This is a genomic window from Anaerocolumna sp. (assembly GCF_032079385.1).
Lineage (GTDB): Bacteria > Bacillota > Clostridia > Lachnospirales > Lachnospiraceae > Anaerocolumna.
This window is the reverse complement of sequence record NZ_DAMAUC010000025.1, coordinates 1-57,671: the sequence shown is the minus strand read 5'-3', so window position 1 is coordinate 57,671 and position 57,671 is coordinate 1. Positions and strand designations below refer to the sequence as shown.

50 protein-coding genes, 1 tRNA gene, 1 pseudogene and 1 other annotated feature (1 of these 53 running past the window's edge) are annotated in these 57,671 nt (G+C 34.1%); of the genes and pseudogenes, 25 read left to right on the top strand and 27 right to left on the bottom strand.

The window, feature by feature from the left end:
* A protein-coding gene (locus RT261_RS17010) for a DHH family phosphoesterase (RefSeq protein WP_313134269.1) crosses the window boundary here: on the bottom strand, positions 1 to 262 show its 5' portion. 707 nt of this gene lie to the left of the window's left edge; only the first 262 of its 969 coding nucleotides appear in the window; it begins with the start codon at positions 260 to 262; its stop codon lies beyond the left edge, outside the window.
* 398 nt (positions 263 to 660) lie between these two features.
* On the bottom strand, positions 661 to 3,243 hold the full coding sequence (clpB, locus tag RT261_RS17005; protein ID WP_313134268.1) for an ATP-dependent chaperone ClpB: 2,583 nt from the start codon (positions 3,241 to 3,243) through the stop codon (positions 661 to 663).
* A gap of 457 nt (positions 3,244 to 3,700) precedes the next feature.
* On the opposite strand from clpB, the gene RT261_RS17000 reads away from it, so the two are divergent.
* On the top strand, positions 3,701 to 3,922 hold the full coding sequence (locus RT261_RS17000; protein ID WP_313134267.1) for a hypothetical protein: 222 nt from the start codon (positions 3,701 to 3,703) through the stop codon (positions 3,920 to 3,922).
* A 213-nt stretch (positions 3,923 to 4,135) separates the two neighbouring features.
* Here RT261_RS17000 and RT261_RS16995 read toward each other — a convergent pair whose 3' ends face one another.
* On the bottom strand, positions 4,136 to 5,545 hold the full coding sequence (locus RT261_RS16995; protein ID WP_313134265.1) for a VanZ family protein: 1,410 nt from the start codon (positions 5,543 to 5,545) through the stop codon (positions 4,136 to 4,138).
* Positions 5,546 to 5,962: 417 nt separating this feature from the next.
* On the opposite strand from RT261_RS16995, the gene RT261_RS16990 reads away from it, so the two are divergent.
* Entirely contained in the window at positions 5,963 to 7,174 is a 1,212-nt protein-coding gene (locus RT261_RS16990) for an amidohydrolase (protein WP_313134264.1), read from the top strand.
* A gap of 141 nt (positions 7,175 to 7,315) precedes the next feature.
* Positions 7,316 to 9,058 carry a S8 family peptidase gene (locus RT261_RS16985; RefSeq protein WP_313134262.1) on the top strand — a complete coding sequence of 581 codons (1,743 nt, stop codon included), beginning with the start codon at positions 7,316 to 7,318 and terminating at the stop codon, positions 9,056 to 9,058.
* Positions 9,059 to 9,254: 196 nt separating this feature from the next.
* Here the strand turns inward: RT261_RS16985 and RT261_RS16980 are convergent, their stop codons facing one another.
* The 4 genes from RT261_RS16980 to RT261_RS16965 form a co-directional block, all read right to left on the bottom strand.
* A complete protein-coding gene (locus tag RT261_RS16980; protein ID WP_313134261.1) occupies positions 9,255 to 10,280 on the bottom strand; it encodes a M42 family metallopeptidase in 1,026 nt (341 codons plus the stop codon).
* Between the two features lie 18 nt (positions 10,281 to 10,298).
* The gene (locus RT261_RS16975) at positions 10,299 to 10,469 is read right to left on the bottom strand and encodes a hypothetical protein (protein ID WP_313134259.1); all 171 of its coding nucleotides are present in this window, start codon (positions 10,467 to 10,469) and stop codon (positions 10,299 to 10,301) included.
* 231 nt (positions 10,470 to 10,700) lie between these two features.
* Positions 10,701 to 11,456 carry an exodeoxyribonuclease III gene (locus RT261_RS16970; RefSeq protein WP_313134258.1) on the bottom strand — a complete coding sequence of 252 codons (756 nt, stop codon included), beginning with the start codon at positions 11,454 to 11,456 and terminating at the stop codon, positions 10,701 to 10,703.
* A gap of 16 nt (positions 11,457 to 11,472) precedes the next feature.
* Entirely contained in the window at positions 11,473 to 12,123 is a 651-nt protein-coding gene (locus tag RT261_RS16965) for an HAD family hydrolase (protein ID WP_313134257.1), read from the bottom strand.
* Positions 12,124 to 12,231: 108 nt separating this feature from the next.
* On the opposite strand from RT261_RS16965, the gene RT261_RS16960 reads away from it, so the two are divergent.
* Entirely contained in the window at positions 12,232 to 12,822 is a 591-nt protein-coding gene (locus RT261_RS16960; RefSeq protein ID WP_331665520.1) for a methylated-DNA--[protein]-cysteine S-methyltransferase, read from the top strand.
* Between the two features lie 86 nt (positions 12,823 to 12,908).
* On the top strand, positions 12,909 to 14,114 hold the full coding sequence (locus tag RT261_RS16955) for an MFS transporter (protein WP_313134255.1): 1,206 nt from the start codon (positions 12,909 to 12,911) through the stop codon (positions 14,112 to 14,114).
* A 138-nt stretch (positions 14,115 to 14,252) separates the two neighbouring features.
* Here RT261_RS16955 and RT261_RS16950 read toward each other — a convergent pair whose 3' ends face one another.
* Positions 14,253 to 14,822 (bottom strand): hypothetical protein, encoded by a 570-nt coding sequence (locus RT261_RS16950; protein ID WP_313134254.1) that lies wholly within the window; start codon positions 14,820 to 14,822, stop codon positions 14,253 to 14,255.
* Between the two features lie 326 nt (positions 14,823 to 15,148).
* Between RT261_RS16950 and RT261_RS16945 the strand changes: the two genes are divergently transcribed.
* The 8 genes from RT261_RS16945 (at position 15,149) to RT261_RS16905 (ending at position 22,801) form a co-directional block, all read left to right on the top strand.
* Positions 15,149 to 15,219: transfer RNA gene (locus tag RT261_RS16945), tRNA-Gly, on the top strand.
* A 137-nt stretch (positions 15,220 to 15,356) separates the two neighbouring features.
* Positions 15,357 to 16,151, top strand: coding sequence for a phosphotransferase family protein (locus RT261_RS16940; protein ID WP_313134252.1), 795 nt, complete (start codon positions 15,357 to 15,359; stop codon positions 16,149 to 16,151).
* Positions 16,152 to 16,420: 269 nt separating this feature from the next.
* Complete coding sequence (locus RT261_RS16935) at positions 16,421 to 17,095, top strand: HAD family hydrolase (protein WP_313134250.1); 675 nt, start codon at positions 16,421 to 16,423, stop codon at positions 17,093 to 17,095.
* Between the two features lie 911 nt (positions 17,096 to 18,006).
* The gene (locus RT261_RS16925; protein WP_313134249.1) at positions 18,007 to 19,182 is read left to right on the top strand and encodes an MGDG synthase family glycosyltransferase; all 1,176 of its coding nucleotides are present in this window, start codon (positions 18,007 to 18,009) and stop codon (positions 19,180 to 19,182) included.
* Positions 19,154 to 19,750, top strand: a complete 597-nt coding sequence (locus RT261_RS16920) for a polysaccharide deacetylase family protein (protein ID WP_313134247.1) — start codon at positions 19,154 to 19,156, stop codon at positions 19,748 to 19,750. Before RT261_RS16925 ends, RT261_RS16920 begins: the two co-directional genes overlap by 29 nt.
* Complete coding sequence (locus tag RT261_RS16915; protein WP_313134246.1) at positions 19,743 to 20,810, top strand: lysylphosphatidylglycerol synthase transmembrane domain-containing protein; 1,068 nt, start codon at positions 19,743 to 19,745, stop codon at positions 20,808 to 20,810. The genes RT261_RS16920 and RT261_RS16915 overlap by 8 nt, the downstream gene beginning before the upstream one ends.
* On the top strand, positions 20,791 to 21,507 hold the full coding sequence (locus RT261_RS16910; protein WP_313134245.1) for a response regulator transcription factor: 717 nt from the start codon (positions 20,791 to 20,793) through the stop codon (positions 21,505 to 21,507). Before RT261_RS16915 ends, RT261_RS16910 begins: the two co-directional genes overlap by 20 nt.
* Positions 21,479 to 22,801, top strand: coding sequence for a HAMP domain-containing sensor histidine kinase (locus RT261_RS16905; protein WP_313134243.1), 1,323 nt, complete (start codon positions 21,479 to 21,481; stop codon positions 22,799 to 22,801). Before RT261_RS16910 ends, RT261_RS16905 begins: the two co-directional genes overlap by 29 nt.
* A gap of 326 nt (positions 22,802 to 23,127) precedes the next feature.
* Here RT261_RS16905 and RT261_RS16900 read toward each other — a convergent pair whose 3' ends face one another.
* The gene (locus tag RT261_RS16900; protein ID WP_313134242.1) at positions 23,128 to 23,700 is read right to left on the bottom strand and encodes a TetR/AcrR family transcriptional regulator; all 573 of its coding nucleotides are present in this window, start codon (positions 23,698 to 23,700) and stop codon (positions 23,128 to 23,130) included.
* A gap of 142 nt (positions 23,701 to 23,842) precedes the next feature.
* Here RT261_RS16900 and RT261_RS16895 point away from each other — a divergent pair, with 142 nt between their 5' ends.
* From RT261_RS16895 to RT261_RS16860, 8 genes are all read left to right on the top strand, one after another.
* Positions 23,843 to 24,343, top strand: a complete 501-nt coding sequence (locus tag RT261_RS16895) for an HD domain-containing protein (protein WP_313134241.1) — start codon at positions 23,843 to 23,845, stop codon at positions 24,341 to 24,343.
* Positions 24,330 to 24,992 carry a putative ABC transporter permease gene (locus RT261_RS16890; protein WP_313134239.1) on the top strand — a complete coding sequence of 221 codons (663 nt, stop codon included), beginning with the start codon at positions 24,330 to 24,332 and terminating at the stop codon, positions 24,990 to 24,992. The genes RT261_RS16895 and RT261_RS16890 overlap by 14 nt, the downstream gene beginning before the upstream one ends.
* 69 nt (positions 24,993 to 25,061) lie before the next feature.
* Positions 25,062 to 25,775, top strand: coding sequence for a polyprenyl diphosphate synthase (gene uppS, locus RT261_RS16885; RefSeq protein ID WP_313134238.1), 714 nt, complete (start codon positions 25,062 to 25,064; stop codon positions 25,773 to 25,775).
* A 141-nt stretch (positions 25,776 to 25,916) separates the two neighbouring features.
* Positions 25,917 to 26,825 (top strand): patatin-like phospholipase family protein, encoded by a 909-nt coding sequence (locus RT261_RS16880; protein WP_313134236.1) that lies wholly within the window; start codon positions 25,917 to 25,919, stop codon positions 26,823 to 26,825.
* Positions 26,826 to 26,867: 42 nt separating this feature from the next.
* Positions 26,868 to 28,238 carry a radical SAM protein gene (locus RT261_RS16875; protein WP_313134235.1) on the top strand — a complete coding sequence of 457 codons (1,371 nt, stop codon included), beginning with the start codon at positions 26,868 to 26,870 and terminating at the stop codon, positions 28,236 to 28,238.
* 4 nt (positions 28,239 to 28,242) lie between these two features.
* On the top strand, positions 28,243 to 29,088 hold the full coding sequence (locus tag RT261_RS16870; RefSeq protein ID WP_313134234.1) for a DegV family protein: 846 nt from the start codon (positions 28,243 to 28,245) through the stop codon (positions 29,086 to 29,088).
* A 242-nt stretch (positions 29,089 to 29,330) separates the two neighbouring features.
* Positions 29,331 to 30,419: a sporulation integral membrane protein YtvI gene (gene ytvI / locus RT261_RS16865; protein ID WP_313134233.1), complete on the top strand. Its 1,089-nt coding sequence runs from the start codon at positions 29,331 to 29,333 to the stop codon at positions 30,417 to 30,419.
* Between the two features lie 124 nt (positions 30,420 to 30,543).
* A complete protein-coding gene (locus tag RT261_RS16860) occupies positions 30,544 to 31,410 on the top strand; it encodes a YidC/Oxa1 family membrane protein insertase (RefSeq protein ID WP_313134231.1) in 867 nt (288 codons plus the stop codon).
* 219 nt (positions 31,411 to 31,629) lie between these two features.
* Here the strand turns inward: RT261_RS16860 and nifJ are convergent, their stop codons facing one another.
* From nifJ to RT261_RS16840, 4 genes are all read right to left on the bottom strand, one after another.
* Positions 31,630 to 35,175 (bottom strand): pyruvate:ferredoxin (flavodoxin) oxidoreductase, encoded by a 3,546-nt coding sequence (nifJ, locus tag RT261_RS16855; protein WP_313134229.1) that lies wholly within the window; start codon positions 35,173 to 35,175, stop codon positions 31,630 to 31,632.
* A 350-nt stretch (positions 35,176 to 35,525) separates the two neighbouring features.
* The gene (locus RT261_RS16850; protein ID WP_313134228.1) at positions 35,526 to 35,729 is read right to left on the bottom strand and encodes a CsbD family protein; all 204 of its coding nucleotides are present in this window, start codon (positions 35,727 to 35,729) and stop codon (positions 35,526 to 35,528) included.
* Positions 35,730 to 35,943: 214 nt separating this feature from the next.
* Positions 35,944 to 36,678, bottom strand: coding sequence for an NAD-dependent protein deacylase (locus tag RT261_RS16845; protein ID WP_313134226.1), 735 nt, complete (start codon positions 36,676 to 36,678; stop codon positions 35,944 to 35,946).
* Between the two features lie 123 nt (positions 36,679 to 36,801).
* Positions 36,802 to 37,359, bottom strand: coding sequence for a hypothetical protein (locus RT261_RS16840; RefSeq protein ID WP_313134225.1), 558 nt, complete (start codon positions 37,357 to 37,359; stop codon positions 36,802 to 36,804).
* 195 nt (positions 37,360 to 37,554) lie between these two features.
* On the opposite strand from RT261_RS16840, the gene ytaF reads away from it, so the two are divergent.
* On the top strand, positions 37,555 to 38,202 hold the full coding sequence (gene ytaF / locus RT261_RS16835) for a sporulation membrane protein YtaF (RefSeq protein ID WP_313134224.1): 648 nt from the start codon (positions 37,555 to 37,557) through the stop codon (positions 38,200 to 38,202).
* Positions 38,203 to 38,652: 450 nt separating this feature from the next.
* Entirely contained in the window at positions 38,653 to 40,743 is a 2,091-nt protein-coding gene (locus RT261_RS16830; RefSeq protein ID WP_313134223.1) for a methyl-accepting chemotaxis protein, read from the top strand.
* 452 nt (positions 40,744 to 41,195) lie between these two features.
* Here RT261_RS16830 and hisS read toward each other — a convergent pair whose 3' ends face one another.
* Positions 41,196 to 42,458, bottom strand: a complete 1,263-nt coding sequence (gene hisS, locus RT261_RS16825; protein ID WP_313134222.1) for a histidine--tRNA ligase — start codon at positions 42,456 to 42,458, stop codon at positions 41,196 to 41,198.
* Between the two features lie 419 nt (positions 42,459 to 42,877).
* Positions 42,878 to 44,650: an alanine--tRNA ligase gene (locus RT261_RS16820; protein ID WP_313134221.1), complete on the bottom strand. Its 1,773-nt coding sequence runs from the start codon at positions 44,648 to 44,650 to the stop codon at positions 42,878 to 42,880.
* Positions 44,651 to 44,711: 61 nt separating this feature from the next.
* Positions 44,712 to 44,965, bottom strand: a binding site (T-box leader).
* Positions 44,966 to 45,410: 445 nt separating this feature from the next.
* Between RT261_RS16820 and RT261_RS16815 the strand changes: the two genes are divergently transcribed.
* Positions 45,411 to 45,737: a hypothetical protein gene (locus tag RT261_RS16815; protein WP_313134220.1), complete on the top strand. Its 327-nt coding sequence runs from the start codon at positions 45,411 to 45,413 to the stop codon at positions 45,735 to 45,737.
* Between the two features lie 58 nt (positions 45,738 to 45,795).
* On the opposite strand, the gene RT261_RS16810 is transcribed toward RT261_RS16815, so the two are convergent.
* The 11 genes and pseudogenes from RT261_RS16810 to RT261_RS16760 form a co-directional block, all read right to left on the bottom strand.
* A complete protein-coding gene (locus RT261_RS16810) occupies positions 45,796 to 46,329 on the bottom strand; it encodes a helix-turn-helix domain-containing protein (RefSeq protein ID WP_313134219.1) in 534 nt (177 codons plus the stop codon).
* A gap of 777 nt (positions 46,330 to 47,106) precedes the next feature.
* Positions 47,107 to 47,913 (bottom strand): ABC transporter permease, encoded by an 807-nt coding sequence (locus tag RT261_RS16805; RefSeq protein WP_313134218.1) that lies wholly within the window; start codon positions 47,911 to 47,913, stop codon positions 47,107 to 47,109.
* Entirely contained in the window at positions 47,867 to 48,661 is a 795-nt protein-coding gene (locus tag RT261_RS16800) for an ABC-2 family transporter protein (RefSeq protein WP_313134216.1), read from the bottom strand. The genes RT261_RS16805 and RT261_RS16800 overlap by 47 nt, the downstream gene beginning before the upstream one ends.
* The gene (locus tag RT261_RS16795) at positions 48,630 to 49,568 is read right to left on the bottom strand and encodes an ATP-binding cassette domain-containing protein (protein WP_313134214.1); all 939 of its coding nucleotides are present in this window, start codon (positions 49,566 to 49,568) and stop codon (positions 48,630 to 48,632) included. Before RT261_RS16795 ends, RT261_RS16800 begins: the two co-directional genes overlap by 32 nt.
* A 3-nt stretch (positions 49,569 to 49,571) precedes the next feature.
* Positions 49,572 to 50,729: a M16 family metallopeptidase gene (locus RT261_RS16790; protein WP_313134213.1), complete on the bottom strand. Its 1,158-nt coding sequence runs from the start codon at positions 50,727 to 50,729 to the stop codon at positions 49,572 to 49,574.
* On the bottom strand, positions 50,683 to 51,633 hold the full coding sequence (locus RT261_RS16785; protein WP_313134212.1) for an RtcB family protein: 951 nt from the start codon (positions 51,631 to 51,633) through the stop codon (positions 50,683 to 50,685). The genes RT261_RS16790 and RT261_RS16785 overlap by 47 nt, the downstream gene beginning before the upstream one ends.
* Positions 51,634 to 51,688: 55 nt before the next feature.
* A complete protein-coding gene (locus RT261_RS16780) occupies positions 51,689 to 52,861 on the bottom strand; it encodes a PEP/pyruvate-binding domain-containing protein (protein WP_313134210.1) in 1,173 nt (390 codons plus the stop codon).
* Positions 52,858 to 53,700 (bottom strand): hypothetical protein, encoded by an 843-nt coding sequence (locus RT261_RS16775; RefSeq protein ID WP_313134208.1) that lies wholly within the window; start codon positions 53,698 to 53,700, stop codon positions 52,858 to 52,860. Before RT261_RS16775 ends, RT261_RS16780 begins: the two co-directional genes overlap by 4 nt.
* A 294-nt stretch (positions 53,701 to 53,994) precedes the next feature.
* Positions 53,995 to 54,963, bottom strand: a complete 969-nt coding sequence (locus RT261_RS16770) for a radical SAM/SPASM domain-containing protein (protein ID WP_313134207.1) — start codon at positions 54,961 to 54,963, stop codon at positions 53,995 to 53,997.
* A gap of 569 nt (positions 54,964 to 55,532) precedes the next feature.
* Positions 55,533 to 55,667, bottom strand: a pseudogene (locus RT261_RS16765) (IS200/IS605 family transposase); the annotation flags it as partial.
* A gap of 76 nt (positions 55,668 to 55,743) precedes the next feature.
* On the bottom strand, positions 55,744 to 56,316 hold the full coding sequence (locus RT261_RS16760) for a group II intron maturase-specific domain-containing protein (RefSeq protein WP_313134205.1): 573 nt from the start codon (positions 56,314 to 56,316) through the stop codon (positions 55,744 to 55,746).
* A gap of 52 nt (positions 56,317 to 56,368) precedes the next feature.
* Between RT261_RS16760 and RT261_RS16755 the strand changes: the two genes are divergently transcribed.
* Positions 56,369 to 56,677, top strand: a complete 309-nt coding sequence (locus RT261_RS16755) for a hypothetical protein (protein ID WP_313134204.1) — start codon at positions 56,369 to 56,371, stop codon at positions 56,675 to 56,677.
* Here the strand turns inward: RT261_RS16755 and RT261_RS16750 are convergent.
* Positions 56,664 to 57,086 (bottom strand): hypothetical protein, encoded by a 423-nt coding sequence (locus tag RT261_RS16750; protein ID WP_313134203.1) that lies wholly within the window; start codon positions 57,084 to 57,086, stop codon positions 56,664 to 56,666. The genes RT261_RS16755 and RT261_RS16750 overlap by 14 nt on opposite strands.
* Positions 57,087 to 57,671 lie beyond the last annotated feature (585 nt).

The following is a 57,671-nucleotide window of genomic DNA, read 5'->3' as shown; positions in this document are numbered from 1 at the left end:
CCACCAAAATAATCTCATCGTCGGGCTCCATCTTTATTTCATCTACTATGAATAACTCAATGCCAAGCTGTTCTATCATTTTTAAGGTATTGTCTTTATCAATTTGTCCATTATAGCAGATAGTTGCATGTATTCCCCTATTACTGAGCAGTATCTTAAGACCAAAAGCAGACGCTATTGCATCCTGATCCGGATAATTATGAGTCTGTATATATATTTCATCTTTCTTTATCACCTTCAATAAATCATCAAATTTAGTCATCCTGATGTTCCCCTTAATTCCAATATAAGTTAAAGCTATTATAGAACAAGTACACCAAGAATGCAAATCATAACTTACACTGGTTATTTTAATATAATAAGATATCGTATACTACATAATCGCAATTTGCTATAAGATTATTCACCCAACAATTTATTTTACATCCTAATGAGAAACTTTTAGTTCCGCTGTTATGGGACATTCTATAGGTATAAATTCAGCATAGCTGAATTCTAAGTTTAGGAATAATTTAATGGCTGGTTTCTTACTTCAACGAATGAGTTACCAAGCTCACAATTTAGTTTCTTCCTTAGAATCCAATTATGCTGAATTTTTCAAGTCTTGGTTATGCAATGAGCAGGTCATATTGTTTTAAGATTCTTCCATCAGTACATCAGCTATTTTACTCTGGCAATTAAATTATCATTTTCCACATCAATGAGTATGGTATCTTCTGGTTTTAATTGATCACTTAATATTAATCTCGCACTTAGGGTTTCTACATTCTTTTGCAAATACCTCTTTAAAGGCCTTGCGCCATATATAGGGTCATAAGCTTGATCTGCAATAAACTCTTTGGCTGCTTTTGTTAACTCTATGGTTATTTGCTGATTTACAAGACGTTCATTTAAGTCCTGCATCAGCAAGTTAATAATAGCACTGATATTGTCCTTTGACAGTGGTTTAAACATAATGATTTCATCCAGTCTGTTTAGGAATTCCGGCCTGAAATGCCCTCTTAAGTCATTCATAACCATCTGCTCACATTCACCGGATATATTTCCGTCTTCTTCTATACCATCCAGTAAATAGACAGAACCAATATTAGAAGTCATAATTAATATGGTATTCTTAAAATCCACGGTTCTTCCCTGGGAATCAGTTATTCTGCCATCGTCTAAAACTTGCAGCAGTACATTAAATACGTCCGGATGTGCTTTCTCAATCTCATCAAAGAGAACAACGGAATATGGTTTTCTTCTCACTGCTTCCGTTAATTGTCCCCCTTCTTCATATCCCACATATCCGGGAGGGGCACCAATTAATCTGGAGACGGAGTATTTCTCCATGTACTCGCTCATATCAATACGAACCATATTCTGTTCGTTATCAAACAGGGAGGCTGCCAAAGCTTTTGCCAGTTCTGTCTTACCTACACCGGTAGGTCCAAGGAATAAGAAAGAACCAATGGGTTTAGTAGGATCTTTGATACCGGCTTTTGACCTTAGAATGGCATCCGTTACCCTTTGAACACCATCTTCTTGTCCAATAACGCGTTTATGCAATTCTTCATCCAAATGTAAAGTTTTATTTCTTTCACTTTCAGTTAACTTAGTTATAGGAATACCGGTCCAGCGGGATACGATTCTTGCTATTTCTTCTTCTCCTACATTCTCATGAACCAAAGAATGGCCTTCTGCCTTAACTTTTTCTTCTTCCTCTTCCAGTTGTTTGGTCAATGCAGGCAATCTTCCGTATTTGAGTTCTGCTGCCTTATTTAGATCATAATTACGTTCTGCTATCTGGATTTCGTTATTCAGGGATTCGATTTCTTCCCTTAATTTTGACACTTTTTCAACTGCTGCCTTCTCTGTATCCCACTGGGATTTGGATAAGGCAAAGCTTTCCCTTAGTTCCGCTAATTCTTTTTGCAGATTTTCCAGTCTTTCACGGCTTAGATGATCGGTTTCTTTTTTGAGTGCGGCTTCTTCAATTTCCATCTGCATAATACGTCTCTGCACATCATCTAATTCAGTGGGCATGGAATCCAGTTCTGTTTTAATTAATGCACAGGCCTCATCTACTAAGTCAATAGCTTTATCCGGCAGGAAACGGTCTGAAATATACCGATTGGATAACGTAGCCGCTGATACTAAGGCACTGTCCGTTATCTTTACACCATGGAATACTTCATACCTATCTTTTAGTCCTCTTAATATGGAAATGGTATCTTCTACGGTAGGTTCATCTACCATAACCGGTTGAAAACGTCTCTCCAGTGCAGCATCTTTTTCAATATACAGTCTGTATTCATTCAAAGTTGTGGCACCAATACAGTGAAGCTCTCCTCTTGCAAGCATTGGTTTTAACATATTCCCTGCATCCATGGCACCTTCTGTCTTACCGGCACCTACAATGGTATGCAATTCATCTATAAACAGGATGATCTGTCCTTCACTTTTCTTTACTTCATCAAGGACTGCTTTCAGTCTTTCTTCAAATTCACCCCGGTATTTTGCACCTGCTACTAAAGCACCCATATCCAGGGCAAATATCTTCTTATCCTTTAGGCCCTCCGGCACATCCCCTCTTACAATCCTCTGAGCAAGTCCTTCTACTACGGCTGTTTTACCAACACCGGGCTCACCAATAAGCACCGGATTGTTCTTGGTTTTTCTGGATAAAATCCGTATTACATTACGAATCTCAGAATCTCTGCCTATTACCGGGTCCAACTTTTGCTGTTTTGCCCGTTCCACCAGATCAGAACCGTATTTCTCAAGGGTATCATAGGTTGCTTCCGGATTATCACTGGTTACTTTCTGATTGCCTCTAACGGTTTGCAGTACTTGTAAGAAGCTGTCTCTGGTAATTCTAAACTCCCGGAACAGTTCTTTTACTTCTTTGTTAGGTTGTTTTAGCATACTTAAGAATAGATGTTCCACAGAAACATATTCATCACCCATATGTCTTGCTTCATCTTCAGCATAAATCAGAACTTTATTAAGGTCGTTGCTAATGTAGGCCTGTCCTCCTGATACTATTGGACGTATTTTCAACTTACCTTCTACCTGTGCCTGAAAAACTTCTGTTGTAATGTCCATTTTTTTAAGAAGTTTCAAAATCAAACTATCTTCTACTGTAATCAGGCTATAGAGCAAATGCTCCTGATCAATCTCCTGATGGCCGTAGTCCATTGCAATTTTTTCACATTGCTGCACTACTTCCATAGACTTTTGCGTAAATTTATTAATATTCATATAAATCACCAACCTCTCGATTGTTCTATTTCTTATTGCTTGTTTATACCTGTTCTATAAGTAATATAACACATATAACATCAAAATTCAATACTAAATATTTATTTTTTTATGGAATGTTATAAGTAATAGTTCAGTCCTAAAATTATAACGATGATATTAGAATATATCTAATTTTGTATTAGTATACTGCAATAAAGGAAAACAGTGAAATAAAGTGGGTCTATGAAAAAAAGATAATTTTAGTTGTAACTATATTTATTTTAATCGCAATTGTCATCTCTTTTGCGGAAGATTTGAAATAGGCTGGAATGACTGGAAAATCCGTAGTTATGGAAGAGTGGTGTCACCTACCTCATACTTCTTATTCTCATTATTTTATATATACAATTATAGACTAAAACAAAACTTAATTGCATTCTTATAATGATTAGGATTTATTAGGTGGAGGTAGATATTGAAAATAATAAAGAATATACTAAAAAATGAATTAAGGTTAGTATGCCTGATAGTATTTAATGAAATCCTTCGGCTACTGATGAAAGCAGGAGAATATTTATCCATTGGTTTAAAACAGGCAATTATATGGTTTATTATTGTGGCAATTTTATCTGTTATACAACAAATAATAAAAGATATTTATTATAAAAATCATGACAATCGTAAAAATATAAATTAGCTTTTATTTTTTTGCCAAAGAATGAGTAGACTATATTAAGTAATACTACTTATCCTAAAAAACAATTTTCCTGTTTTATATAGTCCCTGTTTTTTAAATAACTATTATATTATGATAGATGGCAGCAGAAGTGGTATGTCTCTGCTGACATCTATTTTTACTATCCTCAATATGTTGTAATACAACATATCTTTATTACAAACTTAAACTACTCTACCTTATTGCTGAAACACTTATTGCAGTATCAAAATCATTGATATTTACATCAAACACATACACCGGTTGATAAAAACCTTTTGAGTCTACTTCATATTCAAGATTTACATCATTTACAGATACTATAATTTCACCCGAATGCGGATACTTAAACTTTCCATTTTGAACTTGCTCAAATGCTTCTTTTTCAGAAATAATAGGAAATGTTTTATATTCCTCAAATGCAATTATACTATAGCCCAATTCAGAAAACGTCTTATTTTTCGTATAATTACATGTGATAGAACCATTATACAATTTGTCTCCATCAAATATTTGTTCTGCGGTAAATGTATATTTACCATCTCCTACATTTTTAAATATCACTCCTTCAGGAATATAGACACTCATAGCTTCTAATGCGTTACGTATCTCTTCTTCACTAGCATTTACATCTGGACCAGGAGTATTATCACCATACAATTCATTAAAATCTGTATAACGATAAATATTTCCTGCATACTCGATCCATAATGACTTACTATTTTCATCATCACTATAGTAAATGGCAGTATTTTCATAAATATCTGTTCTTTTATCATCAATTCCTGAATCAAATAATGCAAAAATTCTTTCTGCTTGTTCCCTAGTTTCATTTTCATCAGCTACATGAAGCTGGTAAACTGCAACCTTATCCTCATTTGTTGAATATTCTATATCCGAATTTACTGCCACATTGTTTAACTTATAAACATAATTGCTGCTCAAATTTCCTATTTCCTGCTTTTCATACAGGAAAAAAATCGTAACAAAAGTACCTACTGTTAAGACTAATGGGATCTGATAACAAATCACCGGAAGAAACTTTTCCCTCTTCTTTTGTACAAAACTATACACAAATATAAAAATTCGATAACATCCATATCCGATTATCGCACCCAGCAAATTATTAAAAAGATCGTCAACCTCAAATATTCCTTTTTCTAATATTAACTGCAGGGTTTCTATAACAAGCGTAAATCCAAAACCCGCCAAATAAGTCTTCCAAAATGTTTTGAAATGTTCTGAAACAAATGGTAGCAAAAAGCCAAATGGAACAAACATCAATATATTTAAAACAATATTTCTCCATTCAGTGGGAGAAAAACTATTCCATGCTTCACGGTAGGAATAAAATAAGTGTAGCTGAATACTTCCTTGCCAAACACTACCTCTATTTAACATAGTCGCACCAAGTACAATTACTACATAACACGTGAAAATTGCATATAAAAGTAATCTTTTAATACTAACTTTCTTAGTTCCTTTGCAAATCTTTTTATATATAACATGGTATCCAATTAAAAAGGCGACTCCCAAAAATAGGGCAACTTCTAATCCTAGTACCAAATATAATTTAGCCATTGAAATAATATCCGTAATTCTCATAACGCCTCCAAAAATCCAGTTTTCCCCAAAGTTATATTGTAGTTTGTATTTCCCATTGTCTTGACAATAACTGCTTTTAAACATTACTACAATATAGTGGTTTCCATAATTATACATCATTTAAATAATTTTATCTAGTGACTTTTTTATTTACTTGTTTGATATAATAATTTTCATAAAGGGCAGATTACTTTTTTATTTTAATCAGTTTTACTGCAACTTTCATTTATAATTTCTTATGGTATAAACCATTGATAAAAGTTCATTATAAAGATATAATAAAGCAAATTTGCGACTTTCCTCACACCCCTTTTGTAATAATATAAATCCATATGTAATTAGATATGGTTAAATACTTTTGGGATAATACTAAGAAACAGCAAGTTTAATAATTTTGATAAAGGGAAAGGTAAGGTTATGAGTTGGATTAAGAATGTACGAATAGAATACGCCAGAGAAGAAATCGCTAAAAATACGGTTGTTACAAAAACCAAACCGATTGCTTTGAATATTGAAGGCGGAATTATAAAAGAAATAGCGGAATCCGTTCCGGAAGATAATAAAGATATTGTTGACGCAAAAGGATATTTAGCTTTACCAGCCTTAGCAGATAATCACATACATTTGGACAAAGGCCATTACGGCGGCAAATGGCATGCTGTTGTTCCTATGGGCAGGGTAGCAGAAAGAATTGAAGAAGAACAAGGCTTTTTACGTGACTTCTTAGCAGATACCCCTCAGAAAGCACAGGCTTTAATTGATTTAATCACAGGAAAGGGCGCCACCTTCTTACGGGTACACGTCAATGTAGATCCTACAATCGAATTAGAGAATTTGTCCATCATTAAAGAGGTTCTGGAAGAGAACAAGCACAAATTGGATTATGAAATAGCTGTGTTCCCTCAGCACGGTACATTGAAAACAGAAGAAAAAGGTCTATTATCAAAAGCATTAGAAGATGATCATGTAAAAATCATAGGAGGATTGGATCCTGCAACTATTGATGGTGATATTGAGAAATCTTTAACCACCACCTTCCATTTGGCTTCCAAATATAAAAAGGAAGTTGATATTCATTTGCATGACAGAGGCAGTTTGGGTATCTATGAAATCAACCGGATTCTTGATTATACAATAGAATACAATCTCCAAGGCAAAGTACAGATTAGCCACGGATTTGCATTAGCTGATATTTCCGGGGAAGAATTAGAAGGAATCGCAAAGCGGCTGAAAGATGCTCAGGTAGCCATTAATACAACGGTACCTATCGATATTCCGGCCTTGTCTATACCGATGCTGAAAAAATATGGAGTCAATGTTCATGTTGTGAATGATAATATCAATGACCACTGGAGTCCCTTTGGTACAGGCGACTTAATTCAACGTGCAAGCCGGGCTGCAGAAGTATTCTCCATGACAGATGAAACATCTTTATCCCAGGCTTTAGGATTAGTAACGAAGGGTATTACTCCATTTAATAATGAAGGAAATCCAACATGGCCTAGTATTGGTGATAAAGCCAACATATTATTCGTAAAAGCAGAATCCTCCGCTCATTTAATAGGGCGAGTTTGTCCTGATAGGGTGGTTCTTTTCAAAGGTAACTTTGTTTCCGGAAATTTTAAATAAATATGCAAGATAAAACCGCAGGCTGAACAAAATTAAAAAGTTTGCGGTTTTCTTTTATAGAAAAACATTTTATTTTTCGCACTATTTTCCAAATTATACATATGAATATAATAGGAATTATGAGGTGACTATGGTGAATATATGAATCGTGAAGAAAGATATAAAATCACTAGCTATGATTATGCCGACTTATTTATTACCGACTCCAACAGATTATCCTCTGCTATTCAGTGTAATGAAAATATCACCACTAATATAGTTGATAATACTTTAAGCGTTGCATATATACCTGTGTGTAATATAACATATAATAGTTTATACAAATATGGCTATGAAGCCATGCCAAAATGCTTTGGGCTATTGTCTGCACCTCCAAGCTGCCACATACTCTCCACTTCTTGTTTAAATGCTTCCAACATTTTAATGCTTCGAGAAAAGCCAAATTTTGATTTAAAAGGAGAGGGGGTATTAATAGGTCTTGTGGATACCGGAATTGATTATATGAATCCTGTCTTTCAATATGAAGATAAGACTTCAAAAATAGTCTCTATCTGGGATCAAACTATTTATAGTGAAGATAATTTTCCACAAGACTTATATTATGGAACAGAATTCTCAAGAGAGCAGATTAATAATGCAATAAATAGTCCAAACCCGTTTGATATTGTACCCAGCACTGATGAAATCGGTCATGGAACCGCATTAGCAGGTGTTGCTGCCGGCTTTCCTCAGCCGGATTATTCATTTACGGGAGTTGCACCGAATGCTGAAATTATTGCTGTTAAATTAAAGACTGCAAAGCCATATCTGAAGGACTTTTTTAAAATTCCTGAAGGCTCCATATGCTATCAAGAGAATGACATTATATTTGGGATAGCATATTTATTGCAAGCCGCCCAAAGATTAAAGCGCCCTATTGTTATTTGTATAGGAGTAGGAACAAATCAAGGTTCCCATGCAGAAGTAGGAATACTAAGCTCTTTTTTAACCAGAACCAGCAGGATACCCGGCGTTGCTGTTGTCATAGCTGCCGGAAATGAAGGGAACTTGGGACATCATTATTTCAAAGAAAGTCCTTCGGGAGATAATCTGGATTATTTTGAATTAAATGTAGGCGGCAATGAGAGCGGATTCTCTATGGAACTATGGTGTGCTGCGCCAAATACCGTATCCGTGAATATAATTACTCCCGCTGGTGAAGACATTGTTCGTGTTCCTCCTATTCCTCCCCAACAAAATACAATTCAAGTTCATTATCAGGATACCCAAATCCTGATTGATTCCATTATAAAGGGCACTGCCTCCGGTGATCAATTAATTGTATTTCGTTTTGACCAGCCACTACCGGGAACATGGGGATTTCGCATAGAGGGTAAAGGTACTCTTCCGTCAAGATACCATGTATGGCTTCCTATGGATAACTTTATTAACCGGGGGACTTTTTTCTTAAAGCCCGAAAATGAGACTACGTTAACTACACCGGGGAATTCGGAATTTGCAATTGTAATCACTGCCTATAACCATATTAATGATACCTTATTTTATCATGCCAGCAATGGGTTTACCTCTAATGGATTCATAAAACCGGATCTTGCAGCTCCGGGTATGTTCATTTTAAGTCCCATATTAAATAACGAGTTCGCAAGGTTAAACGGAACAAGTCTGGCAGCTGCACATACTGCTGGTGTTGCAGCCATGATATTAGAATGGGGCGTTGTACGAGGTAATTACCCTACAATGCATACCCCTGAAATTGGAAACTTATTAATCAAAGGCGCAAAACGACTCCCTGATGTAGCGTACCCAAATAAGCAATGGGGCTTTGGTATCTTAGACATTTACAATACCTACGTTATATTAATAAATGAGTACTATGCCAGATAGTACTCATTTATTAATTTTATATTACGAAAGTGGCCGCAAAGCTGTCATTCTAATCTTAAAAGGGTGAATCTCAGAAAGGGTAGACTAGCTGGATTCTTAACAAATTCTATCATACAGAGCCCGTCCAGAATGACAGTTTGTTATGTTGCAGCAGCTTCATATTTACGTATTACGTTATATGCTTTATAAAATTTCTTTAATCAATTACATAAGCCTTTAACAACTTAAATGTATTCTCTAATGCATCCTTGTGCGTTCTTTCCATTCCATGAGACGCATGTATTCCCTGTCCGATTAAAGCTCCTCTGATATTATTACCGCCTCTTAAAGCAGCTGATACGTCAGAACCGTAATGAGGGAATATATCCACTACGTAAGAAATATTATTTTCTTTCGCCAATGCGATCAATCTATTCGTCATTTCATAATCGTAAGGACCCGAAGAATCTTTTGCACAGATAGAAACTGCATATTCGGTTCCATTTAGGTCATCTCCCATGGCTCCCATATCCACTGCAATAAGTTCTGTAATATCCTCTGGAATCCAGCTTGCACCAAAACCAACTTCTTCATAATTACTAATTAGAATTTTTATATTCTTCTTTGGAATTACATTATTCTCTTTCATATGCTTTAGAAGGCCAAGTAAAACTGCAACGGAGGCCTTATCGTCTAAATGTCTGGATTTTATAAATCCTTCTTCTGTGTATACAAAATAAGGTTCCAAGCTGATGTAATCACCACTGTTAATACCAAGTTTTATGACATCTTCTTTGGAATTTACAACTGCATCAATGCGGACTTCCATGTTCTTTTCGCTGCGTTCCAGCGTTTTGGCATCATCATAAGTATGAACAGAGGGGCTTTTAGCCAATATGGTACCAGTATAAACTCTTCCATCTCTGGTGTGTATCTTACAATAGCAGCCTTCTACACTCTGCATAGTGTAACCGCCAACTAAAGTAAATTTTAACATACCATTACCGGATATGGAGCGGACCATAGCTCCTAAAGTATCTACGTGAGCAGATAATCCTAAGGTTTCTTGGCTCTGACCAGGAACTGATATAACCAACCCGCCTCTATTACTTAGTTCACAGGAATAACCATAACTTTCTGCTTCTGATCTTACAAACTGTATTACATCCTTAGTAAAACCGGAAGGACTTGGAATATTCACTACTTTTTCTAAGGTCTCAATAATATATTCTACGATTTGCATATTTACACCCAATGTATATCACATATTCTGGCAGATATTATATTTGTCTGCAGATGCAATTCTGTTTGCAAATGTAACTCTGTCTGCAGACATATTCTGTTTGCAGATGTATTCTGTTTGCAATGTAATTCTACTTACAGATGCACTCTGTTTACGATATAATCCTCTGTTTACATGTGATACTGCCACTATTAAAAGAGGTTGAAAGAATTATTCCGTGGCTGCCTTTCATTATTTATATTTTCTTTCAACCTTTAAAACATAATGTCTCTTTGCCATATTTAAATAATGAATAATTTTAAAATTTAAATGAATCAAAACGTGAGAATTCTAAATGAAATTCTACCGAAATCATTTTCGAGTTCTTAATAAAAAATAGTCTTCTCTTTGTGAAGTTATTTTTATAACACCTTTTCTCTTCTACAATTGAATATCTATCTCCACCGGACAATGATCGCTTCCAAAAATATCTTTATGGATAATACTATCCTGTATCTTTTCTTTTATCTTTTCCGACACAATAAAATAGTCAATACGCCACCCTACATTTTTCTCTCTTGCGTTAAACATATAGGACCACCAGGTGTAGGCTCCGGTTAAATCCGGATAGAGATACCGGAAAGAATCCACAAAACCTGCCTCTAATAATTCTGTCATCTTTCCACGCTCTTCATTAGAGAAACCGGCATTTTTAACATTGGATTTGGCGTTCTTTAAATCGATTTCGTTATGAGCCACATTTAAATCACCGCACAGAATAATAGGCTTCTTCTTATCTAATTCCACCAGGTAGTTTCTAAAATCATCTTCCCATTCCATACGGTAATCAATCCTTGTAAGTCCTCTTTGGGCGTTTGGCGTATAAGCCGTTACCAAATAAAACTCCTCAAATTCCAGGGTGATTACTCTTCCTTCATCATTATGCTTGTCCAGACCAAAGTCATAGGAGACGGATAAAGGTTCTTTCTTCGTAAAAATAGCGGTTCCGGAATACCCTTTCTTTACTGCACTATTCCAGTAAATAGAATAGCCTTCAAAAGAGATATCTGCCTGCTCCGGCTGCATTTTTGTCTCTTGTATGCAGAACATATCCGCATCCACTTCTTTAAAAAAGTCTTCGAAGCCTTTATTTAAACAAGCTCTTAATCCATTTACATTCCATGATACTAACTTCATAACGTCCTCCCTTCTACTACATGTTCATTAATATTTCTTCTAAATCTTTTACCGTTTCTGCTATTTGCCCTGCACCTGCCTCTTCCAGTTCTTTACGGTCTCCAAAACCATAAAGTACTCCAACAGAGGCAAGTCCATTTTCTTTAGCTCCGGTAATATCGTAAAAACGATCTCCTACCATAACCACCTGATCCAGTTGGGTAATGTGATTCTTCTCAAGAGTGTAACGAATAACATCTCCTTTTTTCTCTCGGGAGCCATCCATGGTGCTGCCGCAGATATCCGTAAAATATTTTGCTAAATCAAAATGCTCCATAATCCTTTTTGCAAATAATTCTGGTTTGGAAGTAGCTACTATAAGCTTCTTACCGGCAGAAGTTAATTTTTCGAACAAATCCTTCATTCCGGCATAAACTTCATTTTCAAATATACCTATTTCCTCATAGTATTCTCTATAACATCTTACTACTTCTTCCAACTTTTCTTCGTCAAAATCAAAATATTCCATAAAGCTGTCTCTTAATGGCGGGCCAATATGCCTCCTTAAAGAATTTAAATCTTCTATATTTATCCCCATTTTTTTCAAAGCATATTGAATGCCTTTTGCAATTCCTTCCTGGGAATCTGTGATAGTTCCATCTAAATCAATGAGTATGTATTGTATCATCCTTCTTTCCTTTCTCGACAATTAATAGTAAAGTATAAATTTACTTTATTTTATCCTCTTATAGTGTAAAATGCAAGGTATCATTTCCAATCTCAAGAGAGGAAAACTATGAATCTCATTGACGGAATAGCCTCCTATGACGTATACTTAATCTATGTAAAGTACGTGAAAATACAAAGGTACATAGATTTTAAAAGGTGCAAAAACACTGGAAATGGGGGCAATATGGAACATTCATTTACATATGAAACTAAGATAGGTAAAATTACCATTACCGAATGCGATTCACAGCTTATATCCATTGATTTTGGAGAATCCAACCCGAAGGATTCAAATATTATGGAAACTCCATTTATAAAGGAAGTCCAAAAAGAACTTGAGGAGTATTTTAATGGAACCCGTAAAACTTTTCAGCTGCCTCTGGCATTAAAGGGTACCCCTTTCCAGCAAGAAGTATGGAAGGCATTAATGACAATTCCATATGGTGAAACTATGACCTACAAACAGATTGCGGAAGCAATTGGTAATCCAAAAGCATGCCGGGCTGTGGGTATGGCTAACAATAGAAACCCCATCCCCATTATCATCCCCTGCCATAGAGTCATTGGCTCCAATGGAGCATTAGTAGGATATGGCGGTGGATTGCACATTAAAGAAATGTTATTGGAAATGGAGGATAATAAGCATGCTAATGCATAATACGATAACTTTTAAAAGTTTATATTCTTGATCATTTCAAAAGTAAACTTTTAAAATCCTTATTATGAAGCATCTTCGTGAGTAATATGGGAAAAATATCAAGAGAATTAACTTTAAAATACGCACTATTGCAAAGTGTATTCTGGATCTGTCAATGTTTTGTCCTGGGATTTGCAAATATATATCTAAAGTCCAGAGGCTTTGATAACACACAAGTTGGCATCACACTATGCCTGGCTTCTGTACTGTCCATTATTATACAGCCTTTAATAGCCGGCTTTGCAGACAGAACAGATAAAGTATCATTACGAACTATTACCATGGTCCTTATGCTTATGGTATTATCACTTGGCTTTATATTATTAATCATACCTGATTCCTACATATTTATAACCATTTGTTTCATGTTCATAATGGCTATCCAGATAACTTTAGTATCTTTATTAAATTCACTGGCATTAGAATATATGAACTTAGGAATCCAAATGAATTACGGGCTGGCAAGAGGAATCAGTTCCATTGCATTCTCCTTAACTTCATTTGGTCTGGGTTTAATATTAAATTATTATAGCGGTAATATTCTATTACCGATTTTTCTTGTATGTTATGTATTATTCATTGTAGCTCTTATCCTGTTTAAAATAGACACCAGCTCTTTATCTTTGCCGGAAAACGAAGTTTTAGAATCAGATTCAAAACAATCTGACGGTATATTTGCATTCTTAAAAAAGTACAAAAAGTTCACTGTTCTTTTAATTGGAATGACAATGGTTATGTATTCTCATAACCTTATTAATACATATTTAATTAATATTGTAGAAAATGTAGGCGGCGATAATGCTGATATGGGATTATCTCTTGCCATTGCTGCCGGCTTAGAACTACCTACCATGGCTGTTTTTATTCTTATTGTAAAAAAGGTTAAATGCAGTACTCTATTAAAAATATCCTCGTTTTTCTTTTTCATAAAATCAGGTATCGTATGGCTTGCACCAAATATGCTTACCATTAATTTATCACAATTACTTCAGTTATTTGGCTATGCACTATTTACGCCTGCTTCTGTTTATTATGTAAACGAAATTATCGATTCCAAAAATAGTGTAAAAGGCCAGTCTATGGTTGGAGTTGCTACCTTTAGCCTGGTGGGAGCAATCGGAAGTATCACCGGCGGAAGAATCTTAGATACCAAAGGCGTATCTGCCATGTTATTGGTGGGCACAATCGTTACGGGAATCGGCTTTATCATTGTTTGCTTTTCTACTGAAGATCCTAAAAAAGAAATACGATAAAAACTTAGTAAGAGCGCTAAAAAACAAGTGCAAATGTTGAATCTAAATGATTTAGGCATTTGCACTTAGTTTTTGGCTCTGTGACATATTTATTATAGAATCTTTTTTGTAACACTTCTATTTTAATAAGTCAAATATTTATTTCGAAGATAACTTTACATTAACAGGTACAGAAACAACTTTTTGAACAGGTTTCCATACATACATTGCAATTGTAAAGTCCAGCATACTGTGAATTATAGTTCCTAATCCTACAAGAACAACAACTGATAATAGGTATCCTTTATCATAGTAAGCACTTGTCATATTGCTTCCCCAGTAGAAGAAAGTTACAATTGCTACTTCACTTACAGCATGAATTAGGGCCATTACTAGATTAAAAAGGAAAGTAGACTTACCAGTTGCTAATAGATTGGAATTTTTCTTTAAGGCATAGGAACCGATTACTGCAAAAATGATATGTGATAGGGCTCGTAATACAATAACAATGGGAAATCCTGATATTAAAAAACCTAGACCTGTTATAAATGCTACGGATATGGCTACTGCCGGTGATATAAACATGGCTATGAATACGGGTACATGGCTGGCTAGGGTATAGGATGCCGGTTCTATAACTATCTTAGGCGCAATCATTGGTATTAATATTCCAAGTGCACAAAGGAGTGCTGCTATTGCTATAATTTGTACTTTGTTTTGTCTTCTCATATCTCTCCTCTTTTCTGTTATGTTGTAATAACTCCTTTTTGGATAAATAAAATTATAACTTTTAATTTTTATTTATTCTGTTCCTATTCATTGTCTTGCTGTCTTGTCAGCTGTAATGTCATGTATATTTTATGCTAATTATTTTAGATTGTCAAGAGAAATGAGAAAGTTCTATATTGTAATATTCTGCAAATCTATCCCATCAAGTAAATTTTGAATAATTTTTAAATTTAATTATAAAAGCATTGTATATTAAATTTTATAGGTATATAATTAACTTAGGTTTTTATATGTTTTAGAAATCTAAGAAATATTTACGAATATATGCGGATATAGTTTAATGGTAAAACGTTAGCTTCCCAAGCTGGTGTTGCGGGTTCGATTCCCGTTATCCGCTTTAAGAAAGGCATAACTTCCGCCAAGGGGATAGTATGTCTTTTTATATGCACAAGAATGTGAAGATATTGCATCACGACGATAAACCGAAAACTGTCGTATAGATTATATAATCGGCACATGGGAAAGCGGTGAACAATGGAAAACTTAATTGGAAAAGGAAGAACAGCAGACGTATTTGGATATGGAGAAAACAAGGTTATAAAAGTTTTTCACAAACAATTTTCCCATCTTGCCATTGTGGAATATGAGCGTGCTAAGATAATTGACAATTTAGAAATATCGGCGCCTCATGCCTATGAGGTTTTAGATATTGATGATAAAAAATGTATTGTTTATGAGTATATTCAAGGCATAAGTATGCTTCAGTCAATGCAAAGAAACCCGTTGAAAATTAGAATATATGCAAGACAACTGGCTGATATGCACGCTGAAATGCATAGCAAGTCGGTACCAACATTGCCCAATATAAAAGAATCTTTATCCAGAGCGATATGGAATGTACAGTCCATAAATAAAAAGGATAGAGATGCTATCCTCAGCTACTTAGAAACATTGCCAAATGGTGACCGCTTATGTCATTATGATTTTCATCCCGGTAATGTTATGATATTTAACGGAAATGCCAGTGTGATTGATTGGATGACAGCGGGAAGCGGCGACCCATGTGCCGATATATGCAGAACCAGCCTCATCTTGGAGTCGAATGTGCAGCCGTATGATATGTCCACCGTAGAAAGGCTCACACTACATGTTTTCCGAAAAATCTTCTATAGAAATTATATCAAGCAATATCTGCAAACAACAGGCATAGCAATTCAACAAGTAGAAAGATGGCTTTTACCGGTTGCCGCTGCAAGATTAAATGAAGGAATAGAATCAGAGTTACCATATTTAAAAAGTATTATTCATCAAGAGTTGTTGGTTATATAAACAGCACAACTGCTTACAATATAGATTATTTTAAGAAATATACATATGAATACATGAGGTTGTTATAGTAATGAAAGTTCCAGTTCATGGGCAGGCTATAATCCATATGATATTACTGTTCTTAAAAATCTTTTTTCCACTATTACTCAAAAAAGACATAACTTTCTGTTAAGGGAAAGTTATGTCTTTTTTATATGCAAAAACATGGTACAATAAGTTAATAATTTATTAAATACACAGACAAACGGAATTTGTAGGAAGGAAAAACAATGGCACGAGCAGTAATTTTTGACATGTTTGAAACATTGATTACGCACTATCATAGTCCACTATATTTTGGAACACAAATGGCGGAGGATGCAGGAATTCCAGAAGATAAATTTCATTCACTTTGGCGTCCCACTGAACATGAACGCTCTGTAGGGAAGTTAACATTGGAGGAGGTATTGGAAATGATTCTTCGAGAGAATCATTGTTACTCCGAAACACTTTTAAAGGAAATTGTAGAAAAACGTATAGCGGCAAAGGAAGAGTGTTTTAGACATTTACATACTGAAATTATTCCAATGCTTTCAACACTGAAAAAAAGGGGCTTTTTAGTCGGGTTAATAAGTAACTGTTTTTCAGAAGAAGCGGATGTAATCCGAAGAAGCGAACTATTCCCATACTTTGATGCTATTTATCTTTCATATGAACAGGGGATTCAAAAGCCAGATGAGGAGATTTTCCAAAGATGCATGGATGGTTTTTCTGTGAAAGCAGAGGAATGTATATATGTTGGAGATGGAGGCAGTAATGAGTTGGAGACTGCTAGAAAACTTGGTATGAAAGCAGTTCAAGCAGCTTGGTATTTACAAGAAGGAACAGCGCAACCTTCAAAACGAAAGCATGACTTCTTCCAAATAGAAAAACCCCTTGATGTAGTGAATTTTGTGGATATGTAGGAGGAGGAAATTTTAAATCAGGCAGAAAAAGCCGCAAAGGAGTCAGGATGCAAATACGCTTTTTTAGACACCTTCAGCTTTCAAGCACCTATGATTTATATAAAACATGGATATAAGGAACATTTGCATTACAAAATTATCCTGTAACAGGAAAGTGGTATTACTTTACGAAAACTCTTTAAGCGATTAATAAGGGCAGAACATCTGTGGCTTATAATCAATCAAACAAATTGTAACTTCTGCAGGGTCTAATAAAGAATTAGGATAGGCTCTCATTATTTTATTCCTTTTCATTTTTGCAGTTAGTTATATCCAAAAAATCTATTTATGCAATTTTTGATTCGATTAGTAAAAGAAGGGAATCCAAATGAATTCCCTTAAAACTTTATCCTTATTATGAAATATACCTAATATAAAAGTGATCCTTAGTTAAATAGAAATTTTATATTTGTATAGCCAAACGTGCAGCTGCCGACAGGTACGCTGTAACCAAGAACACCAAATGCAACTTTATGAAAGCTCACGCATATGATATAAAGAAAATAATAATTCCCGGCAGCCGTTCTTTATTAGAAATCGCAGCCCCCGTGATTGCGATATAAGTTGAAAGCAAAATTGAATTTATCATAAAGTTTTACTTCATCTACCTTGTACTATTAGTACAAGCAAAAAGCAACATGTCAGGAGTTTATTCTACATGTTGCTTTTTATTTTGATTAGTTAAATATGGTTAAGTTTATTAATGTTTTACGAGGATAAAATGAAATGTCAAAACTAAAAAAGTTAAAATTTATAAGGAACCTTTTTGTGCCCTTTCTTGGTCTTAATAATTCTTAATATTTGCTTTATAGAAACTAAATATTAAGCTAGTATACTTTAATTTAGCAATTCAGATAGAGGAGTATGGTAATATGAAAATAATCATAATGACAGGAAAATTTGGTATGGGTCATATGACGGCCGCATTAGCGCTCAAACAACAAATTGAGAATAGCCATTTTAATGCTGATATCGAGGTGATTGATTGGCTGGACTATGTATCACCAAGCTTAGCTAATAAATATTATTCATTTTATCATTTTCTCGTAAACAAAGGCCATAAGATATACAACATCAGATACCGGATATTGGAGAACAAGAAGACGGATCAAAAGCCTGATCTTAATGCATTTTTTAAAAAAAGTTTTATAAAATTATTGGATGAAAAGAAACCGGATATGATTATTTCTACACTTCCTGCCTGCTCTCAATTCATGTCGCTATATAAAGAAAAAACCGGTTCCTGTATCCCTTTAATCACTTGCGTCACAGATATTACCGGCCATTCCGAATGGATTAATAAGAATACGGATATCTATTTCGTAGGATCACCTTTTGTAACCAATAAGTTTATATCAAAAGGTGTATTGCCGGATAGAATATTTGAAACCGGATTACCTGTCCGATTAGAGTTTCTAAATAACAATTTCTTTGAAACTGCCAAAAGCAAAGATATAAGACAGATTCTTATTATGGGCGGCGGGTTGGGAATGCTTCCTAAGACTTATCATTTCTACAAAGGTTTAGAACTTTTGCCCAACACAGAGGTTACAATAATAACCGGCAAAAATCATAATTTGTATGAACGGCTGGAAGGCAAATACAAAAACATTAACGTATTAGGGTATGTGAATAATGTCTGTGAATATATGAAGCAGGCCGATGTTATTATTACAAAGCCTGGGGGAATTACGACTTTTGAAGCAATTTATGCCGAAGTACCTATACTTGCTTTAAATCCATCTATGCAGCAGGAAATATATAATGCACAGTTTATTCAGAAAACGGGCATTGGCACCATTGTTCATGGCAATAGCAAACAATGTCTGAATGAAATTGAAAAAATGCTGGATTATCGCCGTCTAAATAATTACAAACGTAATATTAGAAAGATAAAAGGGCAATTAAGTAAGTACAACTTAACTAATGTACTTGAAATGACCATAGACAAAACAAATCCTTTGGAAAGTAACGGTTTTAAAAATATATACCATCCAATAAGGGAGGATTATGATATAAATGAAGAGATTAGTTTTAACATTCGATGACGGACCAGCTCCGATTTATACTCGAAAAATAATGGATATATTAAAAGATGAGAAAATAAAAGCTTCTTTTTTCGTTGTAGCTAAAAACGCAGATCAATATCCGGAATTAATTGACCGCATGAAAAAGGAAGGACATTGTATAGCTCTTCATTCCCTGGAGCATAGACATGCCTTTTTAAGCAGCTATCCCTATATGAAACATGACTTTTCAAAAAGTTTAGAATTATTGCAAAATATGAATTGCAATATAAGATACTATCGTCCGCCATGGGGTGTAAGAAATATTTTTACCCGGATATTTGTTAAAAAGCATAATTTGCATATGGTATTATGGGATGTCATGGTCGGAGATTGGAAAGCTGGGAATACTCCAGAAACATTGGCAAATAAGATTCAGAAAAAGGTTTTTGATGGCGCCATTATTTGTCTCCACGATGGATGTGAAAAATATGGTGGAGCTAAGGGTTCTCCTTTTAACACCATAGATGCCCTGAAAATAGTAATTCCAAAATTAAAAGAAGAAGGTTACAGCTTTGTAACTGTCGAGGAATTTTTTAATCATGCATGATCAAGGTATAAAAGTCAGAAAGCAAATAATTAGCGTTCTTATTTTATTGGCACTTATTGTTATTACCTTTTTCTATTATCTTAAAGGATATACCCTTCAAGATTTACGAAATGCTTTCGTAAAAGCTAATTTTGCTTATCTTCTTAGCGGATTGAGCATGATGGTTCTCTTCGTCTCCTGCGAAGCGTTAAATATATATCTTATACTAAAGACACTGAACCATAAAGTACCTTTTTTAAGATGTTTTGAATATGCCAGTATTGGTTTTTACTTCAGTTCTATCACTCCTTCCGCCAGCGGAGGACAGCCGGCTCAAATATATTATATGAAACAGGATAAAATTCCTATAGCCGTGTCCTCCGTTACTATTTTTTTTATTGTATATGTTTATCAGATAACTATGATTCTTTCAGGCTTTATCATGACTTTGCTTCGATTTTCCCAATCCATATATTTTATAAACAAGCTGCGCTATTTATTTATATATGGATTTGTTATAAATACCGGGGTGATTTTTATATTATTTTCCCTTATGTATTCTAAGAAAGCAGCACCTTCCATTGCAGAAATAATCTTAAAGGCAGGAAATAAACTAAGACTTATTAAGAAAGTAGAGGAAACCAGAAACAAGTTAGGTAAAAGTCTTACCTCCTATCGCAAAAAAGCTACGATATTAAAGGAGCATCCCTCCTTATTTTTTAAAATATTGGGAGTTACAATAATACAGATGACCGCTTTAAATTCCATACCCTATTTGGTATACTGTAGTATGGGATATAGAGCAAAGGGTATTCTTGATATACTTACCTGTCAGTCTCTATTAACAATTTCCGTTTCGGCAGTTCCTCTCCCCGGTGCAGAAGGAGTTGCCCAAGGTGGTTTTTTACAGATATTTGACTCCTATTTTCCACAGGACATGCTAACTTATGCTATGCTGATCAACCGTATCATAAGCTTCTACTTACCTTTAATATTAAGTTTTATTATGTATATCTTTACACATATCAGAACTACAAAACAGTCTATACGAGGTGATATTCTTGAAGGAAAACAAAATTAATATCTTAGTTGCAGATGATGATGCTGATATTCGCGAAATCCTTGAAATTCTTTTAAAGGCAGAAGGTTTTGATGTTGTTATGGCTTCTGATGGAAAGCGGGCAATCGAATTAGTTGACGAGAATATTGATTTAATCATTCTCGATGTGGCCATGCCGGAGAAAAATGGTTTTCAGGTATGCAAAGAAATCCGTAATGTATCCATTGCGCCTATTTTATTTTTAACAGCAAAGGGTATGGAATCGGATAAGGCAATCGGATTTTCAGCCGGCGGGGATGATTATATGGTGAAACCATTTTCCAATGCTGAACTGATATTTCGGGTGAAGGCCTTGCTGCGCCGTTGTTATCATTATCAGCCTTTTAACAAAGAAAAGAAAAACATTTATAAAATAGATAATATTATTATGGATGATAATACAAAAAGTGTTACAGTTGACAATATTCCTATAACCCTAACTCCTATTGAATATGATATACTATGTTTAATGATGCAATATCCTAATAAAGTTTTTTCTGTACAGAATCTCTACGAGTCCATATGGAGTCAGGACTATTCTTATTTAGACAATAATACAATTGTTGTCCATATAAGTAATCTTAGAAAGAAAATTGAGAAAGATCCAAAAAATCCACAACATTTAAAAAGTATGTGGGGAAGAGGGTATTATGTGGGTGAATCGAATAAAATCTTCTAAATTGGAATTAAAGCTGATGCTTAAGGTTGCCTCCTCAGGTTTGGTATGCATTCTTATTTACTTATTATTGATTAACCTTGCTGTCTATTATATCGATCATATGAACGTGAATTCTGAAGTGTATCAGGAAAAAATTCGGAATACAAGCGAGGATTTTCAAAATTATGTGAATGAAAACAATATCTCAATAAAGGATATTGGTGCAATTAAAGCCTGGGATAAGAAGCAAAATTTAACCCATATTAAACTGGTTGAAAATAATATGGTTATTTATGATTCCTTAGATTACATTGTTCGAATTACTCCAAAAGTATCCTATATTTATTATGAACCAGCTAAAAGTCCATTTCAGATAATAACCTTCCAGGATGGAAAGGCCAGCTTATATGTAAGTATTCTATTTAAACAGCGGCTTGAGCAAAAACTGGATTATATAATCGGCATCTTTTGTATTCTTATATTTTTTATTTCTATATTTAGCGAATTTAAGAAGCTTGTAAGAGCTATATTAGATATTAAAAAAGGGATTCAGATTCTGGAAGGCGGCAATTTAACCTATGAAATCCAATCGAAAAGAAAAGATGAAATTACGGACCTGGTTAATTCAATCAATCGTATGAGTAAGGAATTGGACTTACAGAGAAAAGAAGAAGAAATATTAAAGCAAAAAAATTATGATTTAGTTACATCCATCTCCCATGATATCCGAACACCGCTGACTACGGTAAATAGCTATATTGATTTAATACTGGAAGAAAAATATTCGGATACCAATGAACTCAATCGATACCTGACAAAAATAAAGGAAAAATCCATTCTTATTAACGACTTGACAGATAACCTGTTTTCCCATTTCCTGAATCAGAATACAGATTATAGCTATAATTTTGAAATCATTATCGGAAATGAATTTATCCGGTATTTACTTAGCAGCATGGAAGAAAGCTTAGAGGATAAGGGATATCAGGTAATCATTGACCTTGATCTAAACGACGAGTTCTTCCTAAAGGTTGATATCATGCAGATTGAAAGAGTATTTAATAATCTGGAGGGTAATCTTATTAAATATGCCAGAAAGAGTGAGCCTATTATTTATACGGCTTCTCTCCTCAGTAATAAGCTTTGCATAACCGGCAGCAATTACATACTGGAGAATAACACTCTTGAAAGTCATGGGGTGGGAATCATCAATTGTCAGGAAATTATTAAACTACATTTGGGTGAAATGAGAACCTATATTGAAGATGAAAATTATCATGTAATTATCACTCTGCCTGTTTATATATTTCAGTAAGCCCCGTCCTGCATGACAGAAAAACTTATATTTCGACAAATATTTTATTAACAAATCAGCTATTTTGTGATATAATCCTCTTTAGCATGTTCCTTCTAATCATTCTATTCATTTTCATTTTTCTAGCCGTTAAATAAGAATAAATACAACTGAAGGTTTCATGCTATCTAATAATTACCGTATAAGGTTTGGAATATTATTTAAATTATGAATGATAACAATTTATATAGAAAAGGCTCTTTGTAAAATATAGGTGTAACATCTTTACATTCCTATACTTTACAAAGAGCCTTTATTTTACGAATATTCATGTCGAAAAACATCTGTCATTTTGGGGGAAGTAATTTTTGAAATCCATAGAAGGATGCCATGCCCAAGATATTAACAACCTCTGTTTCCGTAAGGTTCACGTCATTTCTTAGCCATTTTAAATAAGCTGCTATTATGCCTGCAACATAAAATTCTGCATATAGCTCAAATTCATCCTTTGGCATATCCACCCCATTAGACAATGTTTCTATTGCTACGCTTTTAACAATATCTTTGATTTCTTCCCAGAAAAAAGCATAGGACGGCATTTTTGCAATATGCCGATAAAGATCAATGTCACGTTGAACCAGCGCATTGAGTGACTGGAATAAAGCCAAAACATCAAAAGATCGATCAAAAAAATCATTTTTTTCAAGTATCAAAAGAAAATCATTTATGAGATTTTTATAAAATTCCTTCATGACTGCCTCCGGAGAATCATAATGGAGATAAAAAGTCTTTCGGTCAATATTAGCTCGATTAGCAATCTCCGTAACAGTAATTTTGGAGGACTTATTGTCTTTTAATATTGAGAAAAAAGCTCCTTGAATTGCTGTTTTTGTCTTTGTAATTCTTCTATCCTGAGCCATAAAACCTCACTTTCATTAAATGTGTGGAATATTCCACAACAGTCGATATACTGGCAATTGATTATATTCATACAGGTAATTATAATACATATATATAGAAAAATCAACACATGGGGTATAAAAGGAGGTGACTTCTTAGTATATGGTTTTAAAAGAATATGAACCATCCATTGAAAATGTTATTAAGCAGCTGTGTGAAAATTCACGTTTTCCACAAACGACTAAATATAAGCAGCATGGAAGAATAAGCATATATGAGCACAGTATCGCTGTAGCATACACAAGTTGTTGGATTGCACGTAAACTCCATTTTAACGTGGATTATGTATTGCTAATTAGAGGTGCTTTGCTTCACGATTACTTTCTATATGATTGGCATGATAGAAATAACGGATATCGTCTGCATGCCTTTTCACATCCTCGAAAAGCCTTGCAGAATGCTTGTGAGGATTTTGAACTGACACCAAAAGAGAAAAATATTATTCTTCGGCATATGTTTCCGCTGACACCCATACCCCCGTATTATTTGGAAAGCTGGATTGTATGTGTTGCGGATAAATTCTGTGCTCTGAAAGAAACATTCCGAATGAATGATATACAGTTAAAAAAATGTTTAGGAGTATATCAGTATGATTTTAAGTGAATTATTCATTTGTTTTTTTTTCTATAGCTTAACTGGGTGGCTTTATGAATCTCTTTTTTGCTCAATCTTTGGAAAGCGACGGTTTATGAACCGTGGATTTTTACTTGGACCATATTGCCCTATTTATGGTACCGGCGCAATTTTATGTTTGCTCGTATTAAGGAGCAATACCAATATTTTTGAGGTTTTTGCGATTGCGGCTGTTTTATGTTGTGTCGTAGAATATATTACCTCTTTCTGCATGGAGAAATTTTTTCATGCAAAATGGTGGGACTATAGCAATCTGCCTTTTCAACTACATGGGAGGATTTGCTTATATGGAGGCATTATTTTTGGAGGAGGGGTTGTAGTTGTCAAATTTTTCGTACAGCCAACTCTTATGCAGTTTACCACTCAATTAAACGAAAGCTTGTTAAATGGATTAGCACTTGCTTTTTTAATTGTCATCGGAATTGATATGGTTCTTACGCTTGGAAGCTGGAAAGGAATTAATGAGCATCTGTGTATACTCCATACTGCAATTTATGATAAAGCAGACGGAACGTTCTCTAAGCTTACTGACAGGTTCTGGGATACACCAATTTCATCTGTTGCTGAAAAAGGACATGGGCTTTTAATCAGGGTGCAAAGAAAAGGCATCGGAAACTAGACGACGCTGCTGATATCAGCTCTGAAGATGTGATTTAGTATAAATAATAGAATAAGGTGATTAAAAAATATGGATAAGATTAGTATACCAAACCATTTGGCAATTATTGTAGACGGCAACAGACGATGGGCGAGAATACGTAACATGCCCGCATTTATGGGACATAAGTATGGATTTGAACGCTTAGAAAAAGTAATTGATTATGCAGTAAAGTTAGGTATTCCGTATATAAGTCTCTTTGTATTTTCCACTGAGAATTTTAAAAGAGATGATAAGGAAGTTGAATACCTGATGGAGCTGTTTTGTAAGAATTTTTCTAAGATGGCTGCGAAAATGAAAAAGGAGAATATAAAGGCTGTTTTTTCCGGAAGGAGAGCGGACCTTGTTCCTTCTGTAATAAATGCTATAGATTATTTATCCTTTGAAACACAGAATTGTACAGGAGCAACCGTTAATTTTTGTCTTAACTACGGTGGGAAAGCGGAAATTGTCGACGCGTGCAAAGCAATTGCTATTGAAATAAATGATAACGCTTTGAAAATACAAGATATCAATGAAACAACTTTTACCCAGTACCTTTATACCGATTTGCCACCTGTAGATTTTCTAGTGCGTACAAGCGGAGAAACTCGTATCAGTAATTTTATGCTGTGGCAGCTTGCTTACTCGGAAATGTATTTTACTGATGTTCTTTTTCCTGATTTTGATGAGAATTGTTTTAATGAAGCACTCAGAGCTTATCAATGCCGCAGCCGTCGTTTTGGCGGAGATTCTCTCAAATAAGAGAGTTTTCAATAAATGTCATTGATTCATTACAGTTTAAAATGGAAAGGAGAGATTGGTTTTGAAAAAAGAAATGTGCGCCGGTTCTCCGAATAAAAATTCCAGCGCAAAAATTCAAATCAGACTAATGGTGGAATTAAAATGACAAAGGATGAAGTTAAGACAAAGGATGTGAGCCTGGTCTTAGAAGGTGGAGCACTTCGAGGCTTATTTACGGCCGGAGTATTGGACTATTTTATGGAACAAGGGTTGAAATTTCCCTATGTAGTTGGAGTATCTGCAGGAGCCTGCAATTTGCTGGGATATGCCGCACATCAAGTTGGCTATACGAAAGACTGTATGATTCAAAGAGATGCTAAAAATCAGTATTTTGGTATAAATCAACTGTTACATGCTAAAACCATAATCAATTTAGACCGTATTTTTTATGAGTATCCATACAATCAGCTTCCCTTTAATTTTAAAGCATTTTTTAATTCCGGAATCAAGACGGAATTCGTTGTTACAAATTGCGTTACCGGAAAGGCGGAATATCTTCATGAAAACAGCGATGAACATCGACTTGGTACTTTGGGCAAAGCCTCCGCCAGTGTACCGTTATTTACCAAAATGGTAGAACTGGATAAGAAGAAGTATCTGGATGGAGGCTTAACAGACTCCATACCCATCGAGCGTGCAATTACCCAGGGCTTCTCTAAAAATGTGGTTATTTTAACCCGCAGTCGTGGCAATGCCCCGACCATGAATTACTATCAGAGAATATTGTATCAGACATTTTACAAGGATTTTCCACAATTGCTTGAAGCAATATTGAACCGGCCGGCAATGTATCAAAGCCAGCTTGCATTATTAGACTCGCTTCAAGAAGATGGAAAAGTATTTGTAATACGCCCCAAACTTCCCGAAATCAAACGATTTGAAACAGACCCTGATACGCTGGAAGCGTATTATCAACACGGCTTACAGATTGCAAAATCGTGCTGGAAAGAACTGCAAACCTATCTATTTCATTCTACTCCAACTCCCCAATTAACAGAAAGCGGAACTTAATGTTGGTTAGATGAATGTATATTTTGTAAAGGAGAATCTACTATGAATTTTAGTGATAAAGCAAAGGCCTTTGGATTTGATCAAGCAATTAAATATTTGGAAAAGGATCCGGTAACAAACATTCCTAAACTTGCAGGGCTGGTGGATCGTTTTCTTCCAAAAGAGGAATTTGCACAGCAGCGTAAGGCTGTTATGTCGGCAATTGAAAAAAAAGACAATTGGTATCAGCTAATTATGAAAATGTATGAGTTGGACGCAGGTACAAGAATTACCTTCTTCCGCAATTTCATCCTGAATGAGAATTTCTTTGGTTGGCCCGAACAGGAGAAAAACCGTGAAAAATATGGCTGTAATATTCCCTGGGCTATCCTATTGGACCCTACTTCCGCATGCAATCTAAAATGCACTGGATGCTGGGCAGCTGAATATGGGCATAAACTCAATCTTTCTTTTGAGGATATAGACTCCATTATTGAGCAAGGCAAGGCATTGGGTACATATCTCTATATCTATACCGGAGGTGAACCTTTGGTTCGGAAACAGGATTTAATACGCTTATGTGAAAAACACGCTGACTGTATGTTTTTGTGCTTTACAAACTCGACGCTGATTGATGAAGATTTTTGTAAGGAACTGCTGCGAGTAAAAAACTTCATACCTTCAATTAGTTTAGAAGGCTTTGAGGAGGCAAATGACAGTCGCCGCGGAGATGGGGTTTACTCTAAGGTAATGCATGCCATGCAGCTGCTTAAAGATCACAAGCTGCCATTTGGGGTTTCCGTTTGCTATACCAGCGTCAACTGGAATGATGTTACCAGTGAGGAATTCTATGACAAGATCATAGATATGGGAGCTCTTTTTGTATGGTTTTTTCATTATATGCCAGTAGGAAAGGGTGCGGTTTCTGAACTGATGGTCACTCCTGAGCAGCGTATAGAACTATGCAAGCGTATCAGGGAATTTCGTAAAACTAAAGCTATCTTTGCCATGGATTTTCAAAACGATGCACAATATGTTGGTGGCTGCATTGCAGGTGGGCGACGCTATCTTCATATCAATGCTGCGGGAGATGTTGATCCCTGCGTATTTATCCATTATTCCAATGCTAATATTCATAATTGCACCTTGCTGGAAGCTCTACAATCCCCTATTTTTATGGCCTACCATGACGGTCAGCCCTTCAATGAGAATATGCTGCGCCCCTGTCCGATGTTAGAAAATCCCCAGCTTCTGCCTGAAATAGTTAAAAAGACAGGAGCACACTCAACGGATCCTCAATCACCGGAAAGCGCGGAGGAACTGTGTGCCCGGACGATAGGTTATGCTGAGCACTGGACTCCGGAAGCTGAACAGCTTTGGCATGCTGGTACTTCCTGTGCGGGTTGTTCACAGTGTGGGGGTGAAAGGGGTTGATGATATGTCTTATCAGATTATAACGGATGCTACGGCCGATATGGATTGGAGTCTATGGGACGTATGCGTAATTCCAATGGAAGTACGTCTCAACAATCTTACCTATATTTATGGACCCAATGGTACGATCGGCATCCCTGATTTCTATAAGGCACAACAATCAGGCGCAGAAACCAGTACATCACAGATTTCCCCCTATGAATTTAACCGGGTATTTGAAAAGTATTTGTCGCAGGGAACGGACATTTTATATTTGGGATTCTCCTCCAGTATGTCCGGAACATTTCAGAATTCCTGTTTAACTGTTGATGAATTAATGAAACAGTATCCAGAAAGACGCATCATATGTATTGACACGCTGGCTGCCTCCGTGATGGAAGGATATCTTGTATATGAAGCTGCCAGAAAAAAAGCAGAGGGAATTGCCTTAGAAGATCTTGCAGATTGGGTAAAGGCATTGCGAAAACAAGCCTGCTGTCGATTTGTAGTAGACGATTTGAATACACTGAAACGAGGAGGCCGTATCTCATCGGCAAACGCTTTTATAGGTACGACCCTCCAGATCAGACCAATTTTAGATATAAATGAAAACGGTTGTTTGCAAATGATTGGGAAAGAGCATGGGAGAAAAAAATCAATCAACGGCTTATTAAACTACTATCATACCAAGAGCAAGAAATCTACTGATGGGGTTGTTGTTATTGGACACGGAAATTGCCTGAAAGATGCAGAAACACTCAGAGAAGCTATTCAAGAACAATATCCGAATACAGAAGTTATCATCACTCATATTGGTCCCGTAATAGGAGCGCATACAGGCGCGGGTATGTTATCAATTGCCTTTTGTTGATCGAATGCCTAAAGACTTGTCTAATTATTTGAGTAAATTTACAAGCAAATAATCTCTTTATCCCGTTGTCTGCCCGTATTTGGCAGATAGCGGGCTGCTTTTAAAAGCAGTCAAGAAAGGATACTGTAATCCATGTATGACGATATATAAACGATTGGCTCCATTCCACTCTATGATTATGGCTTGATAGCAATAGGAACGCGCTTTGAACATAAACCTTTTTATAAAAGGAGAACGTATAAATGACAATAAATCAAAAAAAGAATTTTATTATGAATATTATATATATCACTTTAATTGTAGTTATTGTATATATCTTTATTAAACATGTTCTTATTCTGGTAATGCCTTTTATAATCGGTTTCTTAGTAGCCCTGTTATTAAGACCAGTAATAAACTTGGTGTCCGATAAATTTCATCTTCCGAATAAAATTGCTGCAGTGGCCTTGGTTTTATTATCTTATGTCGGGGTAAGTTCGCTGATATCGTGGGTTGGCATGCGTTTTGTTATTTTAATAAAGAACAGTATTGTTAGGCTTCCGGAGACATATGCGTTTCAAATTGAACCTGCAATTGGTGATATTTTTGAAAATATTGAAAAAGCTTCTGCCAAACTTGATCCCACGATGGTTCAAGTGATACAAGATATAGCTGCTTCTATATCTCAATCAACAGGTTCTGTTATTACCAAAGTTTCTTCAACTGTAATTGAGTTTATTTCTTCTTCCGTATCATTTTTGCCGAGTTTATTTTTAGGAATTGTATTTGCAGTCATTTCCTCTTTGTTTTTTGCAATTGATTACAATAAGATAACTTCTTATATTTCAAATAGACTACCCTCCAAAAATACTAGTCTTATAACTGAATTAAAAGTATTGGCAACTGGAATCGGCTTTAAGTATGTGAAAGCATATACCATATTAATGATAGTCACATTTGTGGAGCTAGCCTTGGGCCTGCTTCTCCTGAGAGTGAACAGAGCGATTGAGGTTGCCGCATTGATTGCCATAATCGACTTCCTCCCAGTACTTGGTACAGGTGGAGTTGTTATCCCATGGATTTTTATTGAGCTTATTCAGGGCAACTTTCCCTTTGCGTTGGGATTAACGGCATTATATCTTCTCATAACAGTTGTCCGTAATATATTAGAGCCTAAACTGATAGGAGAGCAGATAGGACTGCACCCCCTTATTATGCTGATAAGTATGTATGTTGGGGGCAAAATCTTTGGATTTGTAGGATTTATCGCCCTGCCTGTTACTATTGTTGTTATAAAGTATCTTTATGACAATGATAAAATTCACATATTCAAACAGGATAAAGACCTGTGAAGCAGCTATGAAAAGGCATTGGAATTCTAGATTTTATCAGCAATTTGAAAATGTGAGGAGATAGTCTCTTCCCTAAACGCTATACTATAAAACGAATTTTTCAAAGGAGGACTTAAAAAATAATATGCTGGACTTTATTTCCATACCAATGGGATTTATTTTAAAATTTATATATGATAATCTGGCATTTCAAAATTATGGAATTGCAATTGTACTCTTTACTGTAGGTGTAAAGTCACTGTTACTTCCCATGACAATCAAACAGGTACAATCCACCTCCAAAATAAGCGAGATTCAGCCGCAAGTACAAGAAATACAAAAGAAATACAGCGACGACAAAGAAAAGCAAGGTGCAGAAATGATTAAGTTGTACAAAGAAAACAAAGTAGATCCAGCAGGAGGCTGTCTTCCTCTTTTGATCCAGATGCCGATTTTGTTTTCTCTGTATTATGTAATTTCTCAGCCTTTAAAGTATATGGTCGGAAAATCCCCTGAGATAATCGCAGAACTTTATGGGCTGATACCACATGGGGCTGGAAATATTAACAATATGAAAGATCTGAGCATCATTACTTATTTTAGCAGCCACCCGGAACAGCTTTCGCAAGTATCTCACCTGTTAAAACCAGAGGATTTGCTGAATATGAGCTTTTTAGGGATCAATTTGGGGGATGTGCCTAGTTGGAATCCTGTCAATTATATTACCCCCGGTACAGATATACATAGCTATCTTCTACTGTTGATCCCGATATTGTCGGGACTTACATCTTATATTTCTATGAAATATTCTACGAAGAACACTATAAAAGCAAGCGGAGCAGAGATACAAACCGCTATACAGAATAATATGGCTTTACTTTCCCCCATCATAAGTGGGGTAATCGCTTTTACAGTTCCTGCCGGACTGGGACTGTATTGGATTATAGGTAATATCTATCAGTTTTTACAACAAGTATTTCTTGATATTTTTATACTAAAAAAATCCAGATAGCCCCTACCACCTATCTTTGTGTCCCAATTAAAACTTTTCTATATATAAAATCCTCCAGTAAAGATTGTTTACAATTCATCGGCAATCGTTTGGCTATGCACAAAGCAATTATGATTTTTGTAAACATCCTTATTGGAGGATTCTAAGAGGGACTACTCATTTTTATGGAGTTAGTAAAACGTATTGGTATTTTTACCTTTCACATCCCTTTTTACATTCTTATTTATAAAGTTCTACTAACTTTAACAGATGTTCATAACGTTCCATAGCAGCTTTTTCAGAATCACTAAATAGTTGTTCTGCACGATCAGGGAATGAACGTTGTAAACGGCTGTAACGAGTTTCGTTATTTAAGAATTCTTGGTAAGTTCCATCTCCTGGCTTAGAAGTCAATGTAAATGGATTCTTTCCTTCTGCTTTAAGAGCAGGATTGAAAGAGAATAGGTTCCAATATCCAGCTTTAACAGCAGCTTTCATTTCATTCTGGCAGTGGTTCATACCACCCTTGATTCCGTGAAGTTCACAAGGTGCATATCCAATGATTAAGGATGGTCCGTTATAAGCTTCTGCTTCAGCAATAACCTTAACAGTCTGAGCTGGGTTAGCACCAAGAGCAACCTGTGCTACATATACATAGCCATAGCTCATAGCGATTTCAGCAAGGCTCTTCTTTCCAATCTCTTTACCGGCAGCAGCGAACTGACAAACTTCACCGATATTAGATGCTTTCGAAGCCTGTCCACCTGTATTAGAGTACATTTCTGTATCGAATACCATAATATTTACATTCTCTCCGGAAGCAAGTACATGGTCAAGTCCACCGAATCCGATATCATATGCCCATCCATCACCACCAAGAATCCATACGGATTTTTTAGCAAGGTATTGTTTCTTTTCAAGAACTTCATTAGAAAGTTCACATCCAGCAGAAGCAGCTTTTTCAAGTTCAGCAATTACGCAATCTGTAGCCGGTGTGTTTTCTGTAGTATTTTCTTTTGTTTCAACAAACTTAGCTATAGCAGCTTTTAATTCAGCAGATGCTTTTTCAGAAGCAGCAATCTTCTCAAGTTTGGCAATAACCTGCTCACGAAGAGTCTTCTGTCCAAGATACATACCAAATCCATGCTCTGCATTGTCTTCGAATAAGGAGTTAGCCCATGCTGGACCCTTCTTGGAATCTTTATTTACTGTATATGGACAAGTTGCAGCAGGACCGCCCCAGATAGAAGAACATCCTGTAGCATTGGAAATATACATTTTCTCACCAAACAGCTGTGTAATTAAACGAGCATAAGATGTTTCCGCACATCCTGCGCAGCTTCCTGAGAACTCAAGAAGTGGTTGATTAAACTGAGATCCCTTAACTGTTGTATCCGCTGGCATTCCTGGCTTCTTACCTACATTAGCAACTAAGTAGTCAAATACTGGTTGTTCTTCTGCCTGAGATTCTTGAGGAACCATCTTAATAGAATTGGTAGGACATACGGTTATACATTCACCACATCCCATACAATCTAAAGGAGTTACGCTCATTGTGTATTTGTATTCGCCAGCCTTAGGCTTTGTATCAGCAAGTTTAATGTTAGAAGGAGCTGCCTTTACTTCGTCTTCACTTAACATAAATGGACGAATAGTAGCATGTGAGCATACAAATGCACATTGGTTACATTGGATACATGTTGCTGGATCCCATTCTGGTACAGATACAGCGATACCACGTTTTTCATATGCGGAAGCACCTACTTCAAACTGTCCGTCTATATGATCTGCAAATGCAGATACAGGCAGGTTATCACCATCCATTAAGTTAATAGGATTCATAAGGCCCTTAACCATCTTAACTGTTTTTGAAAGACCTGTAATTTCAGCTTCTGGAGCATCTGCTTCTGGATTAGACCAAGAAGCTGGAACTTCAACTTTATGAATAGCATCTACACCAGCATCAATTGCTTTGTAGTTCATTTCTACTACTGCATCACCTTTTTTACCATAAGATTTCTTAGCAGCAGCTTTCATATACTCAATAGCTTTTTCAATTGGCATAACATTTGCTAATTTAAAGAATGCAGATTGAAGAATTGTATTAGTACGTTTACCCATACCAATTTCAATTGCTTTATCAATAGCGTCGATTGTATATAACTGAATGTTGTTATCAGCGATATATTTCTTAGCTGCAGCATTCAATTTAGAGCTTAATTCCTCATCTGACCATTGACAGTTAATCATAAAGATTCCGCCTGGTTTCACATCCTGAACCATCTTATATCCTTTAACAACATAGGATGGATTATGACATGCCACAAAGTCAGCCTGATTTATATAATATGGGCTCTTGATTGGTTTGTCACCAAAACGAAGGTGAGAAATTGTAACACCGCCGGTTTTCTTAGAGTCATATTGGAAATATGCCTGGATATATTTATCTGTATGGTCACCAAGTATCTTAGTAGAGTTCTTATTAGCGCCTACTGTACCATCACCGCCAAGACCCCAGAACTTGCACTCAACAGTACCTGCTGCAGATGTAATAGGAGCTGGTTTTACTTCTGGTAAGCTTAAGTTTGTAACATCATCTATGATACCGATGGTAAAACGTGATTTTGGAGCATCTTTTTGTAATTCTGTATATACCGCAAAGATAGATGAAGGTGGTGTATCCTTGGAACCAAGTCCATAGCGTCCACCGGTAAGGATAACATCATTCATACCTGCTTCACGAAGAGTTACAGCAACATCAAGGTATAAAGGATCGCCTAATGCGCCTGGCTCTTTTGTACGGTCAAGCACAGCGATTTTTTTAGCTGTCTTAGGCAGTACCTTAATAAGGCTGTCAGATACCCAAGGACGATATAAACGAACTTTAACAAGTCCGACTTTTTCGCCTTTTGCTGTTAAATAATCGATAACTTCTTCCGCTACATCACAAACAGATCCCATAGCGATGATGACACGGTCAGCATCCGGAGCTCCGTAGTAGTTGAATAAATCATAATCTGTACCAAGTTTTTCATTGATCTTAGCCATGTATTTTTCAACAACAGCAGGTAAATCATTGTATGCTGTGTTACATGCTTCACGATGTTGGAAGAAAACGTCTCCATTTTCATGAGAACCACGCATAGCAGGACGTTCTGGATTTAGTGCATGTTCGCGGAAAGCTTTAACAGCATCCATATTGCACATTCCTTTTAAATCTTCAAAATCCCATTTTTCTATTTTTTGAATTTCATGGGAAGTACGGAATCCATCAAAGAAATTGATAAATGGAACTTTTCCTTCGATTGTTGCAAGATGTGCAACCGGGCTTAAGTCCATAACTTCTTGTGGGTTTGATTCAGCTAACATAGCGAAACCTGTCTGACGACAAGCATATACGTCACTATGGTCACCAAAGATGTTAAGAGAATGTGTAGCTACTGTACGCGCAGATACATCGAATACACATGGAAGTTGCTCACCAGCAATCTTGTACATATTAGGGATCATTAAAAGAAGCCCCTGAGAAGCTGTAAATGTAGTAGTAATTGCACCTGCAGCAAGAGAACCATGAACTGTTCCTGCCGCACCTGCTTCGGACTGCATTTCAACAACCTTTACCTGGTTACCGAAAATATTCTCCAATCCTGCAGCAGACCACTGGTCAACAACATCGGCCATTGGACTTGAGGGTGTAATAGGATAAATAGCTGCAACATCTGTAAACGCATAGGCTACATGAGCTGCGGCTGTATTACCATCCATTGATTGTTTAGCTCTAGTCATTTAAAATTTCCTCCTTTTTGATTCACAGTCGTCAAAATTCCCTGTTAATCGACAATAATTTTATCATTTATTTAAAAATTTGTAAAGGTCTGCAAGCTTTAATTAGTTATAAAATTGTCAATGTATTATTGTAAGAATTGCAGTTAGATAATGAAGATTTTTCCTTAATCTCCTTATCCGTTCATCTTCTACATTTAGCTTTTTATAGGGAGAATTAAAAAGAGGAAGCTGATAAATGATAAATTTAGTTAAATTAGAATTGTATAAACCTAGTATTAATGCGGCCTGACGATGACAACGAGCTTTTACACTCATTATCCGCCTATGTAAAAGGAGCTCTATACGAGCTCCTATTTTTTCTTTATATTGTCCAGGATATCATTGGTCTTATCCAAAACATCTTCTTTTATCTCATCTAGCTTATTTCCAATATTTCCTTTAATTGTCTGCATCTTTCCTTCAAACTCTAATTCATCGTCATCAAATACCTTACCTAATGATTCTTTTACTTTTCCCATAACTTTATCTTTTTCATTCTTAATATTATTTTCCACTAGCTGACCTCCGTCTAAGTTACCGGAAATACGTTCATATTGCCGGTTTGTTTACATAAGTTATCATTTTTCTATATACCTACATGTTCTAATATCTGTAGCAATAATAATATGTGTATAATTTTTCTAATTTATTCTGATAATTATGTTATCTTAACCGTATTACAAATAATTATATGTCGGCAGTATGGTTTTAAATATATTTTTATATAAATTACTCCACTAATTCCCATAAAATTTCTGAAATATCCCCGTTTAAGATATAATCAGCCATATGGTCACTTGGAGTGCAGTCCTTGTTTATAAGAATTAGTTTATCTCCCTTATAATACTGTAACAGCCCTGCCGCAGGATATACCACTAAAGAAGTTCCCCCTACAATTAATACCTCTGCATTTTTAATGGCATTAATTGCATTTCTATAGACATTTTCATCAATGGGTTCCTCATATAGGACCACATCAAATCGAATTGTACCGCCGCAATCTTCGCATTTTGGCACACCCTCCCCATGAAATGCATATTCGGAGGAATATTTCTTTCCGCATTTTATACAATAGAATCTAGTAGCGTTCCCATGGAATTCAATGACATGTTTCGAACCGGCAAGCTGATGGAGTCCGTCAATATTTTGTGTAACAATGGCTTTTAACTTACCGGATTCTTCTAACTTAACCAATGCTTTATGTGCATTATTTGGCTGTGCCTCCGGATAATACAGATTATTTCTAAAGTAATCATAGAATTCCTTGGTATGTTCTGTAAAGAAAGTGTGACTTAACATATACTCCGGTGAATAATCCATGCCCGTTGCTTTGTTATACAAACCAGTGGCTGATCGAAAATCCGGAATATTGGAGGCTGTTGATACCCCTGCTCCTCCAAAGAATACAATATGATTACTTTCTCTTATTATCTCTTTTACCTTATGAAAAGTTTCCTTATTCATGGCATTTACCTCCTTATTAGCAGAATCACTTGTACTAATATATAATTATATCACATCCAATAAATAAAAGCCCAAACCTTATTAATGTGTTTGAGCTTTTATTATTTCCTATTAAATTTCTTATTAATTAAACCCTATTAAGACTCTAAACAGTTCATACCAGAACAGCACAAATATTCTCCCGGCTTTGGTGTGTGTATTCACAAGGCCGCCTAATACCGTATAACGCAGCTTTTTGTATACTTCAGGTCTTTTCTCTTTCATATACTCCCAAAGTGCCGCTTTTTTGCGCAAATGTTCCGCCGTTCCCCCGCGAATAAGCAGCACAGAGGAGACCAAGGTAACAATTTCCAAATAATTAAGCATATAGCGCCGCATTTTAGGTGGAACATTGGTAAAATCAGCTTTATCAATCATAAGTTTATTTACGCGTAACTGTTGGTCTATGCGCTTTATCATCACTTTTTCGTTTACGGACTGGTCATTTCTTCCGATATAATAGCGGTATAAATTTACGTTCAAATAGTACATGCTTTTTACATCCGTAAATGGAATGAACACATACAGATTATCAACGTAAAAAGTATGTTCAGGTAAGCGGAAGGAGCAGCGTTTCAAAATTTCAGTCCGGTATATGAGTGAATGCATAAGCATATAACGTCCTTTTTTAAAGCGCCCCATATCATTCCACGAAAATTCCTCTCCTTTTTGTTAGTTTTTTCTGTTCCATGTTATACCTAAGGATGAATAAAAGTTCAAGCAAATTAGTGTTTTAACTTTTACAGAAAAGTTAATAAATGGATAACTACTAAATCGGTAACTTAGTACGAACCTCTCTCATAAAATAATTTTAATGACACATCTAGGGTATGCATAATGAATTATATAATATTTAAAATCATTGAGTCCTTGATATTTGTAATTGCACTATCTACCGATGCATTTATCGCAAGTTTAGCCTATGGCAGTAACAAAATAAAAATTCCCATGATTTCAGCTCACGTAATCTCGTTCTTATGTACTGTTGTATTAGGAATTTCTCTTTTGCTTGGTACTTTTCTTAAACCATATATACCTAGTGTTATACTGCATCTGGTCTCCTTCGGTATCTTATTTATTTTAGGCATCATCAAGCTGCTGGATAATATAATAAAATCTATAATTGATAAACATACCATAATAGATAAACAAATCAAATTCCATCTGCTCAATCTAAATTTCATTTTAAATATCTATGCTAATCCGAAAGAAGCCGATATCGATGATTCGAAAATACTATCACCAAAAGAGGCCTTGTCTCTTGCTATTGCTTTGTCCATTGACAGTTTGGTAGCAGGTGTTGGTGCGGCATTAGCAAATGTGAGCATCTTAGCTGTATTAATATCATCTTTGCTATTTAGCTTACTAGCCGTAAAATTAGGAGAGTATCTGGGGAATAAGCTAAGTGACAAAGTACCTTTCCGCTTATCCTGGCTAAGCGGTATCATATTAATTTCTCTGGCTTTTCTAAGATTATTCAACTAATCAAAAATCAGCACCCTGTCTGCCTTATTGGTATATTAGGTTGCTGATTTTATTATTTATTGGATCGACTTAAACTTGTCTTTTCTTCAACTTCTTTTATCGTCATAACAAATCCATAACTATAGGTCTTGAAGTTATATTTTACTCATCTTATTATACACCTCATTTCTTATTATGTCTTTAAAGTATAAATAAAGTTTACAGTCAAGTACTTTTAGGCGATTTTTCTTGAGAATTATAATTTTTCAACTGGCATGGTTTGCACCTGCCATACAACACCGTACTCTGCCACAGATGTGCTATCTCTGTCAATTGTATCTCAACTATTCTCAAAGACACTATTATCTGTAAACCAGATTGACTATTACTGCAAAGATAGTATAATTAATTTATCGATGGAAAAATGTCGAATTGTAGGATAAAATATCCACATTGGGAGAGGGTGAATTTATGACATCTATACGAAAAAAACTGACCATTTATACGTTACTTCTTGTTTTTATACCATTTCTAATATCAAATATAACTAGTGCATATTATTTGAATTTGAATTATGGTGAAGAATTAGAGAAAAGAAATACAGAATTAGCTGGTTCTCTTTCGGAGCAAGTAAGCGCATTTATTGACAAAGGATACTCCATTACAGAGCAAATGACGTTTAATAATGACGTAAAAGGATTTATACCGGATAAACAAAAGCAAGTATTACTTGATGTGTTTGATAAGCATCCCTATTTTGACTTATTATACATTCAGGGGACAGATGGAATGCAGACCGCCAGAACAACAGGTGAATTAGGGGACCGTTCAGGAAGATGGTGGTTTATAAAGACCATAGAAGAAAAGACCTCTTTTGTAAGTAAATCTTACTACTCTGTTAACGGTAATGTTCCGGTTACAACCATAGCTATGCCTATCTATGACAATAATGAGAAACTTATAGGTGTAATGGGAGCTGACATAAAATTAGATGCTCTTCAGCAGCAAATCAAAAAGTATAGTGAAGGAAGCAAATATGCGTTTATAGTTGACGGAGATGGTGTTGTTATTGCACATCCTGATTCCGTACAGTTGTCAGAACTATACAATTATGTAACAATGAAAAAGACAGTATTACAAACAGACTCCAGTGGTAATGTTATCAATGACGAAAATGGTAACCCTCTTACGCAAGAAGTGGATTTTCAAGTACCTGATACTCTGAATCAGATAATAAAATCAGCATTAAACGGAGAAAATGGGTTTACGACTTATAAAAACAATGAAGGGGTAAAGGTAATAAGTGCATATCAATCCATAGCTCTTCCGGGAGAATCAGATAATTGGGCAGTAGTTACTATTGAAAATCAAAAAGATGCTACAATGTTCATTAGCAACAATCAGAAATTCACTATTCTAATAGGTGCCATCTCCTTGGCATTAGCATTTTTTCTTATAAGAGTAATAGCAAATAAAATAGCAGATCCTATCATAAAGTCTTCAGAGTATTTACAACAAATTGCCAGTGGTAACTTTGTTCTTGATGTAAATAAGAAATATATATCAAGGAATGATGAGATTGGTATTATTGCTAATGGTATTCAGAATATGAAGGAATCTCTGAAGAATTTGGTGATTGGAATTTCTAATGAATCCAAAACTATCGAAGATAGCGTTGCAAAGGTATTCTCTAATTTGGGCCAGTTAAATGAAAATTTGGAAAGTGTATCAGCCACTACACAAGAGCTTGCTGCCAGTACGGAAGAGAGTGCCGCCACTACAGAACAAATGTCAGCCACCTCCCAGCAAATAAAAGATGCCGCTAATTCCATTGCAACGAATTCTCAAAAAGGTACCTTAGCTGCAAAGAATATTAGTGAAAGAGCAGAAGAGACAAAAGAAAATGTTAACACATCACAGGAAAAAACCTTTACTGTATTAGAAGACACAAAACAAGTACTGGAGGATGCAATAGAAGAATCAAAGATTGTAGAGCAAATCAATGTTTTGACAGATTCTATCATGAGCATAACCCAGCAAACAAATCTATTGTCATTGAATGCTTCTATTGAGGCTGCCAGAGCCGGAGAAGCAGGCCGGGGATTTTCCGTTGTGGCAGAAGAAATCAGCAAACTTGCAGAACAGTCTAGAAATGCAGTTATGGATATACAGAATGTAACAGATAGGGTAATGACATCGGTGAATAATTTGTCGGAAAGTTCAGGTTCTCTGCTAAACTTTGTATCAACCAGTGTTACCCATGATTATAAGGATATGTTAGATGTTGCAGATAAATATAATGAAGATGCTAAATTTGTGGAAGAGCTTGTTTCTGATTTTAGTGCAACTGCAGAGGAATTATTGGCCTCCATTGAAGATATGACATCGGCAATTGATGGTGTAGCTTATGTAGCAAGTGAAAGTGCCAGCGGTACAACAGATATTGCAGGCAGAGTCTCAGAGGCTAATCTACAGTCCAATGATGTTATGAAACAAGTCAAAAGTACAAAAGAAAGTGCAGATCATCTAAAAAATGCAATTTCAAAATTTCGAACGAATTAAGAGTGAAACATAATCTTAGAATTACCAAGGGGTATCGCAAAATCACTAAAATATAGTGGCGGAGCGACACCCTCGTTCTATGCAGGTAAAAAAATAGAAAATATCCTGTTGTGGGGTCTGTTTATAGTTTTGTGTAAACACATGTTACAGAATATCTCATTTTGTGCTTAATGATAATACTCAAAAATCCATGAAATGCGGTCAAGTCAAGTGAACCTTTACGGCAATTCATGGATTTATTAAAATAATTAAAGAACCAAAAATCTAAAACACAGAATTTGAAACCGTCTCCTGTTGTGTGATTTTTTCCTTTTTAAGTACACTTTAATAAGCCTTGATTTTACTCTATTTTCTATGATGTTTTCAGCGAGAACAGATAATTTTCTATCTGTTCATTTTGTATCTTTATATGGAGTTTATTTATGTTGAGAGGATTAAAATCTAATCCCATACTAGTTATATACTTTCCGAATCTCCGTATAACCATCTTTTTCAAGATTTTCAACTTGAAATTTAACATTCTTATTTAGTGGCTGAACCAAAACTATATTTCCGCTTTCTCTTAATCTGGTTGCTTCTTCAAATATTTCAATTATCTTTTCAGAGCAAAGATTTTTATCAACTAAAATGGCGATTCTCTTTTTCTTCCTATAGTTATCCCATTTTACATTATCCTTTAAGATTGTTATAATTCGCTCAAATCCGATGGAAAATCCACATGCTGCAATGTTCTGACCACAGAATTTGCCTATCATTTCATCATAACGTCCACCACCTGCTATTGAGAAATTATATCCTATGATACTTATCTCGAAAATAGTACCCGTATAGTAGGACATTCCTCTTACTAATGCCGGATTATAAACTAATTTCACATCCTTGTTAATCATTTTTTTAACGCAGGCAATTATGGTATCTATGTTCTTTATAACCTGCGTGTCCACAAAATCCTTTGCTAAAAATTCGCAATACTCTGCACAACTACTTTCTTCATTCCTATTACTAAAAATAGAAATAAATTTTGACACTTTCTCAAAAGGATAACCTTTTAACAGTAATTCTTCTTTCACTTTGTCTGCCCCTAGTTTATCTATCTTGTCAAGAATTATGAACACTTCATCAAAATCTTCTTCACAAAATCCTGCATAGTCACCCATTGCTTTTAATATTCTTCTATCATTGATGTGCACTGTGAATTCAGAAATACCCACTTCTTTGAAAATGTTCGTTAACATTGTGGAAGTTGCAGCAATCAGTTCTATTTCAGCTAAAATTGTATTATCACCTAATATATCTAAATCGCACTGCATAAACTGACGGAATCTTCCTTTTTGTGGTTTATCTGCTCTGAATACATTACCTATTTGTAATGATTTAAAGGGCATAGTTAATTTGCTCATATTGTTTGCATAATATCTTGCCAATGGAACCGTCAAATCATAGCGCATTCCAGAGTCCGCTAGCTCCCACTTTCCGTCATCAAAGGCCCTTTTCAGTTCCTCTCCTCTTTTCATGATTTGAAACATTAATTTTTCATTCTCTCCACCTTGCTTACCTATTAAATTCTCAATATGTTCCACAATAGGTGTTTCTATTTGCGAAAAGCCATACAACTCATAGGTTTCTTTTATCATAGAGAGCACATATTCCCTTAATCTCATTTCTTCTGGTAATAAATCACACATACCTTTCACCGGTGTTTTGATAAATGCCATTATATTTTCCTCCTATTGAATTTTATATTTGTACTAAAAAAACCATCCAGGTTATACCCAAATGGCTGATTAATATATAAAGACATTACCTTTATCTAATAAGCATCTCATGGGCATAACCACTAGAACAAGCCCATGAATTTCATAGGCTAGCTTCTCCAGTAATTATGATGATGCATATTAGATAAATACATTATGTCTCCTCCAATTTACAATTTTATTATTTTGATAATACCTCATAATCAAGGATACGTCAAGGTAATTGCTTCAATCAAAAAGCTGTATGCAATATTGGCGACGTGACATTTAATCGTAGGATAAAAAGTTGTGCAGCGCCAGGTGTTTAACACCAGTCTTCACACAAAATCTGCTTTTCCAAGTATTCTATGAGAATGGAATACCATCACAGACGCAATCGATTAATACACGATTTTTGCCTTAATTCTCCTAACGCCAGCCGAAGAGGCTTCTTCCTTTAGTATTATGAATCTCCCCAACTCATTTGTATTGGATGCATGTGGTCCTCCACATATTTCTTTGGAATAACCAGGAACCGTATAAACTTTAACTCTATCACCATACTTATTATCAAATATTCCAATTGCATTTGATTCTCTAGCTTCACCCAATGTCATTTCCTCGCATATAACATCAATACTTTTATCGATGGCTTCGTTTACAATCCTTGATACTTCATTTAGTTCATCTGCAGTTACTTTTCTGTCAAAAGAGAAATCAAATCGTAATCTTTCTTCCGTTATATTACTGCCCCTTTGAAATATTCCATCACCTAACACTTCTCTTAATGCACCATTCAAAAGATGAGTAGCTGTATGCTGTCTCGCTGTCTGGATACTGGTATCAGCAAGGCCACCTTTAAATTTTCCTTCTGCTCCTTGTCTTGACTTCTCCTGATGCTCTTTAAATCTTTTCTCAAAACCTGCAATATCCACCTCTACTCCCCGCTCAATGGCTAATTCCATTGTAAATTCAATGGGAAATCCAAAAGTATCATATAATCTGAAAGCAAGTTCACCACTTAATAATTCATTTTCTTTTAATAGGGAAAAATATTGTTCTGCCTTTCTTAATCCTGAGTCAAGAGTTTTTCTGAATAAAGAATACTCTTTTTCTATTTGTTCTAAGATAAAGTTATGGTTTTCTTCAAGTTCATTATATACATCTTTGTATTGTTGTATTATTACCCTTGCTAAGTCACAAAGAATGTTGTTACTAATTCCAAGCTTTTTTATTAATCTTATCGCTCTTCTAATTAATCTTCTTAAAATATAACCTTGTTCTGTATTAGAAGGAGTTATTTTCTTAGAATCACCAAGTATAAATGTGATTGCCCTGGAATGTTCACAAGTTATACGGAATTCCTTTTTCGTTTCCTCCGAATATGCTATATCTGTTAAACTTTTAAGTTTACTCATTACCGGTATAAATAATTCAGTATCATATACATTATCTTTACCATTTATAATCGTCAAAACTCGTTCCATTCCCATTCCAGTATCCACGTTTTTATTTAGCAACGGTTTATAAGAACCATCGCTATCCTTGTTATACTCCATGAAAACATTATTCCATATTTCAATATATTTACCACAGTGGCAGGAGGGTCCACAAGCCTTACAGCAAGGCTTTTTCCCCGTATCGTAAAATATTTCAGTATCCGGACCACAAGGTCCTGTTAAACCTACTGGGCCCCACCAATTTTCATCTCTGCCATAAAAAAATATTTGATCATCTGCTAATCCCTTGGATTTCCACATATTGGCCGTTTTATCATCTCTGGGAATTATTTCATCACCACTAAAAACGGTAACTGCAATTCGCTCCATAGGAATTTGCAAAATAGTTGTTAAAAACTCAAAGCTTAACGAGATAGACTCTTCTTTAAAATAATCTCCCAGAGACCAATTCCCAAGCATTTCAAAAAATGTAAGGTGAGTATCGTCACCGACCTCATCAATATCACCTGTTCTTACACATTTTTGAACATTAACCAAACGTTTACCTTGTGGATGCTTCTCACCTAATAAATAAGGGACTAGCGGATGCATACCAGCTGTGGTAAATAGGACTGTAGGATCGTTATCTGGTAGCAGTGAAGCTGAGGCGATTTCAAAATGCCCTCTCTCCTTAAAAAAATCAACATACATTCTTCTTAACTCTTTTGCCGTCATTGTAATACTCCTTTCCTTATAAAATTTTATAATAAAAAAAAGCCCTAAGCTGATTAATTCAGCTTAGGGCGAACTATTATGTCCGTGTTACCACCTAAATTCAAGGATAGACCTGCACTCAGTTAGTACGGGGTAATTACATTTACCCGATACCAATTTCCTTTTAACGGTGGAAATTCCGATGAAGTCTACTTAGATTTCTCTGTTCGGTTCATAGCTCCGAGACTGCTTCCACGCTACCTTCGTAAAGATTCGCACCACCATCTTCTCTCTGTAACTCTATTAACGTTTACTATTTCTCTTCATAGCCTTTAAATATAAATTAAATGTAGGATATCATTATTTACACCATTTGTCAAATGAAAAAATTATTTTTAAATTCCTACTATGAAAATATTGTTTTTAATTTTCTACACCTTTATTAGAGTACTAAACTCAGTTGGTAATGTGTCACAAAAAATTACCGTCATGACACCTTTCTTCTGATCCCCCGTTAATGATTTAAGGACTCCTCTTTCAACCAATTCATCCAGTACCATTATTCTGTCAATGCTCCGGTTTTTGGGATTAAAAATGAATATCTACACATATTTAGATTTTGCAATCTATATTATTCTTATTTATATTTACTGGTAACAGAAAATATCTGCCAACCTGTTCCCAAGTTAAGTTCACAACTCCTATGAGGTAATGATTGATGGACGGATATCTATGCGTGAGCGTCATGGTTTAAGAGCCACTAAAAAAGGAGGTAACGTCAATGATTGAACTTGATGAATGCTGCGATGAGTGTATGATACTCTATGAATTTTGTAGACTGACTGATTGTCTCGTAAAAGACATTAAGCATCTTGAAGCGGAAATTGTACGAACACGTTATACTCTTAGCAACTATCTTGAGAAACCAGATTGTGAATTTCTAAGGAGTGATATTCTGGCAAACTTAGCAGGCCGTTATGTTGGCAATTCAGCGTACGACGCCTATATTAAGCTACTCTATAATAATCAGGATCCTATGGATTCTAAAGAGTGGGTTGATTTTATATCACAGTTAGCCCATGGTCATGATAATACGAAATACCTATAGTAACTTATAAGTGGTACTGTCTCCGTGAGGGTGGTTCTCATCCTCCGTGAGACTGGTACTAATTTACCGTGCAGATGGTACTACACAGTCGGAATATACAGCTTATGACTTGCTCCAGATGCACAGCTTCATTTTCAGTGATATTAATTCCTTTTCTTGATTCAGAAAGGATGTCTTTATATTCCTTTTGGGCAGGAATTGCATTATAGAAAGCTTTTTCAAGGGTGCAACGAGACAGTTTTTCACAACCGTTGCATACATAGGGAAATCTGTTAAGAAGTGGGCATACCTGTGGTTTATAAAGTACACAGTTAGTAATGCAATGCCGGCAGAAACGGCAGTATTTGTTGCAACCTGCACCACATACTTTACAGAGGTGTCGGATGTCACATTCAAAGCGGAGTAGACAGTTATTAGAGGGGCCACTGAAGGAGCCAGTCTTTTTGAAAACACGATGGATTTTAACTTCCTTTGAAATGGTTGTGCAGTCACGGTTAAGTTCACGACCAATTGCTTTAAATGACAGCCGGTCATTAAGTGAGTGTTCAATTGTCAATCTTTCGTCCTGGTTTAAGTGTTTTTGAATTGCCATAGAATTACCTCCATTTCTAAATGGGGGACATATCAGAGCAAGGGAAGTATATAGAAAGTATAACAGAATTATGAGAAATATTGAAAGACTAAAATCCACCTTGCCTTTTTGTAAGACTTAATTCTACTTTTTGAGAGGGGAAGGGTGGAAATTAAATTTTCAATTGAGGAAATATACAAAATAACATCCTTATCCAAGGGTGCTATTGACATACAAAAAAATATATATTATATTGAGTGAAAGGCCTGTATACTTAGTATTAGAGCACACAGGCCTTTAAAATTATCATAAAAAGCTATTTTACAGAAATTATTTCATACCCTCGTTCTATACAGGTAAAAAATGGAAAATATTCTAATCAAAACATACTTAATCTATTTCTCTAATATTTTTTACTTCATTAAATCCCATCTTGTATTTTCATTAAAATATCAAGAAATAATATATCATACTTTCCACCATTGCAAAAGCTCTTTATAAGTAAGTCCATCATAATAAAATATATCAATATCTACTCTAGTGTTTTTTCATTTCCTATATCTTGAATCAGTTTTCCAATTCACTAGTAATAGCAATTTCGTCATCACAAATAGCTATTTTTATCATAAGTATCCACTCTCTTACATTTTTCTAATCAATTATCCAATTCTTAAAACTAAAACTTCTATTTCTATATCCGCCCATTTTACCATTAATTTTCTGTAATGCACCTGCAAAGCTGACTAAAACTCCTTTTCATACTTTTTTATAAGTTATATTTGTTAAAAAAGGGATTTCTTAAGACATGTTTATTTGCATTTTTTTTATTCCTCTGTTCCATAAGAATTTGGATAAGAATATTAATAGTATAAGCCACGCAATTCCTATTATTAAATTTGCTAAAATTTCATTATGTTCCACTTCTCCTAATAGTGAGTTAACAGGCACATATACATAAAATCGGAATGGAAATAAATAAGTTAAATTTCTTATTGACTTAGGGAAAAATGATAATGGAATTAAACTTCCAGAGATAAACATACGGAGTGCTATTACTGTAGTCATAACACCGCGAATTCTTTCGATAAAAAAAGTAATTAGCCCCATATTATACCATAACATAAATTCTACACTTAGACCAATTAATGTTGACAGTAAAAATAATCCAATTTGAACTAATGTAAATCCTCTGAAAAAATACACAAATATGATTGCAGGGATAAATATAATTGAATACAAGCACATCCATGCTATGTACTGACACAAAATAGGATTTATGTAACTTATGGGGCGTACTAAATAATTAGAAATACCACCTTCAATTACGTCATTTTCAATGTTATTTGCTATATGAGTATAAGGATATGCATATAGTAGTAGACTTGTTAATAAATAATAGGTTATAAGATATTTTAAATCAATCGCATTGGATTTTGAAATATTTAACCATAAAAAGATGTACATTAACATTTGTATTGGTAAGTAAATAAGTTTTAAAAATAAACCTATTGGATATTTACGATATGCTTTTAAATGTACCCCTATTAATAATTTATATTTATCCATTAAGGCTTTCATATCTAGCAGTTCCTTTCTTCCAGACAATAGAGTTTATAATACTCCAAAAAATTAAATTGCATAATATTCCCATTGCTCCATAAATAAATGTCGTAAAATCTATTTTTTGAATAACAATTTCAGCAGAAAAAGTACTAAAAAAATAAAATGGTAATAATGTTTTAAATAAAATCTTTATTGTTTTTGGCATAATGATCATTGGATACTTATTAAAACCTGTAAGACAATCAGCTAGTTCAGATATAGCATCCATTTTCCCTAACCAAAATGCAGTATAACTAAGAACAAACCTTATCAAAGCTAGAATGATATTAGAAATAATTACTATAATAGCACCAACAAATATTAAGGATATGTTCAGATTGGATTGTGAAACAATTAAAATAATTATAAATGTTATGAATGAATTCAATGCGCCTATGTAATTTATATTAAGTAATATAAATCTAAGTCTAGGATCTAAAGGTCTTGTGAGTTGTGAATCTAATGCTCCTGAATATATCATTCTCCAGAAACGTGAAACCATATAGAATAATGAACTATCAAGTCCAAAAAATAATTCAGAAAATGCAATAAATACTAATATATTACTATATGTCCATTCTTTTATAAAGAATCCTGTATCAGTTATAAGATACCAAAACAGAAGATTTGCTAAAAGATAAGTGAAACTGTTTAATAAATTTAAAATAGTATCTATTTTAAACATTTTATATCGACTTAACTTAAACTTTAGTAATATTTTATTTAATTCCCTCGATTTCATCCAAAACATCTTCTAAAACCTCCCGTAATGAAGTTGTCTTTGTACCTAATAGTTTTATTGAAAAGGCTTCCACAACCCTTTTAATATAAGAGTTTTTATCTTCCTCATGAGAACAAATATATGTAAAAACTTTTTTAATTTTATCAACTGAATTAGATTCTTTAAATATACATTCTGCCATTTCTTCATCTATGATATAGTTATATTCAATGTTTATTAATGTTTTTTGATTTAAATAGCTACCAAATTTTTGTGGAATACCATCATATCTTACTTCACCATGGTTTAGAATAATAGCACGGTCACAGATTCCTTCTATATAATCAACTTCATGAGTAATTATAATTATAGTTGCATTTCTATTTTTTTTTATATAATCAAGTAGTTGATATAATCCTTTTTTAGCATTATAATCTAATCCTATCGTTGGTTCATCTAATAAGATATACTTAGGTTTATGTAATAAAACTGACGTAATTTCGCATTTTACACGTTCACCAAAACTCAATTTACGATAAGGTTTATTATAAAGGCTCTTTATATTTAGATAATTATCAATAAGTTGCAACATATCATTGAAATCATTGTCATTAATATTATATATTACCTTAAAATAAAGCAAATTATCATATACATTTAAATCAACTATAAATGATGGCTTTTGGTTGAAAACCACTCCAAGCTTTGGTACAATTTTTTTCCTATTCTTAAATGTAGTATATCCATCCATTTTGATAGTTCCCTTTGATGGTTTTAAAACCCCCACTAAACATTTAATTAACGTTGATTTTCCAGAACCATTATGACCTAAAAGTGCAATTACTTCACCATCTTTTATTGTAAGACTAATATTTTTTAAGACTTCTATTTCATTTTTTTTCCCATACGACTTGTTTAAACCATCAATTTGTATCATATTCTATACTCCTTCCGATTGGAAAAGTGCTTTAATAACGATACTTCTTGCATCTTCTACACTTAATCTTTTAACCTCTTCAAATACATCTTGATTAATAGTAATATCTTGATTAAAAATATAATTTTCAATAATGTCATTCATAATTGAAGAAGTATTTTCTCTCTTTAATAGGGTATGTGTTATTACCATATTAATAGCTCTTTCAATTTCTTTCATAGGTAAATTCCTTACAAAATCTTCTGTGAAGATGTTATCAAAATAGGACTTAAGTTCATTAAATTTAATATTTTCGTATGTAAAATATATAGCAAAAAACTTGTTATCGACTACATAGTCTTTAAAATTAATTGAATAGCAGTAATTATTTTCAGCCACTAAGTAATCATATAATACAGATGAAAGTCCTACTGCATATATATTACAAATTAATTTCATTTCTATTATTCCAGTTGTCTTAGTACATTCATGCACATATGTAAATACTTGTTTCCCATCAACTTTATTATTAAAATAGAATTTCTTATTAATCATTTTTGTAGTAAGAATATTTTTCGGAAAATTAATTTCTTTTTTATTATTGCTCTTAAATAAAGAATATATTTCATCTTTATTTTCGGGACTTACATCTCCAATAATCACTAACGACCAATTATTATAGAGGGCTTCATAGATGCTTTTAAGGTTAAAAAAGCTAGGACTTCTATCCTTTTTAATTGATTCAAAACAGGAGTCTACTATATTACCAATTAATGACATTCCTGTTTTATTCCAATCGTATTCTTCTATTCGTATAATTTCTTTTTCTCGTAAGTAATCTTGTTTTCTAATATCAAAAATTAAAATTGCTTCACTAAGAATCTTTACTACATTTTTAAGATACTTTTTTTGAATTCTCGCATATAATTCTGTATAAAAATCATTTGTTTCTGCATTCACAATTGCACCCATCTCTTCTAATTTTAACATAAGTTCATATTGGCTATATTCAGGATGTCCATGAAATAATAAATGTTCAACCAAATGCGCAAATTTATTTACTTTACCATCGTATATAGTTTTTGTACCTATTGGAATAACAAAATTTATACTTAAAATATTTTGCCCTTTTATTTCATAAAATGCAATATTCATATCCACTTTTTCCTTTCTTACATCCACAAATAGGACTTAACTTATAGATAGGTTTTACATTTCTTAATTGTTCCATTTCTATAATTTCCTCAAATGAAGAATATACACGCTCCCCATTAATGTTATTTTTGAGCATTACAGTTCCATGGTTAATATAATCAACTTCACCAATCATTTCAACTATATAATTATCCCTTTCAAATCCGCTTAATATAAGTGCTAACATTATTCCATCTCTATCCTTAAATTCCTGCGTTCCATTACAGTGAATAATATCATCACAATCAATTTTAATATATTCATGTGAGGAATCAAAAGAACTAATAACTTTTCCACCAAGTTTTTCAGCTATCTTATAAGCTATATATTTTCTATTATCTTCTGCAAATTGATTAGTAATTTGTACTTCATTTATATATGATTTTGACTTCTCATTATTTTTTGGTATTTTTATTGCGTACGTATTATCAGCATCAAGATTTTCTGAATTAAATTCTTTAAAAAATTTTATAATATGTTGTGCAAAATACATTTTCATACATTCAGATATCCCACTATGTATAACTATGTATATATTACCTTCACATGTTCTTATTTCTATAAAATGATTACCAGTTTCTATATCTCCCAATTTCTCTTCGCAAAGAATTTTCCCTATTTCTGTTGATGTGTCTATTTTTTTTGAATATAGCTTATATTTTTGTCTTCTTATCCCAAAAGGACTTTTTACATTAAATAAATCTTTAATATTAATTTGATCAAGATTTATATTTGTTTTAAAAACACCTAAACCACAACCAATATCAAATCCTGAGCCAACAGGATATAAATATTTATTACTACGAATCATTGTTCCAGATAGTGATAAACTCTGATAATCTGCTTCTATATCTGAATTAATAATAAGTTCAACAATATCTTCTTGATTCATGAGATATTCTATTCGATTATTAATATAGTCATCATTTACATTTTTACAATATAACCTATGATTTTTCATATAATATCACTTCCCCATAATCAGCATCTACAAATACTAAGTCACCATTTTCTAGTTTATTAATCTCTTCTTTTAATCCTATTACACATGGGATCCCTTTCTCTCTTGCTACTATCGCTGCATGAGATAACTTTCCTCCTTTTGCAGTAATTATAGCTCCAATATCATCAAGTTTATATATAAGTTCTGGATAAAATTCATCTACTACTAATACTAGATTATTTAACTTTTTAACTTTATCTTTAACATTAAGCTTAACTACTCTTCCTATATAATTTCCGTATGAAACTTTCTGACCAATAAATACTTGCTTTTCATGCTTATCTATATTACTTTGTTTAACTATATTTTTTTTATAATCCGACGTTACTATAGTTATTGGTCTTGATTGTAAGAAATAAAATGATTGATTAGCATATGCAAATTCAATATCTTGTTCACAGCCAAAAATTTCTTTAATTTTTTTAGCTTCATGAGCAAGTGTTTTAATTTGCTCTGAATAAAGTACTGGCTTATTCTTATCTAAAAATGAAATACTTAATAATAACTTTCCATCATTATGAATAACAGTTCTAGCAGTACTTTTATTAAGTAAGAAATCTTTTCCAATCTCCATTTCTTTACCATATGTAAATACACTACTTTTTGTATTTATTGAATGCTTAATCATTTCATCTATAATTTCAAATTCATCAGGTGTTTCGCTTCCAGAAACAATATTTTCTCCTATACCAAAAGCAGCATTTATAAGAACTCCTTTTCCTGATATTGGATTTTTTGTAAAGATAACACCAGAGACTTCGGATTCTATTAATTCTTGAACAAGAACTGCTTTCTTTTCACAGTTTCCAGCTTGTTCATAAACATCACTGACTGCTTGTCTTAATGTTTTTTTATCCACAGAAAAGATAGTAAGGTATCTTCCTGCAAGACTTATATTCTCTCCATCTTCATCACTCATTGACGAGCGTACAACATACAAAGCGTCATCTTTCATTAGTGTTTCTGCGACTGTGAAATCATCCTTATTAAGATTACCATATAATACAAATCCATCAACAACATTAATTTTTTTTTTTAACATAATAGAACAATTATAAGCTTTAATACCAACATACACTTTATCATGTTCATTTATATTAATAAGCTTTTTTATCATAATCCAAACAACTCCCCTACACCAGTTTTATGTATATCAAAACGTTTTTTTTCAAAATACCATCTAAAGTTACGTAATGTACGTAGTTGATAAATATGTCTTAGTTCACTGTACCACGAAAGTCCATATACAATTTTATCCATATCGCTTTTACAATATGAATCATCATAACTAATATGCATTGGTATAACCCCACCACATCCTTTGTTTAAAGTAGATAAATATTTCTCACTCTCATAAAGAGTTGGTGCAATATTAAAAGAACTAAGATACCCATATTCTTTTATAAACATAATAATGTCATCGTTATTCTTAATTTTTTCTTTATTTTGTTTCAAAATAAGTAAATATGATGGTACACCTAATTCAGAAATGTGTTCTATATTAACACATTCTGCAAGCATTTCACTTGCTTTTTCGGAAATCATCCTATAAGCCATAACATCAATTACTGAATTAAAACACAATTTCAAACTTTCAAACATATCCTTTTCATTATTCAATGATTCTTCTAATAAAATATTCGCACCTATAAGCCGTTTTATAGCATTTTTCATATTTTCTACTTCAATTATTAATAAATTATAATCATCACATATTAAATCTATTTTATCCAAGGCTTTTTGATATTTTTCTTTACTTATTTTTACCATACCATAAGCTGGAATCATTTTATCATTCACATTTGCTAGTAATTGCAACTCTTTTGCGAGTCCATATGCATAAAAATCAAAATGTAATTTACTATCTGTATCATATATTAATTGAAAATCATATATGATTGAATTATCTTTTAGATAATTTAATACCATATCATACATCCTTTCTGATTCAGCCACGATTCTATTTCTGATATTATTAAAAATCGGTTATTGAGTCAGATGCAACTCAATAACCGAATACATTAGTTACAGACTTTGTTATAATATGTTTAATATAATTTTTAAAAACTATTTATTCTTTTCTTTGGAGTTAGCTTTTACTGTTTTTTTAGAACTATTAACTTTCTTTTCTAATTCTGCAATACTTTTCAATTTCCAATGAGCTATATGCATTCCCATGTTATACCCCCTTTCCTATTCTCACAAAGTCCATAAATAATAAACTATTTAGTAGACCTATTAACTTATAAGCTATGCGTTTATAATTCTACATATCATTTTTGAAGTAGATGAGTCGGTGCAAGTTGGACAACTTTGTTTCTTAGCATAATATTCTTTAACCATATCTTTATGGCGTTTACCATACCATATGTTTTCAAAACTTTCATCGTTTACATTACCAATCAGATAATCATCTTCTATTGTATGACAACATGGATAAATATTTCCGTTTGCCTCAATTATGCAAGTATAACATAATCCGACCCATAGATTCTCAACAAACTTTTTACGTCTCTTTACAGAGTCAAATTTGACTTCCATGCTTTCTACATTGATATCTTCCAAATATTCATGAGCTTTTTTAATCAACATCTTTTTATTAGTGTATGTGAGATTATGCTCTGTTTTGATATCTATACCATCTACTTGAAGTTCTATTGCTTTATGTACAAATTTACTTAAACCAATTATACTCTCGTTATCCAAAATATAAGACAATATAACTTTAGTCTTATTTTTTACCCTTACAAACTCTTTTATACTTTCACTAAGAGATGAAAACGTTTCAGAATGGCTCTTGGGATGATGTATTGAGTTATATGACATATCATCATATGAATCTACACTAATTCTTAATAACGATATATGTTCACTCAATTTATTTATATTACATCTATTTAAACAGCCTCCGTTTGTAATTAAGATAATTTCCATGCCTAAAGTATAAGCATATTTTATAATATCTTCTACATTTTTATGCGTTAGTGGATCTCCTCCCCCACTAAAAACAATAGACTCACAACCTGTATTTTTAATACTTTTAACTAGCTTTTTTGCTTTTTCATAAGTTATAAATGAATTATCACCTTTTCTTATGTCACTATATATACACCATTTACAGTTGTGATTACAGGCATTAGTAAGGTGTAATTCTACCAGGAAAGGAGCTATGACTTCACCATTTTTTATCATTAGCATCTGTTCTTCTAATGTTTGCATTTTTATTACTCCTTTTTCTTTATTTTACTATAATAACTTATATTATACATATTTTTCTTTTACTTTTTATAGTTTATCCTGATTCTTCCAACCTGTCAATATATTTTTTCTACTTTTCAAGTTTTATTATACATTTATCTGATAAATATATTATATCTGTGTTAATATATCAAAATTTTTCTAACATGCCTTTATAATCTGTTAATTGCATATTTATAAAAAAAATGCACTATTTGAACAATATCGAAAGGCTATGGGTTATGGATAAATTCACTTTCCATGATTCTTCTTCAAATTTCAGATAGTGCAGTTCGAACTAAAAGCAAAAAATTACATAAAATAAAGTCATCGCAAAGCAAATCCCTTCGCTCTTTTGTTAAGCCATTTTTTATTTTTATTCTATTATACACTATAATCTTTCGGTTTGAGGAATTTCCTATTAGTCAAGACCACCAGCTTAGCTAATGGCTTGATTTTGCCCCTATAAGGGGCTTTTACCTGCCTGCGTCTAAAGACGCATTGAACCGTTCGCCAGCCGCACTATTTTCTCGGGCCAACCCTAAAGGATTTTATTTTTTGCCTTTTTGTACTGGCTCACCCGTAAACGGGTCTATATACTCTTTCAATGACATCTGATCATATTGTAAATCTTCTTGTATTTTCTTTTGTATATATTCTTGTATTTTCTTTGCATTTTTTCCTACTATGTTGGATAAGTCAGAGCCCTTACGAGCTCTTCCTCTCCTAAGAACCGTGCTTGAAAGTTTCCCTTCACACGGCTCACGCATTCTTAACTTTCAATTCTGTCATCAATGTCAGGTTAGATTTGAAAGCGGTAGTTTCTCTGTACGCCTTTCTTTTTGCAGTTTTTCTTTTTTCTTTCTTTTTTTGAAAGTATTCCTCATCTGTGTATGGATTCATATCCAATTTCAGTCGTTCATGTCTTACTATTGGTATGTCGGTAGGTCTGATTAATGTATTTGTAGCATCTGAAAAAATCCAATCCCTTGTATCTTTCTTTTCCCAGTACCTATTCTTTATCCATTGGGAGCGCTTATTAGGATGCCTTCGTTTTGCCCACTTCCATAACATTTCGAAAGTACAGTGATTAAGTTTTTTGAACGTCTCCTTTGCACAGACGGACTGGTGATAATTACACCAGCCTCTAAGTATCTGGTTCAGTTTGAAGATTAGAATCTCCTGTTTCACTGTTTTATTGTCCCGGATTGTCTCTCCTATCTTTTTAACAACATTGCTCAATGATTTATTTGATGGTTTGATTATTAACTTATCATTATATTTTCTGAAATTCCATCCAAGAAAATCAAACCCTTCCTTGATGTTTGTTATCAAAGTCTTCTCCTTGGAAAGTTCAAGAGATAACATCAAAGACTTTATTGCATGGATGAAAAATAAGAATTGTGCTGCAAAAACAATGAATCTGAAGCTTACAGCCATTAGATCATTTCTTAAGTATTGTAGTGAAGAAGATTTTGAACTTCGGGGAATTTATACAGAAGTTTGCTCTATCAAGAAAGTAAAAGAAGAAAAGCAGCCAATAGTATATTTGCAGCAATCAGCTACATCCGCAATACTTTCTGCATATGATACAAGCACTACAAAGCATCGTAGTCAGTGGGAACTAGCAAAACTGGCACCAAATCAATATGCAACATATCTACTAACCGGAAACCATCCACTCATTGAGAAATAGACATATCTTGCATAAATCTGGTGAGGTAATGTGCGCTATACATATCCCAATATTTATCTTGGATCAATGATTCAGGACGGCACTCCGGATCAGTCATGTCATAGAAATACATTTCATAAGCAAGGTCATGAAAATCGGTTTTTAAGATCCATTTCAGCATGTAAAACAGATAGTCCAGCTCATCAGTAATGATGACGGCTTCAACCATTTGAGCATAAAACCATATCCACTTTATCTCATTGAGATGTTTACAATAACGAACAACATAATTCGGAACATCATCACTTAACATAAATTCCTTAAAACTATCTAGACTTCCTATAAACCTTTTATTCATTATAATCATATCAGATACAGTTACTATTAAGATGAGCCAGCATCGAATCCATCGGATCCAGTGCTGGCTCATCTTTTGCTGCATCTCCTCCTAGCGGATAAGATACATGATATAAAGTACATTTATAAGTGGTTTTTTTATTATTGTCCTTGACATAGGGACCACTTTAAACACACCTGCATAGCAGGTGGCTTATTTTTTAGTGTGACACAATCAAAAATCCTTACCAAGTTAGGTAAGGATACTTTATTTGTCTTTATGTTAGACCGCTTGCCCGGCACTCTTTAATGAAACCGATCTAAAGGCTGATTTGTAATCGTATTCTGCGCTCTTTAACCTATCCATTAGTATTCTCCTAATAAATCTTCCATAAAATATATTTAGTTTCTCAAGATTTTTTAGATTATGGATATTTTCGTACAAAACTACCAAACATATCATATACTGTTTTATTTGACGTTTCCCTTTAAGAAGCAACAAAATCCTAAAAAGGCGGAATCTTCGTATAATAGATTAATATACTAACTGACAAAAATGCTTACATCTGTTTTCAGACAAACCAAAAAATCTCTAAATCCTTAATTCTAAAGATTTAGAGACTCTCTAATAAAGGCGACAACCAGATTTGAACTGGTGATCAGGGTGTTGCAGACCCAT

Coding starts and splice junctions, on each gene's coding strand:
- clpB (WP_313134268.1), bottom strand. CDS start 3,243: ATGAATATTAATAAATTTACGCAAAAGTCTATGGAAGTAGTGCAGCAA.
- RT261_RS16995 (WP_313134265.1), bottom strand. CDS start 5,545: ATGAGAATTACGGATATTATTTCAATGGCTAAATTATATTTGGTACTA.
- RT261_RS16990 (WP_313134264.1), top strand. CDS start 5,963: ATGAGTTGGATTAAGAATGTACGAATAGAATACGCCAGAGAAGAAATC.
- RT261_RS16985 (WP_313134262.1), top strand. CDS start 7,316: ATGAATCGTGAAGAAAGATATAAAATCACTAGCTATGATTATGCCGAC.
- RT261_RS16980 (WP_313134261.1), bottom strand. CDS start 10,280: ATGCAAATCGTAGAATATATTATTGAGACCTTAGAAAAAGTAGTGAAT.
- RT261_RS16970 (WP_313134258.1), bottom strand. CDS start 11,456: ATGAAGTTAGTATCATGGAATGTAAATGGATTAAGAGCTTGTTTAAAT.
- RT261_RS16965 (WP_313134257.1), bottom strand. CDS start 12,123: ATGATACAATACATACTCATTGATTTAGATGGAACTATCACAGATTCC.
- RT261_RS16960 (WP_331665520.1), top strand. CDS start 12,232: ATGAATCTCATTGACGGAATAGCCTCCTATGACGTATACTTAATCTAT.
- RT261_RS16955 (WP_313134255.1), top strand. CDS start 12,909: ATGGGAAAAATATCAAGAGAATTAACTTTAAAATACGCACTATTGCAA.
- RT261_RS16950 (WP_313134254.1), bottom strand. CDS start 14,822: ATGAGAAGACAAAACAAAGTACAAATTATAGCAATAGCAGCACTCCTT.
- RT261_RS16940 (WP_313134252.1), top strand. CDS start 15,357: ATGGAAAACTTAATTGGAAAAGGAAGAACAGCAGACGTATTTGGATAT.
- RT261_RS16935 (WP_313134250.1), top strand. CDS start 16,421: ATGGCACGAGCAGTAATTTTTGACATGTTTGAAACATTGATTACGCAC.
- RT261_RS16925 (WP_313134249.1), top strand. CDS start 18,007: ATGAAAATAATCATAATGACAGGAAAATTTGGTATGGGTCATATGACG.
- RT261_RS16920 (WP_313134247.1), top strand. CDS start 19,154: ATGAAGAGATTAGTTTTAACATTCGATGACGGACCAGCTCCGATTTAT.
- RT261_RS16915 (WP_313134246.1), top strand. CDS start 19,743: ATGCATGATCAAGGTATAAAAGTCAGAAAGCAAATAATTAGCGTTCTT.
- RT261_RS16905 (WP_313134243.1), top strand. CDS start 21,479: ATGTGGGTGAATCGAATAAAATCTTCTAAATTGGAATTAAAGCTGATG.
- RT261_RS16900 (WP_313134242.1), bottom strand. CDS start 23,700: ATGGCTCAGGATAGAAGAATTACAAAGACAAAAACAGCAATTCAAGGA.
- RT261_RS16895 (WP_313134241.1), top strand. CDS start 23,843: ATGGTTTTAAAAGAATATGAACCATCCATTGAAAATGTTATTAAGCAG.
- RT261_RS16890 (WP_313134239.1), top strand. CDS start 24,330: ATGATTTTAAGTGAATTATTCATTTGTTTTTTTTTCTATAGCTTAACT.
- uppS (WP_313134238.1), top strand. CDS start 25,062: ATGGATAAGATTAGTATACCAAACCATTTGGCAATTATTGTAGACGGC.
- RT261_RS16880 (WP_313134236.1), top strand. CDS start 25,917: ATGACAAAGGATGAAGTTAAGACAAAGGATGTGAGCCTGGTCTTAGAA.
- RT261_RS16875 (WP_313134235.1), top strand. CDS start 26,868: ATGAATTTTAGTGATAAAGCAAAGGCCTTTGGATTTGATCAAGCAATT.
- RT261_RS16870 (WP_313134234.1), top strand. CDS start 28,243: ATGTCTTATCAGATTATAACGGATGCTACGGCCGATATGGATTGGAGT.
- ytvI (WP_313134233.1), top strand. CDS start 29,331: ATGACAATAAATCAAAAAAAGAATTTTATTATGAATATTATATATATC.
- RT261_RS16860 (WP_313134231.1), top strand. CDS start 30,544: ATGCTGGACTTTATTTCCATACCAATGGGATTTATTTTAAAATTTATA.
- nifJ (WP_313134229.1), bottom strand. CDS start 35,175: ATGACTAGAGCTAAACAATCAATGGATGGTAATACAGCCGCAGCTCAT.
- RT261_RS16845 (WP_313134226.1), bottom strand. CDS start 36,678: ATGAATAAGGAAACTTTTCATAAGGTAAAAGAGATAATAAGAGAAAGT.
- RT261_RS16840 (WP_313134225.1), bottom strand. CDS start 37,359: ATGGGGCGCTTTAAAAAAGGACGTTATATGCTTATGCATTCACTCATA.
- ytaF (WP_313134224.1), top strand. CDS start 37,555: ATGAATTATATAATATTTAAAATCATTGAGTCCTTGATATTTGTAATT.
- RT261_RS16830 (WP_313134223.1), top strand. CDS start 38,653: ATGACATCTATACGAAAAAAACTGACCATTTATACGTTACTTCTTGTT.
- hisS (WP_313134222.1), bottom strand. CDS start 42,458: ATGGCATTTATCAAAACACCGGTGAAAGGTATGTGTGATTTATTACCA.
- RT261_RS16820 (WP_313134221.1), bottom strand. CDS start 44,650: ATGACGGCAAAAGAGTTAAGAAGAATGTATGTTGATTTTTTTAAGGAG.
- RT261_RS16815 (WP_313134220.1), top strand. CDS start 45,411: ATGATTGAACTTGATGAATGCTGCGATGAGTGTATGATACTCTATGAA.
- RT261_RS16810 (WP_313134219.1), bottom strand. CDS start 46,329: ATGGCAATTCAAAAACACTTAAACCAGGACGAAAGATTGACAATTGAA.
- RT261_RS16800 (WP_313134216.1), bottom strand. CDS start 48,661: ATGTTTTGGATGAAATCGAGGGAATTAAATAAAATATTACTAAAGTTT.
- RT261_RS16795 (WP_313134214.1), bottom strand. CDS start 49,568: ATGATACAAATTGATGGTTTAAACAAGTCGTATGGGAAAAAAAATGAA.
- RT261_RS16785 (WP_313134212.1), bottom strand. CDS start 51,633: ATGAATCAAGAAGATATTGTTGAACTTATTATTAATTCAGATATAGAA.
- RT261_RS16780 (WP_313134210.1), bottom strand. CDS start 52,861: ATGATAAAAAAGCTTATTAATATAAATGAACATGATAAAGTGTATGTT.
- RT261_RS16770 (WP_313134207.1), bottom strand. CDS start 54,963: ATGCAAACATTAGAAGAACAGATGCTAATGATAAAAAATGGTGAAGTC.
- RT261_RS16755 (WP_313134204.1), top strand. CDS start 56,369: ATGAAAAATAAGAATTGTGCTGCAAAAACAATGAATCTGAAGCTTACA.
- RT261_RS16750 (WP_313134203.1), bottom strand. CDS start 57,086: ATGAGCCAGCACTGGATCCGATGGATTCGATGCTGGCTCATCTTAATA.